Source organism: Gluconacetobacter sacchari (genome assembly GCF_014174255.1).
Classification (GTDB): Bacteria; Pseudomonadota; Alphaproteobacteria; order Acetobacterales; family Acetobacteraceae; genus Gluconacetobacter; species Gluconacetobacter sacchari.
The window spans coordinates 57,672-111,022 of the sequence record NZ_JABEQJ010000008.1; the positions used below are offsets into that span (position 1 = coordinate 57,672).

Annotated in this window: 64 protein-coding genes, 1 tRNA gene and 1 pseudogene (2 of these 66 cut by a window edge); 25 read left to right on the forward strand and 41 right to left on the reverse strand. The window is 67.1% G+C overall.

From position 1 onward, the window contains the following. From HLH48_RS07910 to HLH48_RS07990, 17 genes are all read right to left on the reverse strand, one after another. On the reverse strand, window positions 1-524 hold the 5' portion of the coding sequence (locus HLH48_RS07910; RefSeq protein ID WP_308446606.1) for a DUF3486 family protein. The gene continues 28 nt to the left of window position 1, outside the view; 524 of the gene's 552 nt are visible here — the first part of the coding sequence; the start codon lies at window positions 522-524; the stop codon falls past the left edge of the window. A gap of 21 nt (window positions 525-545) precedes the next feature. Next, entirely contained in the window at window positions 546-854 is a 309-nt protein-coding gene (locus HLH48_RS07915) for a VpaChn25_0724 family phage protein (protein WP_182996962.1), read from the reverse strand. Between the two features lie 5 nt (window positions 855-859). Beyond that, window positions 860-1,171 (reverse strand): hypothetical protein, encoded by a 312-nt coding sequence (locus tag HLH48_RS07920; RefSeq protein ID WP_182996963.1) that lies wholly within the window; start codon window positions 1,169-1,171, stop codon window positions 860-862. Between the two features lies 1 nt (window position 1,172). Continuing rightward, window positions 1,173-1,541 (reverse strand): hypothetical protein, encoded by a 369-nt coding sequence (locus tag HLH48_RS07925; protein ID WP_182996964.1) that lies wholly within the window; start codon window positions 1,539-1,541, stop codon window positions 1,173-1,175. 88 nt (window positions 1,542-1,629) lie between these two features. Continuing rightward, on the reverse strand, window positions 1,630-2,220 hold the full coding sequence (locus HLH48_RS07930) for a glycoside hydrolase family 108 protein (protein WP_182996965.1): 591 nt from the start codon (window positions 2,218-2,220) through the stop codon (window positions 1,630-1,632). A 72-nt stretch (window positions 2,221-2,292) separates the two neighbouring features. Continuing rightward, on the reverse strand, window positions 2,293-2,673 hold the full coding sequence (locus HLH48_RS07935) for a MarR family transcriptional regulator (RefSeq protein WP_182996966.1): 381 nt from the start codon (window positions 2,671-2,673) through the stop codon (window positions 2,293-2,295). Between the two features lie 2 nt (window positions 2,674-2,675). Further along, on the reverse strand, window positions 2,676-2,924 hold the full coding sequence (locus tag HLH48_RS07940) for a hypothetical protein (RefSeq protein WP_182996967.1): 249 nt from the start codon (window positions 2,922-2,924) through the stop codon (window positions 2,676-2,678). Further along, window positions 2,921-3,184, reverse strand: a complete 264-nt coding sequence (locus HLH48_RS07945) for a hypothetical protein (RefSeq protein ID WP_182996968.1) — start codon at window positions 3,182-3,184, stop codon at window positions 2,921-2,923. The genes HLH48_RS07940 and HLH48_RS07945 overlap by 4 nt, the downstream gene beginning before the upstream one ends. Then, window positions 3,181-3,642 (reverse strand): regulatory protein GemA, encoded by a 462-nt coding sequence (locus HLH48_RS07950; protein ID WP_182996969.1) that lies wholly within the window; start codon window positions 3,640-3,642, stop codon window positions 3,181-3,183. The genes HLH48_RS07945 and HLH48_RS07950 overlap by 4 nt, the downstream gene beginning before the upstream one ends. After that, window positions 3,639-3,953, reverse strand: coding sequence for a DUF6874 family protein (locus HLH48_RS07955; protein ID WP_182996970.1), 315 nt, complete (start codon window positions 3,951-3,953; stop codon window positions 3,639-3,641). Before HLH48_RS07955 ends, HLH48_RS07950 begins: the two co-directional genes overlap by 4 nt. A 7-nt stretch (window positions 3,954-3,960) precedes the next feature. Further along, on the reverse strand, window positions 3,961-4,584 hold the full coding sequence (locus HLH48_RS07960) for a DUF3164 family protein (protein ID WP_182996971.1): 624 nt from the start codon (window positions 4,582-4,584) through the stop codon (window positions 3,961-3,963). Further along, the gene (locus HLH48_RS07965) at window positions 4,584-4,862 is read right to left on the reverse strand and encodes a hypothetical protein (protein ID WP_182996972.1); all 279 of its coding nucleotides are present in this window, start codon (window positions 4,860-4,862) and stop codon (window positions 4,584-4,586) included. Before HLH48_RS07965 ends, HLH48_RS07960 begins: the two co-directional genes overlap by 1 nt. Further along, on the reverse strand, window positions 4,859-5,098 hold the full coding sequence (locus HLH48_RS07970; protein ID WP_182996973.1) for a hypothetical protein: 240 nt from the start codon (window positions 5,096-5,098) through the stop codon (window positions 4,859-4,861). Before HLH48_RS07970 ends, HLH48_RS07965 begins: the two co-directional genes overlap by 4 nt. Next, the gene (locus HLH48_RS07975; RefSeq protein ID WP_182996974.1) at window positions 5,099-5,377 is read right to left on the reverse strand and encodes a hypothetical protein; all 279 of its coding nucleotides are present in this window, start codon (window positions 5,375-5,377) and stop codon (window positions 5,099-5,101) included. It lies immediately after the preceding gene. Continuing rightward, the gene (locus tag HLH48_RS07980; protein ID WP_182996975.1) at window positions 5,374-5,550 is read right to left on the reverse strand and encodes a hypothetical protein; all 177 of its coding nucleotides are present in this window, start codon (window positions 5,548-5,550) and stop codon (window positions 5,374-5,376) included. The genes HLH48_RS07975 and HLH48_RS07980 overlap by 4 nt, the downstream gene beginning before the upstream one ends. Window positions 5,551-5,659: 109 nt before the next feature. Continuing rightward, window positions 5,660-6,643, reverse strand: coding sequence for an AAA family ATPase (locus HLH48_RS07985; RefSeq protein ID WP_182996976.1), 984 nt, complete (start codon window positions 6,641-6,643; stop codon window positions 5,660-5,662). Between the two features lie 59 nt (window positions 6,644-6,702). Then, entirely contained in the window at window positions 6,703-8,730 is a 2,028-nt protein-coding gene (locus HLH48_RS07990) for a transposase domain-containing protein (RefSeq protein ID WP_182996977.1), read from the reverse strand. 99 nt (window positions 8,731-8,829) lie between these two features. Between HLH48_RS07990 and HLH48_RS07995 the strand changes: the two genes are divergently transcribed. Continuing rightward, the gene (locus HLH48_RS07995) at window positions 8,830-9,201 is read left to right on the forward strand and encodes a hypothetical protein (protein WP_182996978.1); all 372 of its coding nucleotides are present in this window, start codon (window positions 8,830-8,832) and stop codon (window positions 9,199-9,201) included. A gap of 117 nt (window positions 9,202-9,318) precedes the next feature. Here HLH48_RS07995 and HLH48_RS08000 read toward each other — a convergent pair whose 3' ends face one another. The 5 genes from HLH48_RS08000 to HLH48_RS08020 are packed head-to-tail and all read right to left on the reverse strand — an operon-like array spanning window position 9,319 to window position 11,519. After that, entirely contained in the window at window positions 9,319-9,777 is a 459-nt protein-coding gene (locus tag HLH48_RS08000) for a hypothetical protein (RefSeq protein ID WP_182996979.1), read from the reverse strand. After that, entirely contained in the window at window positions 9,774-10,031 is a 258-nt protein-coding gene (locus HLH48_RS08005) for a hypothetical protein (RefSeq protein ID WP_182996980.1), read from the reverse strand. Before HLH48_RS08005 ends, HLH48_RS08000 begins: the two co-directional genes overlap by 4 nt. Then, window positions 10,028-10,303, reverse strand: coding sequence for a helix-turn-helix domain-containing protein (locus tag HLH48_RS08010; protein ID WP_182996981.1), 276 nt, complete (start codon window positions 10,301-10,303; stop codon window positions 10,028-10,030). Before HLH48_RS08010 ends, HLH48_RS08005 begins: the two co-directional genes overlap by 4 nt. Then, window positions 10,300-11,217, reverse strand: coding sequence for a ParB N-terminal domain-containing protein (locus tag HLH48_RS08015; RefSeq protein ID WP_182996982.1), 918 nt, complete (start codon window positions 11,215-11,217; stop codon window positions 10,300-10,302). Before HLH48_RS08015 ends, HLH48_RS08010 begins: the two co-directional genes overlap by 4 nt. Next, window positions 11,214-11,519 (reverse strand): helix-turn-helix domain-containing protein, encoded by a 306-nt coding sequence (locus HLH48_RS08020; protein ID WP_182996983.1) that lies wholly within the window; start codon window positions 11,517-11,519, stop codon window positions 11,214-11,216. Before HLH48_RS08020 ends, HLH48_RS08015 begins: the two co-directional genes overlap by 4 nt. Window positions 11,520-11,782: 263 nt before the next feature. Between HLH48_RS08020 and HLH48_RS08025 the strand changes: the two genes are divergently transcribed. The 4 genes from HLH48_RS08025 (at window position 11,783) to HLH48_RS08040 (ending at window position 13,671) form a co-directional block, all read left to right on the forward strand. Continuing rightward, complete coding sequence (locus HLH48_RS08025; protein ID WP_182996984.1) at window positions 11,783-12,460, forward strand: LexA family transcriptional regulator; 678 nt, start codon at window positions 11,783-11,785, stop codon at window positions 12,458-12,460. Continuing rightward, entirely contained in the window at window positions 12,457-12,684 is a 228-nt protein-coding gene (locus HLH48_RS08030) for a hypothetical protein (protein ID WP_182996985.1), read from the forward strand. The genes HLH48_RS08025 and HLH48_RS08030 overlap by 4 nt, the downstream gene beginning before the upstream one ends. After that, window positions 12,671-13,018, forward strand: a complete 348-nt coding sequence (locus tag HLH48_RS08035) for a hypothetical protein (RefSeq protein ID WP_182996986.1) — start codon at window positions 12,671-12,673, stop codon at window positions 13,016-13,018. The genes HLH48_RS08030 and HLH48_RS08035 overlap by 14 nt, the downstream gene beginning before the upstream one ends. 293 nt (window positions 13,019-13,311) lie before the next feature. After that, the gene (locus HLH48_RS08040; RefSeq protein ID WP_264812540.1) at window positions 13,312-13,671 is read left to right on the forward strand and encodes a TonB-dependent receptor domain-containing protein; all 360 of its coding nucleotides are present in this window, start codon (window positions 13,312-13,314) and stop codon (window positions 13,669-13,671) included. Window positions 13,672-13,725: 54 nt separating this feature from the next. Here the strand turns inward: HLH48_RS08040 and HLH48_RS08045 are convergent, their stop codons facing one another. Continuing rightward, complete coding sequence (locus tag HLH48_RS08045; RefSeq protein WP_182996987.1) at window positions 13,726-14,358, reverse strand: peroxiredoxin; 633 nt, start codon at window positions 14,356-14,358, stop codon at window positions 13,726-13,728. A 492-nt stretch (window positions 14,359-14,850) separates the two neighbouring features. On the opposite strand from HLH48_RS08045, the gene HLH48_RS08050 reads away from it, so the two are divergent. The 4 genes from HLH48_RS08050 (at window position 14,851) to HLH48_RS08065 (ending at window position 17,817) form a co-directional block, all read left to right on the forward strand. Next, on the forward strand, window positions 14,851-15,060 hold the full coding sequence (locus tag HLH48_RS08050; RefSeq protein WP_182996988.1) for a hypothetical protein: 210 nt from the start codon (window positions 14,851-14,853) through the stop codon (window positions 15,058-15,060). A 29-nt stretch (window positions 15,061-15,089) separates the two neighbouring features. Then, window positions 15,090-15,986, forward strand: a complete 897-nt coding sequence (gene cysE, locus HLH48_RS08055) for a serine O-acetyltransferase (protein ID WP_220795043.1) — start codon at window positions 15,090-15,092, stop codon at window positions 15,984-15,986. 171 nt (window positions 15,987-16,157) lie between these two features. Beyond that, window positions 16,158-17,282 (forward strand): phytanoyl-CoA dioxygenase family protein, encoded by a 1,125-nt coding sequence (locus HLH48_RS08060; protein WP_182996989.1) that lies wholly within the window; start codon window positions 16,158-16,160, stop codon window positions 17,280-17,282. A gap of 70 nt (window positions 17,283-17,352) precedes the next feature. Beyond that, entirely contained in the window at window positions 17,353-17,817 is a 465-nt protein-coding gene (locus tag HLH48_RS08065) for a nuclear transport factor 2 family protein (RefSeq protein WP_182996990.1), read from the forward strand. 15 nt (window positions 17,818-17,832) lie between these two features. Here HLH48_RS08065 and HLH48_RS08070 read toward each other — a convergent pair whose 3' ends face one another. The 3 genes from HLH48_RS08070 to HLH48_RS08080 are packed head-to-tail and all read right to left on the reverse strand — an operon-like array spanning window position 17,833 to window position 22,765. Next, a complete protein-coding gene (locus tag HLH48_RS08070) occupies window positions 17,833-18,951 on the reverse strand; it encodes a P1 family peptidase (protein ID WP_182996991.1) in 1,119 nt (372 codons plus the stop codon). 28 nt (window positions 18,952-18,979) lie between these two features. Then, complete coding sequence (locus HLH48_RS08075; protein WP_182996992.1) at window positions 18,980-20,392, reverse strand: amidase; 1,413 nt, start codon at window positions 20,390-20,392, stop codon at window positions 18,980-18,982. A 21-nt stretch (window positions 20,393-20,413) separates the two neighbouring features. After that, complete coding sequence (locus HLH48_RS08080; protein WP_182996993.1) at window positions 20,414-22,765, reverse strand: TonB-dependent receptor; 2,352 nt, start codon at window positions 22,763-22,765, stop codon at window positions 20,414-20,416. 274 nt (window positions 22,766-23,039) lie between these two features. Here HLH48_RS08080 and HLH48_RS08085 point away from each other — a divergent pair, with 274 nt between their 5' ends. The 5 genes from HLH48_RS08085 (at window position 23,040) to HLH48_RS08100 (ending at window position 27,232) form a co-directional block, all read left to right on the forward strand. Further along, window positions 23,040-24,002 (forward strand): LysR family transcriptional regulator, encoded by a 963-nt coding sequence (locus HLH48_RS08085; RefSeq protein ID WP_182996994.1) that lies wholly within the window; start codon window positions 23,040-23,042, stop codon window positions 24,000-24,002. A gap of 32 nt (window positions 24,003-24,034) precedes the next feature. After that, window positions 24,035-24,238, forward strand: coding sequence for a DUF3311 domain-containing protein (locus tag HLH48_RS08090; protein ID WP_182996995.1), 204 nt, complete (start codon window positions 24,035-24,037; stop codon window positions 24,236-24,238). After that, window positions 24,231-25,595 carry a sodium:solute symporter family protein gene (locus HLH48_RS08095; RefSeq protein WP_182996996.1) on the forward strand — a complete coding sequence of 455 codons (1,365 nt, stop codon included), beginning with the start codon at window positions 24,231-24,233 and terminating at the stop codon, window positions 25,593-25,595. Before HLH48_RS08090 ends, HLH48_RS08095 begins: the two co-directional genes overlap by 8 nt. 86 nt (window positions 25,596-25,681) lie before the next feature. Continuing rightward, complete coding sequence (locus tag HLH48_RS23540; RefSeq protein WP_264812393.1) at window positions 25,682-25,804, forward strand: hypothetical protein; 123 nt, start codon at window positions 25,682-25,684, stop codon at window positions 25,802-25,804. Window positions 25,805-25,858: 54 nt separating this feature from the next. Continuing rightward, window positions 25,859-27,232: a bifunctional enoyl-CoA hydratase/phosphate acetyltransferase gene (locus tag HLH48_RS08100; protein WP_264812394.1), complete on the forward strand. Its 1,374-nt coding sequence runs from the start codon at window positions 25,859-25,861 to the stop codon at window positions 27,230-27,232. Here HLH48_RS08100 and HLH48_RS08105 read toward each other — a convergent pair. The 4 genes from HLH48_RS08105 to HLH48_RS08120 form a co-directional block, all read right to left on the reverse strand. Beyond that, window positions 27,207-28,319 carry a D-alanine--D-alanine ligase family protein gene (locus HLH48_RS08105; protein ID WP_182996998.1) on the reverse strand — a complete coding sequence of 371 codons (1,113 nt, stop codon included), beginning with the start codon at window positions 28,317-28,319 and terminating at the stop codon, window positions 27,207-27,209. The genes HLH48_RS08100 and HLH48_RS08105 overlap by 26 nt on opposite strands. A 121-nt stretch (window positions 28,320-28,440) precedes the next feature. Further along, window positions 28,441-29,214, reverse strand: a complete 774-nt coding sequence (locus tag HLH48_RS08110; protein WP_182996999.1) for a sulfite exporter TauE/SafE family protein — start codon at window positions 29,212-29,214, stop codon at window positions 28,441-28,443. A 1-nt stretch (window position 29,215) separates the two neighbouring features. After that, window positions 29,216-30,898 carry a bifunctional protein tyrosine phosphatase family protein/NAD(P)/FAD-dependent oxidoreductase gene (locus HLH48_RS08115; RefSeq protein ID WP_182997000.1) on the reverse strand — a complete coding sequence of 561 codons (1,683 nt, stop codon included), beginning with the start codon at window positions 30,896-30,898 and terminating at the stop codon, window positions 29,216-29,218. A 39-nt stretch (window positions 30,899-30,937) separates the two neighbouring features. Continuing rightward, complete coding sequence (locus tag HLH48_RS08120; protein WP_182997001.1) at window positions 30,938-31,864, reverse strand: MBL fold metallo-hydrolase; 927 nt, start codon at window positions 31,862-31,864, stop codon at window positions 30,938-30,940. Window positions 31,865-31,959: 95 nt separating this feature from the next. Here HLH48_RS08120 and HLH48_RS08125 point away from each other — a divergent pair, with 95 nt between their 5' ends. Both HLH48_RS08125 and HLH48_RS08130 read left to right on the forward strand, forming a co-directional pair. Continuing rightward, a complete protein-coding gene (locus HLH48_RS08125) occupies window positions 31,960-32,619 on the forward strand; it encodes a peroxiredoxin (protein WP_182997002.1) in 660 nt (219 codons plus the stop codon). After that, window positions 32,616-33,065, forward strand: a complete 450-nt coding sequence (locus HLH48_RS08130) for an ArsR/SmtB family transcription factor (RefSeq protein WP_182997003.1) — start codon at window positions 32,616-32,618, stop codon at window positions 33,063-33,065. The genes HLH48_RS08125 and HLH48_RS08130 overlap by 4 nt, the downstream gene beginning before the upstream one ends. A 114-nt stretch (window positions 33,066-33,179) precedes the next feature. On the opposite strand, the gene HLH48_RS08135 is transcribed toward HLH48_RS08130, so the two are convergent. From HLH48_RS08135 to HLH48_RS08150, 4 genes are all read right to left on the reverse strand, one after another. Continuing rightward, a complete protein-coding gene (locus tag HLH48_RS08135) occupies window positions 33,180-33,629 on the reverse strand; it encodes a GNAT family N-acetyltransferase (protein ID WP_182997004.1) in 450 nt (149 codons plus the stop codon). A 295-nt stretch (window positions 33,630-33,924) separates the two neighbouring features. Continuing rightward, on the reverse strand, window positions 33,925-35,382 hold the full coding sequence (locus tag HLH48_RS08140) for an efflux transporter outer membrane subunit (RefSeq protein ID WP_264812396.1): 1,458 nt from the start codon (window positions 35,380-35,382) through the stop codon (window positions 33,925-33,927). Window positions 35,383-35,384: 2 nt separating this feature from the next. After that, window positions 35,385-36,560, reverse strand: a complete 1,176-nt coding sequence (locus HLH48_RS08145) for an efflux RND transporter periplasmic adaptor subunit (protein ID WP_182997005.1) — start codon at window positions 36,558-36,560, stop codon at window positions 35,385-35,387. Continuing rightward, the gene (locus tag HLH48_RS08150; RefSeq protein WP_182997006.1) at window positions 36,553-39,738 is read right to left on the reverse strand and encodes an efflux RND transporter permease subunit; all 3,186 of its coding nucleotides are present in this window, start codon (window positions 39,736-39,738) and stop codon (window positions 36,553-36,555) included. The genes HLH48_RS08145 and HLH48_RS08150 overlap by 8 nt, the downstream gene beginning before the upstream one ends. 404 nt (window positions 39,739-40,142) lie before the next feature. On the opposite strand from HLH48_RS08150, the gene HLH48_RS08155 reads away from it, so the two are divergent. Next, complete coding sequence (locus HLH48_RS08155; protein ID WP_246387142.1) at window positions 40,143-41,066, forward strand: AraC family transcriptional regulator; 924 nt, start codon at window positions 40,143-40,145, stop codon at window positions 41,064-41,066. Between the two features lie 57 nt (window positions 41,067-41,123). Here the strand turns inward: HLH48_RS08155 and yghU are convergent, their stop codons facing one another. Together yghU and HLH48_RS08165 are read right to left on the reverse strand one after the other, a co-directional pair. Then, the gene (gene yghU / locus HLH48_RS08160; protein ID WP_182997007.1) at window positions 41,124-41,999 is read right to left on the reverse strand and encodes a glutathione-dependent disulfide-bond oxidoreductase; all 876 of its coding nucleotides are present in this window, start codon (window positions 41,997-41,999) and stop codon (window positions 41,124-41,126) included. A gap of 84 nt (window positions 42,000-42,083) precedes the next feature. Beyond that, on the reverse strand, window positions 42,084-42,716 hold the full coding sequence (locus HLH48_RS08165; protein WP_456305408.1) for a glutathione S-transferase family protein: 633 nt from the start codon (window positions 42,714-42,716) through the stop codon (window positions 42,084-42,086). A 113-nt stretch (window positions 42,717-42,829) separates the two neighbouring features. Between HLH48_RS08165 and HLH48_RS08170 the strand changes: the two genes are divergently transcribed. After that, window positions 42,830-43,474, forward strand: coding sequence for a TetR/AcrR family transcriptional regulator (locus HLH48_RS08170; protein WP_182997008.1), 645 nt, complete (start codon window positions 42,830-42,832; stop codon window positions 43,472-43,474). Window positions 43,475-43,486: 12 nt separating this feature from the next. Further along, on the forward strand, window positions 43,487-44,122 hold the full coding sequence (locus tag HLH48_RS08175) for a LysE family translocator (RefSeq protein WP_182997009.1): 636 nt from the start codon (window positions 43,487-43,489) through the stop codon (window positions 44,120-44,122). Between the two features lie 67 nt (window positions 44,123-44,189). On the opposite strand, the gene HLH48_RS08180 is transcribed toward HLH48_RS08175, so the two are convergent. Continuing rightward, window positions 44,190-44,265 (reverse strand) — tRNA-Asn (locus HLH48_RS08180). A 159-nt stretch (window positions 44,266-44,424) separates the two neighbouring features. On the opposite strand from HLH48_RS08180, the gene HLH48_RS08185 reads away from it, so the two are divergent. Then, on the forward strand, window positions 44,425-45,522 hold the full coding sequence (locus tag HLH48_RS08185; RefSeq protein ID WP_182997010.1) for an ABC transporter substrate-binding protein: 1,098 nt from the start codon (window positions 44,425-44,427) through the stop codon (window positions 45,520-45,522). Window positions 45,523-45,541: 19 nt separating this feature from the next. On the opposite strand, the gene HLH48_RS08190 is transcribed toward HLH48_RS08185, so the two are convergent. Continuing rightward, entirely contained in the window at window positions 45,542-46,993 is a 1,452-nt protein-coding gene (locus HLH48_RS08190; RefSeq protein WP_182997011.1) for an NAD-dependent succinate-semialdehyde dehydrogenase, read from the reverse strand. Window positions 46,994-47,086: 93 nt separating this feature from the next. Between HLH48_RS08190 and HLH48_RS08195 the strand changes: the two genes are divergently transcribed. After that, complete coding sequence (locus tag HLH48_RS08195; protein ID WP_182997012.1) at window positions 47,087-47,869, forward strand: IclR family transcriptional regulator; 783 nt, start codon at window positions 47,087-47,089, stop codon at window positions 47,867-47,869. Between the two features lie 10 nt (window positions 47,870-47,879). On the opposite strand, the gene HLH48_RS08200 is transcribed toward HLH48_RS08195, so the two are convergent. Together HLH48_RS08200 and HLH48_RS23910 are read right to left on the reverse strand one after the other, a co-directional pair. Beyond that, entirely contained in the window at window positions 47,880-48,611 is a 732-nt protein-coding gene (locus tag HLH48_RS08200) for a TetR/AcrR family transcriptional regulator (protein ID WP_182997013.1), read from the reverse strand. Between the two features lie 173 nt (window positions 48,612-48,784). Further along, a complete protein-coding gene (locus HLH48_RS23910; protein WP_182997014.1) occupies window positions 48,785-49,021 on the reverse strand; it encodes a hypothetical protein in 237 nt (78 codons plus the stop codon). A gap of 305 nt (window positions 49,022-49,326) precedes the next feature. Here HLH48_RS23910 and HLH48_RS08215 point away from each other — a divergent pair, with 305 nt between their 5' ends. From HLH48_RS08215 to HLH48_RS08230, 4 genes and pseudogenes are all read left to right on the forward strand, one after another. After that, window positions 49,327-49,638, forward strand: coding sequence for an acyl-CoA dehydrogenase C-terminal domain-containing protein (locus tag HLH48_RS08215; protein ID WP_281374927.1), 312 nt, complete (start codon window positions 49,327-49,329; stop codon window positions 49,636-49,638). A gap of 42 nt (window positions 49,639-49,680) precedes the next feature. Then, the gene (locus HLH48_RS08220) at window positions 49,681-50,868 is read left to right on the forward strand and encodes a thiolase family protein (protein WP_182997016.1); all 1,188 of its coding nucleotides are present in this window, start codon (window positions 49,681-49,683) and stop codon (window positions 50,866-50,868) included. 60 nt (window positions 50,869-50,928) lie between these two features. Beyond that, window positions 50,929-52,252 (forward strand): annotated as a pseudogene (locus tag HLH48_RS08225) (acetyl-CoA hydrolase/transferase C-terminal domain-containing protein). Between the two features lie 18 nt (window positions 52,253-52,270). Further along, complete coding sequence (locus HLH48_RS08230) at window positions 52,271-52,690, forward strand: acyl-CoA thioesterase (protein ID WP_182997017.1); 420 nt, start codon at window positions 52,271-52,273, stop codon at window positions 52,688-52,690. Here the strand turns inward: HLH48_RS08230 and HLH48_RS08235 are convergent. Continuing rightward, on the reverse strand, window positions 52,657-53,351 hold the 3' portion of the coding sequence (locus HLH48_RS08235; RefSeq protein ID WP_182997018.1) for an aromatic ring-hydroxylating oxygenase subunit alpha. The gene runs 178 nt beyond the window's last position; 695 of the gene's 873 nt are visible here — the last part of the coding sequence; the start codon falls outside the window, past its right edge — the gene reads right to left on this strand; its stop codon occupies window positions 52,657-52,659. The genes HLH48_RS08230 and HLH48_RS08235 overlap by 34 nt on opposite strands.

Genomic DNA, 53,351 nt, shown 5'->3' on the forward strand with positions numbered 1-53,351 from the left:
CGGATATCGTCCACAATCTCCTTGCTGACGCCGCGTTCTTTTGCGACAGCCCGAACGGCGTCGTCGCTTTCCTTGCGCACACGCGCTTCGACCTGCGCTGTGATCTCCTTGACGAACTCCGCATCCGTCTTGCTGGCCCGCGTCAGATGATCGAGCGCCTTGGCCAGGGCCTCGACCCCCTTGGGATTGCTGCGCAGCGTCTCCAGCCAGCTCGTATCCTTGCCGTCACCCTCAGCCGCCATGTGCAGGTCGAGGATGATCCCATGCAGCAGCTCGATGTTCGCGCGGGCGAACTGTGATGCATTGGCGTCGCCCATCTGCCGCGCCAGCGCCTGCGCCACGGTGCGCGACCGCCGGTTGGTCGCCACCAGCTTGTCCAGGTTCTGGATATGCCGCCCCAGCGACGAGCGGCTGATGCTCTGCACATCCAGCTCGCGCAGCGCGGCCAGGATCTCGTCCAGGGAATGGCCGTTCGCCCGCAGGCGGCCGATCTCCTCGCGGATCTCCTCGGGCAACTTATCCACGTTCGACGCCCTGGCCATCGTTCACCGCGCCAGCGACCGGGCGATCCCGTGGATCATCTGAACGCCGTCCGCCACCCGCGATCCCGTCGCCGTCAGCGCGCCGACCCAGATTTCGTCGCGGCCGTCCGTCGGCAGCTTTTCGACGCGCAGGCATCCCTGCCGCTCCAGCCACGCGAAATCGGCCCGGATCACATCGAAGTCGGCTGGATATCCGTCAGCCCGCAGCGCACGGGTCAAAATGATCTCCGAAAGACGATCATCGCCCATCTGCTGGATCGCCTTCAGGATACGAAGACGCCGGTCTTCAATCAGCACTGTCGCCACCGTCATGGCCGTCATTCCTTGCTCGCCGCGACATGCCCGTAGACCAGGGTGTGCAGCAGTTCCGTATTGCGCTTTCCGTCAGCGCGGATCTCGACCAGGCGCACGTCGATCGAGGCCAGGGCGGATCGATGCTCCCGCGCATCCCGCTCCAGCACGTCGCAGCGCTCTTCCAGGTCCTCATGCGCCCGCGCTAGCACCACATGCCGCTGGCCCAGCCACCAGAGGCGCGCCCACGTCGACAGGATCAGGAAGCAGCCCACGACCAGCACGGCCACGCAAATCGATGGCACGCCCGTCTGGGCCGCCTCCGTCACCTGCGGCACGTCAGGCGGCCGGCGTGGTCGTGCCGGCCGACGCCGTGGACGTATCGGGCACGAACATGCCCTGGAGGTCAGCGATCGCGGCCTTGATGTGGGTCACGATGCCGTCCTCGGTCGGCAGGGTGAGGCCCAGCGTCGTGGCCAGGGTGCTGAACTCGGTCAGCGCCTGCGCCACCAGCGGGTTCGCGGTCTCGAACGTGTCGAACGCCGTCTTCAGCTGGTCGACGCCGCCGTCCACCTTCGTGACCGCCGCCTTGATCGCGGTCTGCGCGACCGTGTTGTAGGTCGACAGCTTGCCGGCGGCCGAAGCCCCCGCCACGCCGTTGACGACGGCAAACGCGCTGCCGAGAATGGATTTCCAATCGATAGCCATGAACGGCTCCTGCATTTCATGATGGGCGCCGCGTGCGCGCCCCATTCAACAATCGATCGGCCATGCGCGCCCGCATGACCGAAACCGGTCATGCGAGCGGGATCTTCGTCTCCCCCCGCGCCAAAGCCAGACCGGCATGCAGGCGCCAGTCCACCCGCGCCAGCCAGCCGTCGCCATAGGTCGGGAACCCGCTCAGCGCGCGGTAATAGGCCCGCTGCCCATTGGCGAATGCGTCGATCAGCGCCGGCAGCGCCCCGGCTTTCTCTCGCGCGGCAACCGCCGCCAGCGTCAGAGGGCCGATATCGCCGTCCTGCGCCACGCCGAGCAGGCCCTGGAGCATCTTCGCCGCCCTGGCGACGCCAGCATTGAACCCGAAATCGAACGTGATCAGATCCAGCCCGGACGGCAGCAACGGGCCATTCAACGGACGCCAGTAAAAAGCCCGCGCGATCGCGAGGAACACATCCGGCGTAACGGATTTCATGATCTTCACGGTGACCGGCCGCCCCGGACCCAACCAGTGCGCCATCGCGGTCGCGGAAATACCGAAGCAGGAGCCGACAAACCGGCCGTCACATGCCTTGCCGCCGGTCCAGTTCCCGCCGTCGTCGCGTGCGGCGGAATACCCGCCCTCGCGCAGTTGGGTGCCTTTGGCGATAATGGGGAAGTTCGCATCCATCGCGCAACGATACGCGCGCGGGGAATGGTCAGTGCATCATGCTAGATAGCACATGGAACGATCCGGAACGGATCAGAGCAGGATTGCCTGCCTGGGATCGGCCGGCTTGGCCGGCCGGCGCACCACGATCCCGCTGGCGCGCGCATTCGCGATAATCTGATGGACCTGACGCACGGACAGTCCGCACCGCATCGCGATATCCGCGACCGTCATACCGCGCTGGCGATAAAGCGTCACGCGCCAGGCTTTGCACATCGGCACGGTCCAGGGGCTGCGCCCATGGCGGCGACAGATCGCCGCCGCCAGTTCGTCACCATACACATCGGCCAACTGGGTGCCCGCACCCCGCGCGGGCACCCAGATCTGCTTGCCGCCTTCCGCTTCCAGAAAGCACAGCACCACGTCCTCGCCAGCCGCATCCACAAGGAAGGCGATCGGTTCGGGCGCGTTCATGTCTATTCCTTCCGTTCGAATGTCAGCCGGTGACTCTTGGGGATCACCGTCTTCTTGGCCGAGACCATCGCGATTTCCATGTGCCGCGCGAACGGCTCACCGCCCTCGGCATCGACCGGCGAATACGCACTGCGGAAATCGTCACGCTTGACCTCTTTGGCGCGCTGCGCAATCGCCATCAGCGTCGTCGCGTCAGACATCGACATAGCATAGTCCTGATATCTGATCGTCACCACGGCCATTCGTTTCATGACCGCGCTCCCGCCAGTTCTGCCCGCCGCCCGGCCGCGATCGCCTGGGCGACGGCATTAGCGTTATCGCTGCACACGTCGCCACCCTCTTCCATCTCGGCCAAGACGACCAGAAGTCCGCCAAGCTGGGCTTCCAGGGACTCGCGACGGCAATCCCCGTATCCCTCCCTGATTATCTTGGCCACCACACCGCGCACCTTCAGCAGTTCCGCCTCCAGCCTGACCAGGCGCACATGTTCCGCGATCGTCGGCCCGCTCATGATTTCCCCCTCAGCAGGCGCGCCCGCCACGCCTTCAACCCTTCAATGATCTGCTTCGCCTGCTCCGCATCCAGGAACTCCGGCGCCGACACCCCGGTCTGCCGCTCCACGAAGGCCCGCAGGGCCTCCCGCGTGCCGCCCGAGGCCAGCAGCGGCGCCATCTCGTTCCACACTGCATAGACCTTGCGCACATACGCTTTCGCGCTATCCGGCGTCCGCCGTTTTCCGGTCGCCAGCTTCGGCTTCCACCCCAGCCGCACGAACTCCTTCAGCACCGCCTCGATCTGGCCGACCGACATATCCTTGGCGCTGTAATGGCCGCCGACCCGGACCAGGACGGCACGATAGCTGTCATCGTCCAGGCCCAGTTCCTTCCTGGCGATAGCCAGCTTCGTATAGAGCAGGCCCCGCGCGGGATTGCTCGGCGTGTTGCCGAGCATGTGGGGACGGCGGGTCATGATTGCGCCTCCTTCAGTGCGGTACGCGGACGGAAGCATTCCGTCAGCCTCCCGGTGTCCCGATCCAGATACTTCGCGATGCCCCCGACATCATGCATCAACGTGTTCTTGTCGGCGTTCAGAAGGCGGTCGAAATCCATCGGGCAGCCATTCGCATGCACCGCCACCAGATCCATCCGCATCTCCAGACAGAACTCCTTCCACGGGATCTCTATCCTTTCGGCGCCCCCGCTGATCAGAACATCGACGACGCGGTCAGCGATCAGCCCGACCAACACAGCGTCCTCGACCGAGATGTCGAATTTGACCATCACACCCTCACACCCGTGAGAAATCGACAACGACTTGCTCGTGCGCTCGCCCGCTCTCCGGCCTGACCCGGCACACCACGGCCATTTTTGACCCGGCCGGCGCCACGGAATCGTTCAGCGCCCGTACCGCATCAGACCATGCAGGATGGTTCAGGTTCAGGCGCCGCAGGCCAAGGATACGCTGCACGTTCGGCTTGCCCGTCTTCTCATCCTTCTCGAACGCCTGCATGACCAGCGCGCGCAGATCATCCGATGCACCATCGGTCAGATCGTCCAAGATCTCGTTGATCAGCGCCTGAGCCGCCACGATCGACGGCGTGAGCTGCTGATACCGGCGCATGTCCGCCTTGATTTCGATCAGGTCGGCGAAATCATGAATCGAGAGGCCATTGAACTTGCCTCCGACCCGGACCCCGTATTCCTGGAACACCAGATCCTGATAAGCCCGCAACTTCTCGAAGATCGCGGCTTTCACCGCTAGGTTGTGCGCTGCCAGCGCCTGGAAGTCGGCCGCGATCTCCACCGCCAGCTCGTGCTGAAGCACGATCTCCGGTCGGATCGATCCCACCGGGATCTCGCGGCCGTCCGGATTGGTCAGCGTCCGAGGCTGCGTCTTTTCGATAGCGTTCATCAGCTCATTTCCTTCTTGGCCGGCACATTCTCGGCCAGTCGATACATCCCAGCGGCGATCAGCAGCGAGCAGGCCGCCGCATGCGCCGCACAATCCGAAGCTGCCCGCAGGTCGCCGGCTTCATATTTCTCGACCGCGTCATTGATGGCGCTTTCGCCATCGTCGAGAAGATCATTGATGTCGTTCGAACTGTCCTTCATGCGCTCCTGAGCGCGCCTCCAGACATTGGTCAGAACGATCTCCATATCGCGGGTCTGCACCCGGACCTGTTCCGTCACGACCGCACCTCGTGAAACTCGGCATCGATCACGCGGGCTTCCTCGCGGCGCAGGATGTCCTGCACCACATTCTCCGCCAGTGCCGTCTCGATCTGGGCCGACACGTCCATCAACTGGACGCCCATCGCCGCCAGATCGGCCTTGGTCATCGTGACCGGCCCCGCCGCGTTAAGCAGGGCGAAGGCTGTCCGCCGCAGATCGCTCGTGCAGCTATGGATCTGTTCGTACGTTGCCATCTACCGTCCCTCCAATCCGGCCGCGATCTCACGCCCGGTCATGCCGCCGGGCAGGCGATCGAGGAAATCAAGAATCACCGCCTCACGAGGCCGGGGATGCGCGCCCCAGGATCCATGAAGCTGAAACGCCATGTCGGCAGAGGTGCCCGATCCGAACTCGGCCGTGATCGCCCGCAGATCCCGCACCAGCGGGTCGAACCGCTCCGCCGCGTCGAAGATCGTGTCCATGGTCACGTCATGCAGCGTGTCCATCACCAACACCGTCAACGTCTCGCTCATGCCACCCTCCAGAAGCGCTTCTTCTTTTCCCCGTCCATCTTCCCGATGAACTTCCAGCCCGTCTCCTTCGACACCACCGTGAACGAAGCCTGCCAGGATGACACCGCCTCGGTGACGAAGATCGAATCCCCGATCTCCATGGTCCGGATCAGCGCGTCCCGGCGCTCCTTCATTCCCGATCCGGAGGGTCCCCGCACGTTCGTCGGAAACGGCACGTTCTTCTCGATGCCCGGCAGGGCGGTGCCCCCCCCCCGGAGGAGAAGCTGCTCAATACTGTCATGGTCAGTCTCCCTTCTTCACGATGCGGGGGAATTCCCCGGTCATATGCGCCTTCCACGAGGCTTCCATGTCCCCGATGGCCACGCTCTCGCGGCCATGGACGCGGGCGATGCGCACGGCATTGCGCAACACCTTGGTCATCGACCGCAGCGCGCCGTCGCGCATGGCGATCGCCTTCGCGGCGTTCACCACATCCTCGTCGTCCAGGCCCCATTCCTTCAGGATCGGGCACACATCGCTCTGGAGCGGTGCGCCGACATTCCGCCGATGCCCGATGCGGCTGAAGATCTGCGCATGGTCAGCCGTGCGCCCCAGCCCGTCGATCTTGCCGATCAGCGGCGCGTTGCCGCTCAGCACCACGCCGACCTTGGCCTGGTCATGGATGGACCGCAGCATTTCGATGCCCGGCACGCTGAGGTGCTGCGCCTCATCCACCACGATCAGCCCGGACGATCCGGACAGCTGGCGCAGCACAGCGCGCTCCTGCCGCGTTCCACGCTCCTGCACCCCCTGCTGCTCGGCCAGCTCATCCAGGATCGCGCTCGGGCTGATCTTCTTGGGCGTCGCGGTGATGACCCAGACATTGTTGTTCTGGGCCGCGTAAGCCTCGATCGCCATGGTCTTGCCCACGCCGGCATTCCCGGCGATCAGCCCCATGTCCGGACCGAACTGCGCACCCTCCAGCACGGCAAACAACCGGCTCGCCGTGCGCGTCTGCACAAATCCGGGCACGCTCGGCACCAGTGACCGCTCTCGATCGCGACGCGCCAGCCCGTCCAGCCACCGCCGGGCCCTTTCCACCCGCTTCTCGTTGTCGCCGTTATACGTGCCGTTCAGCCAGGCCGAGAACGTCTGATACGCCTCGCCCATGGCATCCGCGACCTGCCGGCGCGTCAGCCCGCGCGCCTCCATCGCCTCGCGCACGCGCTGCCGCAGCGCGTCGTCGTCGGGCGCGCCATTCTGGTTGTTCATGGTCTCGTTCGTCATTACTGTAGGGTCTTCCCTGAAAATGTTGCCTTGGTGACGCGGTTGTTCTGAAAGCCGCGTCACTCTTCTTCGTCTTCGACGGGGCGGAGATAGCCGCGCGCAGCGCGCTCCATGGCCATCGCCCGCTCCAGATCGTCCTCGTCCTCGTCGGCGAATGCCGCATGCGCCAGCGCGGTATTGCCGACGACAACGGGGGATTTCGAAAAGATCGGGCGCACAACCTTGGCCTCGATCACGTCCTCGGGCTCGTCGGGTGTGGCGCTGGGGGCGTACAGCGCCTGAAGCTGTCCCAGCGACATATCCAGCTCGGCCGCCTTCATGCGCTTCGCCGCCTTCATCCATTCCGCGCGGCGACGGTTGTCCGCCTGGGCAGCGCTCTTGTCCGCGAACCCGGCCGGCTCCAGGCACTGCGCGGCACCCAGATAGGTCCCGTCCAGCCGGTAGACGTGCAGATCCTCCTGCAACGCCTGCGGATCGAACCGCACCACGACCGACTGCCCGCGCAACGGCAGCAGGAAATCGGCCCAGAACCGGTTGCCCTCCAGCATGATCGAACCGTCGGTGCGCCCGACATTGATCGACTCCGCCGCCATCAGCCATAGCCGGCGCTGCTCGGCCGTGGCCTTCTTGATCGGGGCGTGGACATAGGATTCCGCGAATGCCTGGGCGAAGCTCAGCGTCCCGCCACAGACCCGCGACCGGCGTCCGGCCCGGTTATTGTGCTCGTCGATTCCCTCGGCCACCACCTTGATGAATTCGTCGAGCGGCACCGCCTTGCTGCCGTAATTCTCCGGCTTGGCCATCGGGTTATTGCCGGTATAGGCACCCTCAAAAGCCGGATGCTTCGCGATGCTCTGCGAGAAATCACGGAACGCGCGCTCGATCGGCTTGGACTGCCCCGAATAGGGCCACGTCCAATGCACCTCCACACCAAGCTGCGGCATGATCCCGGTCGGCTCATCCTCGCGAACCTTGAACCGATACCGGTTCTCGACGCCGCCGGTCAGCCACTTGCTGGCAAAGTTCCTGCCGTTGTCGAGGAAGCACATCTTGGGAATGCCCCATCGCTCGACCATGTCGCCGAAGGCGAGGCGCACGGCCTCCTTGTTCTCGGAAATGTCCAGGCGCCATGCCAGGATCATTCCGGAGCGCAGGTCCTGGAACGCCACCAGGATCGGCCGCAGGATCTTCACCTTCCCGCCCTCCGGCCACGCGACGAACACATCGAATTTGTGGCCGTCCGCGTTCACCGCCTCCATGGCGTGAAACGACGACCGGTCGCGGACCTGTGCTGGAAACATCCTCTTAAGCGCCTCTTCACCCTTGCGGCACACCGTGATCAGCTGGGGCGGAAACTGGTCCATCCGACGCTTCAGCGTCTTTTCGGATGGGATGGACCAGCCGCTCCCTTTCGCTTTGTCGGCTAGCCGACGGTAGCAATCAGTAAATCGCGGCTGGGAAAGGCGCAGATAATCGGCCTTGAGAGCCGCCCAAGCCTCCGGTGAGCATTCAGCCCGCTTCGCCGCCCCCGCGTAATGCGGGGCCAACGCCGCCAGCCAATCGCACCGGTCGATCCCGCGAATATCGCGATACCAGTTATGGATCGTCGTCACGCCGACCGATTCCTGACGCGCGACATGCATGAGGGCGATCGTCTTCACGGTTCCCGAGCGCTCCATCAGCTCGACCGCCTCGATAATCCGGTGCGCCCGGCGGGCCTTTTCCTTCAGGGTATCCGGCAGCGCGTCAAAGCGGCGCCACAGATCCTCCCGGTGTCGCTCGCCCATGGCGGCATCCGCACGCTCCGCCTCGGCCTGTTCCTCCTGACGCTTTCGATGGAGCTGGCTCGCCAGTTCCGCCTGCGCCTCCATCGGCAGGACATATGGGGTGAATTCAAACCCGCCGCCCTGACCCTTGCGCCTGCGCCATGTCTGCCCCTCGCGCTCGGGCGACATCCAGTTCTCGCTGGCGGCCCGCGCCTGGATACCCTGCTTGGTCGCCGGCATGCGCGGTAATCTCAGCGCGGCAAGCTCCGCCGCCGAAAGCCACGGCACCGACGCATCCACGTAATGCACGGCGCCCATCATGCCGCCACCCGCCGGGGCTGGGCGGCGCGGCCGGCCAATTGCCAGACTCGCGCCGCCCGTTCCACCATGAGGTTGTCCACACCAACCATGGAGGAATTCGTGAAGACACCGTACGGCTGGATCGAAATACCGGGAAACCGCGCACCCGATATTCTTTTTCCATTGCTCGAAATATTGAGTGCGCGCCCCGATTCCTCAACCCTTTCATCGGTCGCGCCAGGGAACCAACCGGAACTGGACTCGGTCATCGACAGCCTTGCGCAGGCCGGAAGCTTCGCCCCGCTAGGCGAAATGTCCCCGCCAGCTTCGGCCCTGCTGAAAGAACACGTCGTCACCCTCATGGCGAAAGCGGCAACTGCTGTCAGGATGAGAAAACCGTTCATGACTGTTGCCCCCGGCCAAACGTCAGACCTGCACCTACTAGTGATGCTGCTCTCGTCCGAAATTCGGTCACCGAAAAATCTTCAGTAATCGCAAGATCAACTAAGGATCGTGCCTCAGCCAACGTGTGCGCCTCTATTTCTCGGGGGGAGAAAAGCATTCCGCAGACTTCTCCGGCAGCGGAGCGGATCGGCTTGTAGTCCGTCATTACCGACTTCCCCGAACGGCCTGGCGCCGGAGCATCCGCTCACGCTGTGCCAGGTCTTTTTTCTGTTCACTGACTGCCGCCAGCTCGATCATCGGCAGATACCGCCGCTCGATCACTGCCCAGCCGTGCGGCTCCGCAAGAAATTCCACCAACCGCCGGTCGGCGACCGCATGCACCAGCGCGTCGAAGCGCGGCACGCTGATCTGGTGCCCCTCACGCATGGCTGACGAATAGGCGTTCAGCATCGGCACACTGACCGGACGCTCCAGAATGGCCGACATCCGCGCCGCCACGTCCTCACGCGACTGGCCGCACTCCTGAAGGCTGATCGAAATCGCGCGCGACAGACGACCGGAATACGAATTGGCGCGGATCAGGCGTTCATCGAACCGGACCACCGGCTCCGGTGGCGCCCAGTCCAGCAGGGACAACTGTCCCGGCACGGGACGGCGGCTCATCGCACCACCTTCACGGTCGTCAGGGCATATCCTTCCACCAGTCCCGGACAGTCTTTCGACGTAGCCACCCACAAGACTTCAGCGACAATTCCTTCCCACACAAAGTTGCCCACCGAGCATGGAGGAGTGGTCAGGAGCAGCATATCGCCCGGACAAACCTCTCCTTGCGGCCTGATTATGATCCCGACCTGAAACCCGTCAGTGATGGCTTCGATCGCCTCTTTGGGCATCGTCTCGCTGTGAAAGCGCTTCATGCCGCACCCCCACGCGCCCGCGCATCCTCGGCCAGGATCGCCAGCACATCGTCAGCCGAGAAATCCAGCGCCCAGAACAGATCCAGCATCGCGCCGAACCCGATCTCCGTCGTCCCACTCTCGACATTGCGCACCGTCCCGATCGAGACATTGGCGTCCGTCGCCAGATCGATCGCCGTCAGGCCCTGCCGGGCGCGGACCTGCTTGATCATCTGCCCGACAAACCGCCGCACGTCATGCGCGTGGGCGTTGCGTGAAACTGGATGTTTCATGCTGCCTCCTGCGCGGCATCCCGGCCGATCCGGTGGTGCTGCGGCGACAGGAAGTCGATGATGTGAGAGCGTTCCTCCGCGCTGGCGCGATGCCAGAAATCTTCGAACGAATTCACCACCTCGGGCCGCAGGTAATCGAGAATGGCGCTACGGCCACCCGCATCGGCCACCTTCCAGACCCCGATGAACTTCTGATACGCGGTCGGCGGTTTTGCCTTGGGCCGGTTTTCGATCTGGCGGACAATCTCGCCGACCTGCCGGATACCGGGCCACTGGGCGATGAAGTCGGCAATCCGCCGCTGCATCTCCGGCGTTTCCTTGGCCAGGGCGTCGAGCTGGGCGCCGCTATCCGCGATCCATGTGCCGGCGATCTTCGAGCGCACGTCGGGAACGATGTTCCGATGCCGCGCCACCGCGATCTCGATCGCGCGCTTCGTCAGCCCAAGACGTTCAGCGGTCGCTGTCGTGAAGGAGGCGATCAAAGCGAAGACCTCTTCGCTTTGATCGGACCTCCGGTCACCACCGCGTTTCGTCTCGGGGTGCAACTCCTCGTAAACGCGCTTGCGCTCGGCCAGAAACGTCGCCCGGTCCAACGGGCTCAACTCCCGGCGGCACAGGTTTTCGTCGATCTCCAGAAGCTGGGCTTCCAGGTCCGTGACCTTCAGCACCACGCATGCGGCGGTATCGGCGCCGATCTCCCGCAGCGCGGCCTCCCGGTGCGCCCCGGCGATCAGCTCATATTTCTTCCCCGTGCGCTCCAGCGCCTTCGAGACATTCAACTTCCGGACTTCGAGCGGCACCCGCTGCCCATGCTCGCGCATCGACGCGGCAATCAGCGCCACCCAGTCCGGGTCCACCGACCGCAGCCGATCCCCGACCGCGATCTGGTCGAGGGGAATCATCTCGACGTTCATGCCGCCACCGCCTTTGCACGCTGATCAGCACGCGGAAGGGCGGTAGGAGTGCGGTCTACCGTAAACGAAACCGGAGTCCCGTCCTCATGATACCGGTCAGGCCAGACCTCTTCGGGCTTCATGCCCAGCGCCTTGGCAATCTCCCGCTCTATCGGAACCGAGTAGCCCGGTGTCGCAATCACCTTGCTCACCGCCGCCACGCCGCGCCCGATCAGCACGGAAAACGCGGCCAGCGAGCCGTACAGGATGCGCAGCCGGGCCTTTATCTCCTCCGGATGCAATCCCCTGGGCTTTTGTGCCATACATAGCCTCCTTGAACCGGGGCGGTGCCAGCCGCCCCTCTTTCGTCCCCCGCTTCCGCAAGTTTTTGCGGTGCATGTCCGTCGCGAGGTATGACCGTGAGAATACGCTTTTCGGTATCTGAATCAACGGAAAACCGTCCCTTGTCGGTTCGATGCAGACAGTTTTCTGTGGATAACCGATCACAAGCCGCATCTATCAGCCGGAAAACAGGTGAAGAACATACCGTTTTCAGTTTTTGTCGGTTCGCGCCGTGAACCGACAAATGGAAAACAGGTTCGATAGGCTGAAAAGGGTGGTGAAAGCTGCGGGCGGCAACGAGCCTGTTGCGCAGAAGGCCCTGATCGGCACAACCACGCTAAGCGGCTATATGAACGGCAAAGAGTGGAAGTTCAGCCACGCTGAGAAGCTTGCCGAGGCATGCGGTGTAAGCCTTCAATGGCTTCTTTTTGGCGATAGCAGCCCCGTCGCCACACCGGAATCGGTGCCGACACCCAGCAATGACAACATCGACCACCTCGACTATTACGATGTCGCGGCGTCGGCAGGCTTCGGTGCCTATGCTTCAGGTGCCCCCGCTCCGGAGAAATTGGCAATTTCCCGCCATTTTCTGCGGCATGACCTCGGCCTGACGCCCCAATCGGCCATCATGATCCAGGTGGATGGCGACAGCATGGAGCCGACCCTCAGCGCGGGGAATCGGATCATCATAGACAAACGCCCCAAGCCGGCCCTGAACGGCATCCACGTCTTGGTCGTCAACGGAAGCCTGCTGGTAAAGCGCCTGGCCGCGACCAGCGACGGCATCCGCATCATCTCCGACAACGACCGCTATCCCTCAGAAACAGCGGCAGCCTCCCGTTTCCATTGGGGCGCCCCCGATGGCGACGACACCATCACCATAATCGGCCGCGTCGCCTACAGATTGCAGGCATTGTCATGAATACAGATGATGAAATCGCAGAACTGAAAGAGATTATCAGGCAACAGGGCGTCGTAATTTCGTCTATCGTTCTTCTTTTATTTAGAATTATCTACAACAAAAATGGCGTTGATTTTTCATCCAGCATTAAAGAAGACCAGATGGGTGAATTATTAAGGGAAGTCACATTACTGACCAAGAAGACCCGTTCGGTCTTTCAGGAGAACCCCAGTGAGCGGGACTGATTACATTGAGAAAATGGAGTCCAATGTCGTCGAGATGAAGAGCCTGCGACCTCAAAAATCCCTTGGCCGCACGCGCGGAGGCGGAGATAATGGTGGCATGGACCTCACAGATCACCGTCTGACCGAACTGGAACGGCGCGCCGAGCGAACCGAAGCGAAGCTGGATAAGCTTGTCGAGACCATTCATGGCCTTGATAAATCGGTCATTGCCGCCAGCAGCGGCTTGGGTGGGCGTCTGGATCTGATCGAGAAGAAGCTCCCCAACTGGTGGCAGCCTTATGTGGGCATCGGTGCCCTCGGTGCCACGTTCGCATTACTGGCGCATTTCCTGTAGCAGACGGAGGCCGTATCCGGCGGCTAAGGGCGTTTCCAATGACTCTGACGCGCCGCTAAGCGACCTCTGAGAGACCGTCCAGGCGCCGACCCCCGATGTTCCAAACCCGATGTCCGAAACGCCGATTTGTCGGTTTACTTCCAGACATCGGGCAGGCTAAAAATCGCCCCTGTGGATAACCGGCGCGCGCCGCGCAACCCAAGGCGCGACCACGATTTTCCGTCCCGGATAATCCCCGAACATCCCACAAAATCCCGCCTTGTCGGTTGTTCCATTCCCCCTGTCCCCTTTCAGTGGCCTATCCGCGCCTGATGTACAAATCGAGCCTGAGCTATGCCTACAAGGGCTTCGATACCAGCATCGATGCGTCATACATGTCGCAGCGCAACCTGAGCTATACCGGCGATGCCAAGGTGCCGTCCTACTGGCTGGCGAATTTCAGCATGCGCTACAAGTTCGGCAATATGGGTAAATATGCCCATTCGCTGGGCTTCATGCAGAATCTGGAACTGTCCTTCAATGTCTATAACCTGACCAACCAGTTCTACGTCTCGACGATGGGCGAGAACGGCTTCCCGCTTTCGGGAGATGCCCAGTCGTTCCTGCTGGGGGCGCCGCGCCAGTTCTTCGGGTCGGTTCGCGCGGAATTCTGACGCGGATCTGCGGCTCGTCCCCGCGGCGCGCGCATGCGTCGCGGGGGTGGTGGTTCAGCGCGGCTGGGCCACCAGGCGGAGATAGGGGCGCAGCGTCTTCCAGCCCGTGGGGAAGAGGGTACGGGCCTGCTCGTCGCTGACCGAGGGGGCGATGATCACGTCCTCGCCATCACGCCAGTTGGCCGGGGTCGTGACCTTGTGGCGGTCCGTCAGTTGCAGGCTGTCCAGGACGCGCAGGATTTCGTCGAAATTGCGCCCCGCCGATGGCGGGTAGGTCACGGTCAGCCGGACTTTTTTCGCGGGGTCGATGATGAAGACCGTCCGGACGGTGACCTTGGGGTCCGCTGCCGGGTGGATCATGTCGTACAGGGCCGCCACCTTGCCGTCCGCGTCGGCGATGATGGGGAAATCGACCGTCGCGCCCTGGGTGTCGGCGATGTCGGCCGCCCATGCCGCATGACTGCCGACGGGATCGACGGACAGGCCGATGACCTTGGTGCCGCGCTTCGCCCATTCCGGCGCGAGCTTCGCCACCGCCCCCAGTTCGGTGGTGCAGACGGGGGTGAAATCCTTGGGGTGGCTGAACAGGATGCCCCACGAATCGCCCAGCCATTCATGGAAACGGATGCGACCGATGGTCGTCTCCTGCTCGAAATCAGGCGCGATGTCGCCGAGATGAATGCTCATGGTGGAAATCTCCTTCCCATCGGGCCCCGGATCCGCCGGGAGACTCGATAACGACGATATATCGTCATATGGAATATTCAACTCGTCATTTTGTATTATATCGACGATTCGTGATGCGCCCGGCGCGGGATGAACGAGGCGGCTGATTGGTGCCGTTCGGGCTTGGTTTATAAAAACATAATAAAAACAATAGGTTAACTTGTTGATGTTGCAACGTTCATCATATTGCGTGATTGTTGTAATGTACGAATATTTGTCGTTTTAATCTTGACGTCCGGTGGGGACGCTGTATCGTTCGTGCTGTCGCCATTGGGAAATGGTGTGACCATCCGGAGGATGAAGTCCGATGACGCTCTGGCGGGCGCGAATGTGTCGCAGCGATCGATGTAGCGCGGGACGGTCCGGTTCCATGGGGCCGGTCTCCGCCCGATAACGTGCCGGTGGCGGAGGCTGCCGGTGGCCCGCGCAAGCGGAACGACAAGGCAGCAGACAATGTTTGAATCACGGATCGTTGAAATCGAAGGCACGTTTCTGGGGGCGCTGATCGTGGAGGCCGATCGCAAGACGCGGCGCTTCTATGCCGCGCATGACAGCGTGCGACCGCTCCATAACCGCGTCCTGGCCGAGGCGGACGAGTTGACGCGGCAGGTGGTGGGGCAGTTCCGCCGCGCGCATGCGGACAGTCTGACGCGGGCGCGCTGACGCGGCGCGGTTTCCGTCCGGATCGGGCGATGAGACCGGAACGGCGAAGGGATGACGGGGACGTCACCAGCCTGCGTGCCTATTTCGAACAAGGCGGGCTGGATGCGGCGGCGGCGGCGGGCGCCGCCGCCCCGACGATCTCGCCGGCCGGCCTGTGGGAATTGATCCTGGCCGAGGCCCGGGCGCATCGTGACCCGGTGCTGCGGGACCTGACGCGGCCCAGTATTCTCGACCAGCCGGATTTCGCGACCGCGCTGGCCTTTCTGCTGTCCCGCAAGCTGGGCGGCGATCTGGTGCGCCGGGCGACGGTCTTTGCGCTGATACGGGATTTTCAGATCCGCCGCCCGCCGGCGGTGGACATGGCGGCCGCCGATCTGGCGTCGATCTGCGAGCGCGATCCGGCCGCGAGCGGCCTGCTGGTGCCCTTCCTGTTCTTCAAGGGGTTCCATGCGATCCAGTCCTATCGGCTTGCGCATTGGCTGTGGCACGAGAACCGCCGGCCGCTGGCGCATTATGTCCAGGGCCGGACGTCGGAACTGTTCGCGGTGGATATCCATCCCGCGGCCCGGCTGGGGAAGCGGGTCATGTTCGACCATGGGACCGGTATCGTGGTGGGCGAGACCGCCGTGATCGAGGACGATGTCGCCCTTTTGCAGAACGTCACGCTGGGCGGGACCGGCAAGCAAGCCGGCGACCGGCATCCCAAGGTGCGGCGCGGCGCGTTGATCGGCACCGGGGCCAAGGTGCTGGGCAATATCGAAATCGGCGAGGGTGCCAAGGTCGGGGCCGGGTCGATCGTGCTCGGCCCGGTTGCCCCGTTCACGACCGTCGTGGGCAATCCGGCGCGGGTGGTCGGCGCGCCGCACCGGGGATTGCCGTCCCTGACGATGGACCAGAGCCTGTCCGGCATCGCGTATGACATCTGACGGGCAGGCGGGCGAGCCTGGCAGGACGGGGAAGGCGCATGGCTTGCGCCATAATTTTGCAACATATTCCAATGATGCTATTGCCACGCCGCCGGACCGCTCGCGCTGCGCGGGATGGCAGTTTCATGGCGTGGAGGGCGTTCGACCGCCCGTTATGGCCGACCGGATCTTATGCAAAAGACAATCAAGAACGTTCTGACCTGTCCTGTCTGGGTGCTTCAGCTTTTTACCGGGGCGAAATCCTTTCGCGACAATCCGTTGATCGGCAGCCGGCGGCTGAATGAGGCGGGTCTGCACGGCTTGCGCCAGGGCCTGGCCCATTGGGCCGCGGGATGGCGGCGGCGGCGGCTCCGTCGGGCGATTCCGCCGCATCTCGCCGCCGAATTCGACCGCGATGGCTTTGTGGTTATTCGTGACTTCCTGCCTGCCGCGACCTTCGGGCAGGTTCTCGACGATGTCCGGCGGTATCGCGGCGCGGGGCGCGAAACCATTCAGGGTGACACGGTGACCCGCCGGATCGCGCTCACGCCCGACAGTCTGGACCGGATGCCCGGCGTGCGGCGATTGCTGGACGGGACGCTGCTGGGGCGGCTGATCCGGCTGGCCGGGAGCCGGGATTGCGAGCCGCTTTATTATATCCAGACGATCCTGCCGCATGCCGTCACCGGCGAGGGCGACCCGCAGTTGCAGCTTCATGCCGACACGTTCCATCCGACCGTCAAGGCCTGGTTCACCCTGACCGACACGGCGGAGGGGAGCGGGCCGTTCGTGTATGTTCCCGGATCGCACAAATTGAACCCGGCCCGCCAGGCCTGGGAAAAGCGGATGAGCCTGGCGGCGGGCCCGTCCGGGGACCGTCTGAGCGGACGCGGATCCTTCCGGGTCGACGAGGCGGCGATTGCCGGCATGGGCTATCCGCCGCCGCGCGCCGTCGCCGTGCCGGCCAACAGCCTGATCGTGGCCGATACCGGCGGGTTTCATGCGCGCGGCGTCAGCGCGGACCCCGGGATCCGGGTTGAAATCTGGGCCTATGAACGGGGGAATCCGTTCTTCGCGCCCTTGATCGACATATGGCGTATTCCGGCGCTCGGCCGGCGTCGGGGGGCCTTTGTCTGGGCGCTTCATGACTGGCTGGAGGCGAGCGGCTTCGGTGTCCATGTCTGGCGCAAGCGGAGCGATGTCGGTGCGTTCGATGGCGAGGTCGCCGGCCATGGGGCGGTGGGGATTCCGCCTGGCTTGTCCACCCGTTTCGGACAGGTGACGTCCCGCATGATCCGGCGGTTCGCGCGCCGATAGGCTTGCGCCCGTTCCGACCGTTCTGTACCGATCGGGGGCTATCGTGCCGGTCGGTACGGAAGGGGATGTGATGTCAGGTCCGCTGGTTCCTCCATTTACGGCCGAAACCGCGCGGCTGAAGGCGCGATTGGCGGAAGATGCCTGGAATAGCCGCGATCCGCAGCGGGTTTCTCTGGCCTATACGCCGGATTGCCGGTGGCGGAATCGGGCCGAGTTCATCGAGGGCCGCGACGAGATCGTGGCGTTCCTGCGCCGGAAATGGCAGCGGGAGCGCGATTACCGCCTGATCAAGGAGGTCTGGGCCCATGACGGTGATCGCATGGCCGTCCGGTTTGCGTATGAATGGCATGATGAGAGCGGCCGGTGGTTCCGCTCCTACGGCAACGAGAACTGGGAATTCGATGCCGGTGGCTTGATGCGCCGGCGGATCGCCTCGATCAACGATCTGGCGATCCGTGACGAGGACAGGCTGTTTCATTGGCCGCTCGGCCGGCGCCCCGACGATCATCCGTCGCTCGGTGCGTTGGGGTTGTAAGCGGGAATTTCTGTTCTATCCCGGCAGGCTCTTCCAGGTCGGGCCTGTCATGCCGGGTGGCAGCGTGGCTTCGTACACGCCGCGCGCCACGGCGCGGGACAGCACGTCGGCCGCCAGGGCGCCCAGGCGTGCCACGTAGAGCGGGCGCGGACCGGGGGGAAGCGGGCGGCGGGCGGTGGAGAGGGCGAAGATGACGTCGCCGTCGAAGGGGGAGTGAACCGGGCGGATGGCGCGGGCGAGGCCGTCCTGCGCCATCATGGCCACGCGCCTGAGATCGTCGGCATCGAGATCGGCGTCGGTGGCGATGCAGGCGATGGTGGTGTTGGCGCGGGCCGCCGGGTTGAATTTGGCCTGGCCCCATTCCTCGGGATCGACATGGGCGGTGCTGGCGCCCAGGCCTCCGAATTCGCGGCCCATTTCGAACGCGCCGGCCCAGAAATGGCGCGTGCCGGGCACCACCACCGAGCCCAGGCTGTTGACCGCGACGATCGCGCCGACGGTCAGGCCGTCGGCGGTGACGAAGGATGCCGAACCCAGCCCGCCCTTCAGCGCGCCGGCCTGCGCCCCGTAGCCCGCGCCCGCCGTGCCCAGGTCGAACCGGCGGGAGGGGTGGTCCATGGCCCGCAGCGCCAGGTCGCGATAGGGCGGGTTGAGGCCCCAGTTCTTGTCGCCGCCATTGGCGAGGTCGAACAGGATCGCGGTGGGCACGATGGGCGAGGGCGGCACGCCAGGCTGCTTCGACATCGTGAAGCCGCGCCCGCGCGCGCCCAGCCAGGCGGCCACGCCGTCGGCGGAGGCCAGCCCGTAGACCGAGCCGCCGGACAGCACGACGGCGTCGACGCTGCGTACGAGGTTGCCGGCGGTGAGGGCATCGGTTTCCCGCGTGCCGGGGCCGCCGCCGCGCACGTCCACCGCGCAGGCCGCGCGCTGGTCGGGCAGGATGATGGTGACGCCGGTACGGACGCGGGCGTCATGCGCCTCGCCGATGGTCAGGCCGGCGACGTCGGTGATGAGATTGGTGGGGCCGACACGGCCGGGGCCGGGATGCAGGGGACCGCCGTCCGCGGCGGGCGCCGCCCGGGCCGCCAGGATCGGCAGGGTGGCCGTGAGGCCGAGAAGCGTGCGTCTGTTCATCGGAAGCGGGCCTTGTGCGATGGGACGGTCAGGCGAGGGAGGGGGGCTGGACGGAGTCTCCCGGCCAGTGGGGTATGCGTCCATATTCGCGTTCGAACCAGCGCCCCAGGCGGATAGCCTGGAGATCGGCGAAGCGGCGCGTGACGATTTGCAGGCCGATGGGCGTGCCGCTGCGCGAGACGCCGCAATTGAGGGTCAGGGCCGGCTGTTCGGACATGTTCCACGGCAGGGTGAAGGCGCAATGTTCGAACGGCCGCGACGGGTCGTTGGTCGGCGAGGCCCAGTCGGCGGGAAAGGAGAGGTTGGGCGTGGTGGGGGAGATGACCACGTCGACCTCGTCGAACAGGGCGGCGCAGGCCCGGCGCAGGGTGAAGGTGCCGCCGAAGCCGCGCGCGGCCTCCGCGCCGGTTACCCGGGCGCCCGCGCTGACCCATTCGAGGATGTAGGGCAGGATGCGTTCGCGCCGTGCGTCGGGCAGGCGGCGGACCTCGTCCCAGAATTTGGCGCGCCAGAAGACGTCGATCCCGTCGAGGATCTCGCGCGTGAGGACGGGTGGGGCGTCGGCCACCAGGGCCCCGGCGCGGGCGAACAGGGTGGCGGCGTTTTTTACGGCGGCGGCGATTTCGGCATCGACCGGCAGGCCGCAGCCGGCATCGAGCATCACGCCCACGCGCAGGCCTCGCGGTGGCAGGGGCGCGGCCGCCCAGTCGATGGCCTCGTAGGGCAGGGAGGTGGCATCGCGCGGGTCCGGCAGGGTGAGCGGCCCCATGGCCAGCGCGGCGTCCGCCATGTTGCGGGTGATGGGGCCGGCGCAGCGGCCGGTGTAGTAAGGGTCGATGGGGATGCGGCCCAGCGTGGGTTTGAAGCCCACCGTGCCGCACCAGGCAGCGGGCAGGCGCACCGAGCCGCCGATGTCGGTGCCGACATGGATGGGCCCGTAGCAGGCCGCCGTCGCCGCCGAGGCCCCGGCGGAGGAGCCGCCGGGATTGGTGGCGAGGTTCCATGGATTGCGCGCCAGCGTGTGGAAGCTGGACAGTCCCGAGGACAGCATGCCGTAGTCGGGGATGGTGGTCTTGGCGAAAATGATGGCCCCGGCCTCGCGCAGGCGCGCGGCGCAGGGGGCGTCGGCCGGGGCCGGAGTGCGTTCGACCGCCGCGGTACCCAGCGGCACCGGGTCGCCGGCGGTGGCGATCAGTTCCTTGACCGTGACGGGGATGCCGTCGAGCGCCCCCATGGGCCTGCCCTGCCGCCAGCGCGCGGTCGCGGCGGCGGCCTGGATCTCGGCCTGTTCGGGGCGCCACAGATAGAGCGCGCCGAGTGCCGGTTCCCACCTGGCGATATGGGCGTTGAGCGCGCGCATCACCTCGGTGGGCGTGAACGCGCCACTGGCGTAGCCGGCGAGCAGTTCCGTCGCGTCGCACGCGAAGAGGGGTTTCGTCATCACAGGCGCCCTGGACCGGTATCAGTAGGAAATGACGGCACGGACACCCCAGGTCGCGGGCATGCCGGCGAGGGCGACCGTATCGCCGTTGACGAAATAATTGCGTTCCACGTCATAGCGTTTGTTGAAGATATTGTTGCCGAAGGCCGCGACCGTCCAGCGGTTGTTCCTGGGACCGAAGGCGAGGTTGGCGCCCCAGAGCGTATAGCCCGCGACATTGTACAGCGACCCGAACAGCGAGCGGTAGGTGGAGCGTAGCGCATAGTTCATGCCCGCCGTGAGCGCGTAGTCGCCCATGGACCAGCGATAGGACGCCGAGCCGTTGAGCGTGAGTTTCGGTGCCGGCAGGCTGTCGCCCTTGCGGCTGGCATAGACGCCGACATAGGTGCCATTGATGCGGTCGGCCCGCAGGACGGAGTAGAAATTGTCGAACTGGCCGATGGCCCAGCCGCCGGACTGGGTGAGGGTCAGGCCGGGCAGGGGCGACCATTCGGCCTCGAACTCCAGGCCGTAGAGGTGGGAATGAGGCGCGTTGACGATGGAGCCGACGAGCCCGGTCTGCGGATTGACCACGGCGGACTGAATCTGCTGGCCATGATAGTCGTAATAGAACGACGAGATGTTCAGCCGCAGATTCTGTCCTGGCAGGTCGACTTTGTTGCCCAGTTCCCACGCGTCGAGGGTTTCGGCCTTGAAGGGCTTGGTGGAGACCTGTGGTGCCGCGGTGTTGTAGGTGGTGAAGCCGCCCGATTTGATGCCGTGGCTGTAGGAGACATAGAGCATGTCGTGGCGGACGGGAGTGTACTGGATCGAGAATTTCGCAGACGGCCGGGTATAGTCGTAATGCTGGCGCGGGCCGAACGGCGCGTTGCCGGGGTCCGACCCGCTGAGCATGTAGGACTGGAAATCATAGAGGCGGCGTGATTCGTGCTCGACCCGGACGCCGCCGGTGATGGAGAGCGTGTCCAGCAGCCGGTAGGTGGCCTGGCCGAAGCCGCTGATCGTGTTGACCATCTGGGAATATTTCACCACGCGGTCGAAGCCGTAGGAATCCATGAAGCCCGAATGGTACTGATCGGACAGATACTGGTTGGAATAATAGAGGCCCGCCACCCAGGACAATCGCGACGGGCCGCGTGAGGTGAAGCGCAGTTCGTTGGAGAACACGTTGGCGCGGGACTGGTAATAGACATCGGCGATGGCGAGGGACGAGGCGTCGTAATTGTCGTATTCCTGGCGCGCGGCGGCGTCGTAGCTGGCCAGTTCCGTCAGGCGGAACCCGGTGAAATCCTGGTCGATGCGCAGGGACAGGCCGCCGGTGTCGATGTGCGAGAACGGCTTGCTGTCGGGGCTGATGCCGATTTCGCGCGCGAATTGCGGAGACGTGCCCCAATGCGCGATATCGCGGTCGGTATCGGCCGGGTAGATGGGATAGGCATTGCCGTAGAGGATGTTGAGCGACCGGAGCGGCGAATAGAGATGCAGGCCGTTGGCGTCCGACCGGTCGCGGCCGCCATGGATGTTGAGCGTGACCTTGAGGCTGTCGGTGGGGGTGGCCTCGGCGATCAGGCGGGCGGCGGCGCGATCGACATTGCCCAGGCGGTCGCCCCGGTCGTCATGCTGCCAGGCGCCGCCCTGCTGGGTCTGCCCCGACAGGCGGACCTTGATGAAATGGCCGAGCGGGCCTGAAAGATAGCCCTCGACCTTGCCGGCATCGAAACGGCCGTACTGGGCGTTGAGCCCCGCATGGAAACTGTCGGTCGGGTGGTTGAGAATATAGTTGATGGCGCCGCCCGTGGTGTTGCGGCCGTACAGCGTGCCCTGGGGGCCGCGCAGGATTTCCACCCGGCTGATATCGAACATCATGCCGTTGCTGGCGAAGGGCACCGGGTTGGCGACTTCGTCGAGATAGATGCCGACGGTCGGGGCGTTGTTGCTGGCATAATCGTTGAAGCCCACGCCGCGAATGGTGAAGGAGGGCTGGCCGCTGCCGAACTGGGGCGTGACCTGCAGCGAGGGCGTGAGATATTGCAGGTCGAACACCGTGTTGACGTTGCGGGTCGCCAGGTCCTTGCCGGTGATGACGGCGATGGAACTGGCCACGTTCTGCACGTTCTGGCTGCGGCGATCGGCGGTGACCGTAATCTGTTCCAGCCGGCTGGCGCCCGGGACGGGCTGGGGCTGTGGCGCCGGGGGCGTGCGGGCGGCGCGGGCCGGCCGGGTGCCGGCGGTTGCGCTATCCGGTGCCGGGGCGGCGGCGGCGGCGCCTGTCGAGCCCACGCACAGGATGGTGGACAGGGCGGCACGCAGCGGCAGGCGGATGGCGCGGGGGCGGAAAGATCCGCCGGGTGCGATCAGATTCACGGGAGGCATGCGCGGTGTCTCCGGGTTGGCCGATGTCGGCATGGGATGATGCGATGCGGCATGGTTGCATAGTCGAAATGAGATGCGTGAGCTCGAAAAGCGGAGCAGAGTGGGTCGGTTTCCGTAGCACCCCGGCGATGCGTGGTGGTGTATGACGGGTGGAGGGAACAGGACGCGGGGCACGGCGCAATAACGGTTGCCTCGCCGGGCGGTCTGTTTCACATTGTTATTGAATCATAACGATATAGCGCGCTGCGCGTCAGACTGTTTCCGGGTGGCTGTCATGGACATGAAAGCCCTGAGTGTTTTCATAGAGGTTGCGCGCACGGGGTCGCTGCGGCAGGCCGCCCAGCTTCTGGGCATGTCGCCGGCCGCCGTGGCGCGCAAGCTGGACCATCTGGAATATTATTTTCGCACCCAGCTGCTCGACCGCTCGCCCAGCGGCATGGCGCTGACGGCCGCCGGGGAATTGCTGGCCGATCGGGCGCGGCTGACCCTGGGCGACATGGATACCACCCGGCAACTGATCGACGACCTGCGCGGCCTGCGGCGCGGCAGCGTGTGCATCTATGCCGGCGGGGCGCTGGTGTCCGAGCTTCTGGTGCCGATCCTGACCGACATCCATGACCATTATCCGGGCCTGCGTTTCCGGGTCAGCGAGGGGCGCACCCAGGAATTGTTCGAGGCCCTGCGCCATGGCGAGGCCGATCTGGGGGTTGCCATCTTCTCGCCCGAGAGTGCCAGGCCCTATGTGCAGGCCAGCACGCCGCTGGACCATGCCGCGATCATGGGGGCCGATCACCCGCTGGCGACGATGAGGGGGGTGAGCCTGCGCGATATCGTGCGTCATCCGCTGGCGGTGCCCGATGCGTCCTATTCCGTGCGGCAGGAGGTCGAGCGGGTGGCGCGGAACAACGGATTGAGTATCGACCCCGTTTTCGTCACCGGGTCGCTGATCGTGCAGAAGGAACTCGCCTTGCAGGGACGGGCGGTGCTGATCCTGCCGCCGGATTGCTTTCGCCGCGAGATCGAGGCCGGATCGCTCAGGAGCGTGCCCTTGCTGGGGGACGATCGGATCAGCACCAGCCTGGATGTGTGCCGCCACCCCGAACGCGCCCTGACCTATGCCGCGCGTGCCCTGAACGCGGCGCTGCTGGAGCATGTGCGCCGACGGGAGAAGGGGATGGGCGGGGTGGCGCCATGCTGGCAGGATAGGCGCGGGGCCGGCCTGCGATATCAGGCGTGAGCGCGTGTCGGCGCCATGGGAAAGGAAGACGCATGAGGGATATCTGGCGCGGCGTGCTGGGGATCGGCGTGCCGTTCGGCGCGATCGTGGGTCTGTTGCCGGTGCTGGGGGCGAGCCGGATGCTGATCTTCGGGATGCCGCTGGTCGTGTGCTGGCTGTTCGGCTGGTTCTTCCTGACCGCGCTGTGCATGGCTGTCGTCTGGGTGGTTTTCGATCGCGGGCGCGACGATGGCTAGCATCGTCTTCTTCCTGGTCATTCTGCTGTCCGTCCTGGTGGCGCTGTTCTCGCGGCGCGGCCATGCGCACCAGGACAGCCGCGATTTCTTCGTCGCGTCCGGCCAGTTCGGCGGGATCCTGGTCTTCATGCTGGCGGTGGGAGAAACCTACAGCATCGGCAGCATCATGGGGTTTCCGGCGGCGGCGTACAGCGCCGGCACGTCGTTCATCATCTGGTTCCTCGGCTATATCCTGCTGGCCTATCCGGCCGGCTACTTCATCAACCCGCTGATCTGGCGGGTGGGGCGGGATTTCCAGGCGCTGACCATGGCCGACCTGTTCCATGCCCGCTTCGGCAGCCGGGGGCTGGAGCGGCTGGTGGTGCTGACCGCGATCCTGTGCATGCTGCCGTTCGGCGAATTGCAGTTCGTCGGGTTGCTGCGCGTGATCGACCAGTTCCACTGGGCGCTGCCGGAGCGATGGACGATCGTCGCCGCCGCCTGCCTGACCTTTGCCTGGATCATGCTGTCGGGCATCCGCGCCCCGGCCTATGTCTCGGTCATCAAGGACAGTCTGGTGCTGATCGCGGTGACGGTGGTGGGGCTGGCGGCCCTGCGGGCCGGGGGGACGACGCATCTGCCGGCGGTGGCGTGGACCGGCCATCCGGTGACGGCGCGGGACCAGATCTATGCGCTGTCCACCATTCCGCTCCAGGCCGTGGCGTTCTGCGTCGCGCCGCAGACGGTGGCCTTCGTGTTCACCGCGCGCTCGGTGCGGACGGTGCGGCGCAACCAGATCGTCATGCCGCTCTACATGGTGATGTTTCCGTTTCTCTACCTGGTGGCGCTGTATGCGCGTTCGGCGGCGCTGCCGGTGCCGGGGCCCAACGCGGTGTTCATGGTCGCGGCCGGGGCGCTGCTGCCGGGCTGGATGGTCGGGCTGGCCGCCGGCGCCTGCGCGCTGTCGGCGCTGGTGATCCTGGCCGGCACCTGCCTGGCCATCGGCCCGCTGGTGTCGCGCAACCTGCTGCATGGCCTGTCCGATGCCGGGCAGCGGCGGGGGGCGCAGGCGGTGATCGCCGGCTATCTGCTGTTCTCGATCCTGGCGGCGGGGCATCTGTCGGGCCTGATGGTGACGCTGACCAGCTTCTATTACCTGGGGGTGTCGCAGTTCATCCCCGGTATCGCCGCCATCATCTGGCGCTGGCCGGTCTCGGCCCGCGCGCTGGGGGCCGGGCTGGCGGTGGGCGACGCGGTGGCCATGGGGGGCGCGCTCGCGGGCTTTCAGCCGGCGGGACTCAACATGGGCATGGTCGGCCTGGTGGCCAACCTGCTGGTCGTGGTGGCGGTCCAGCGGCTGGAGCGACGACCAGCGTAATGTTTGACATCCGTCAAATCGGCGGGGCGCCGGTCGATGTTATGATAAACCCGGCGGATCCTCGCGCGGATGGCGCCGCCGCTTCGGTGCCCTGGCCAGGGGCGTGGGTCCGTCCCGCGGCCGGAGGGCGGCCCGAGGACGCGGCGCGGGTCCTGCGCGCGCAGTATCGCACCATCCTGACCACCCATGACGCCGGGGCGCGGCCGTGACCGGGATCGGCGCGAGCCTTTCTGTCGTTCGGCCCTTCCAGAGGAATGAGACTGGTGGAGAAAACCCAGGAGCTTGTGACCAACCGCCTGTTCAAGGACATCGCGGTCGGCGAGACGGCGGACCTGACCGAGATCCTGACCCGGGACGATGCCGACCTGCTGGGCGGCTGGCGGCCCGACGGGGCGGGCGTGGAGGCGGATGCCGTCTCGCAGTCGGTGGCCAGCATGTGGATCGGCATCCTGGTCATGCGGCTGGTCAGCACGTGCTTTCCCGGTGTCGGCAGCGTGGTGCGGGGTTATGCGCTGACGTTGGAGGGCGGTGGACTGGCGGTCGGCGACCGGGTGGTCGTGACCTGCCAGGTGGTGGGCAAGCACGATACGGATCCGCTGCTCGACCTGACCTTCGTCTGCGTGCGGCAGGATGGGGGCGAGGTCGCGCGCGGCACGATGCGGATCCAGGCGCCCGAGGCCCCGCAATCGGTGGTCATGGCCTGTTCGTCGTTCGAGCATATCGTCACCCGTCGCCGTTTCCGTGCCCTGTGCGAGAAGGCGGCCGCGTTGCCGGTGCTGCCGGTGGCGGTGGCCTATCCCTGCGACGACCTGTCGCTGCGGTCGGCCTGCGACGCGGCCCGGCGCGGGCTGGCGCGGCCGATCCTGGTCGGGCCCAGGGCGCTGATCGAGTCCGTCGCCGGGGAATCCGGCCTGTCGATCGACGGGCTGGAGATCGTCGAGGCGGCGGACCCGGCCGCTGCCTCGGCCCAGGCGGTGGCGTTGGTGCGCGCGGGGCGGGCGCGGATGCTGATGAAGGGCGCGGTGCATACCGACGTGCTGCTGCACGAGGTGGTGGCGCGGCAGACCGGCCTGTGCGCGGAGCGGCGGCTGAGCCATGTCTTCGTCATGGACGTGCCGTTCCATGACCGGCTGCTGATGATCAGCGACGCGGTGGTGAATATCGCGCCCGACGTGCGGGCCAAGCACGACATCGTGCAGAACGTGATCGATTTCGCGCATGTGCTGGGGCTGGCGGAGCCGCGCGTGGCCGTTCTGTCGGCGGTGGAGACCGTCAACCCGGCGATCCAGTCGACGCTGGACGCGGCCGTGCTGTCGAAGATGGCGGATCGCGGGCAGATCACCGGCGGCATCGTCGACGGGCCGCTGGCCTTCGACAACGCGGTGAACCGGAATGCCGCGAAGGTCAAGCATATCGATTCTCCCGTGGCCGGACGGGCGGATATCGTGATCGTGCCCACGCTGGAGGCGGGCAACATGCTGGCCAAGGAACTGTCCTTCCTGGCCGGGGCGGATGCCGCCGGCGTGGTGCTGGGGGCCAGGGTGCCGGTGATCCTGACCAGCCGCGCGGATTCCGAGCAGGCCAGGCTGACCTCCTGCGCCATCGCGCTGATCATGGCCCATGGCGCCGCCGCGTGAGCGTGCCGCGGCGTTCGCCTTCGTCGGCGCGGGCCAGGCCGTGGGCGATCAGGCGTTCGATGATCTCGGCGTAGCGCACGCCGCTGGCCTCCATGGCCATGGGATACATGCTGATGTCGGTGAAGCCGGGGATCGTGTTGACCTCGTTCACCACGATCGTCATGTCCGCGGTCAGGAAGAAATCGACGCGGGCCATGCCGTCGCAGCCGAGGGCGCGGAACGCTTCGGCGGCGATGGCGCGCAGCCTGGCTTCGACCTCCCGCGGCAGGTCGGCGGGCACCGTCAGGACCGCGCCGCCGGCATCGATATATTTCGCGTCGTAGCTGTAGAAGCCGTGGTTGGCCGAGGGGACGATCTCGCCGGGCCGGGAGACGAACAGCGCGCCCGTGGCATCGTCCAGCACGCTGCATTCGATCTCGCGGCCCGTGATGCATTGCTCGGCCAGCAGGCGGCTGTCGTGCCGGAACCCCTCGGCCACGGCCGGCGGAAATTCCTGGCTGCCGGAGATTTTCCGCACGCCGACGGAGGAGCCCTGGCGCGCCGGCTTGAGGAAAAACGGGAGCCCGATCGTGCTTTCCAGCGTCGCGAGATCGGGTACCGCGCCCTGGCGGATGGTGATGGAGCGGGCGACCGGAAGGCCGCTCGCGCGGAGGAGCTGCTTGGCGATCACCTTGTCCAGCGCGGTGGCCGAGCCGAGGATGCCGCAGCCGGCGAGCGGCACCCGCGCCACGTCCGCCATGCCCTGCACCGAGCCGTCCTCGCCATGGAGGCCGTGCAGCACCGGGAACAGGATGTCGATCTGTCCGGCCTCGACCGCGCGGCCGTCGGGGCCGATCGCGAGCATGCGTCCGTGGCCGCCGGGGAGGAGGCAGATCTCGGTGCCGGTTTCGGGCGTGGAGAGCGCGCCGGAGGCGAACCGGCTCATCAGCCATCGGCCGTCGCGCGTGACGAAAATCGGCGCCGCGGCGTATCGCGCGGGGTCCAGGGCCTTCATGACGTTGGTGGCCGACAGCACGGAGACCGCATGCTCGGTGGAGCGGCCGCCGAACAGCACGGCGACGCGCAACCGGGGTGAGGGGGCTGGCATGGGACCTCCTGGCGCCGCGTGAACGTCGTTTATTGGAAAGCGGAATCGATTCGATTGAAAGAGCCACTTCCCGGACAGGTCGTGGGCCAGCCGGACGACGGAGCGATGGCCGCGCGGTGCGTCAGAGGCCGCGCCAGATCATGTAGGCGGCGACGCAGAAGATGACGCCGGAGAAGAAGACGGTCAGGGCGCCCGTGGTGCCCGCCATGGCCCGGGCGGCGCGCAGGCCGCCGAAACTGCCGGCGATGCCGCCGATGATGAACAGCAGGGCGAGGTTCCAGTCGATCAGGCCGGAGGCCATGTAGCTGATGGCGGTGCTGGCGCCGAAGGCGGCGACGGCGACCAGCGAGGTGCCGATGGCGTTGAGGATCGGCATGCCGGTGGAGGCGACCAGCGCCGGCACGATCAGGAACCCGCCGCCGATGCCGAAAAAGCCCGACAGCAGGCCGGTGCCGAGGCCCGAGGCCATGACGCGGGCCATGTTGTCGCGATTGCAGGCGGCGCCGGGGCAGCCCTGGTTGCGGCGCCCGCGCAGCATCAGCACGCCGACCACCACCATCAGCAGCGCGAAGCACAGCAGCAGGCGGCGCCCGTCCATCGCCTTGCCCAGCGTGGCGCCGGCCAGGGCGCCGGCCACGCCGCAACTGGCGAAGATCGCGGCGCATCGCCATTTGACGGTGGCCGCCCGCGCGTGCTGCGCCACCCCGGCCAGGGCGTTGACCGCCACCGCCAGCGCGCTGGTGCCGATGGCGACATGCGGGTTGGCGACGCCGACGACATAGACCATCAGCGGCACCGCCAGAATCGATCCGCCGCCGCCGATCAGCCCCAGCGTGAAGCCGACCAGGACGCCGGAGAGGATTTCCAGCGCCAGGTGGGCCAGGTGGGCGTGCATGTCAGGCGCCCGGGTTCGTTCGGGGCGCCACCATCAGTTCGTGCCCGCGCAGCATGGCGTGCCAATAGAGCGGGGGCATGACCCTTTCCTTGAGGAACCATGCCAGGCGCGTGGGTTGCGTGCCGCGCAGCAGCCACGGCGGCAGGGTCGGCTCCAGCTTTCCGCCATAGCCGAATTCGGCCAGCACGATCCGCCCGCGTTCCACCGTCAGCGGGCAGGCGCCGTAGCCGTCATAGGTGGCGACGGGCGCCTTGCCGTCCAGCGTTGCCAGGACATTGACCGCCACCACGGGGGCCTGCTTGCGCACGGCGGCGGCGGTCTTGGCGTTGGAGGTGCCGGCGACGTCGCCCAGGGCGAAGACATCGGCGAAGCCGGTGTGGCGCAGGGTCGCGGGATCGACGGCGACGAAGCCGTCGGCGCCGGCCAGCGGGCTGGTGGCGACCACGGCGGGGGCGACCTGGGGCGGGACGGCGTGCAGCATGTCGAAGCCGCGTTCGATGCGGGTCGTGCCCTCGGTGGTCGTGCGTTCGAAGGTGGCCATGCGCCGGTCGCCATCGACCGCCACTAGCCTGGAGCGCAGGGTCAGCTCGATGCCGTAGCGTTCGATATAGGCCATCAGCGGGGGCACGAAGGCGGGTACGCCGAACAGGGCGGGTGTCGCGGTGTCGAACGCGACCGTCATGTCCTTCAGCGCGCCGGCGCGACGCCAGGCATCGCAGGCCAGGTACATCGCCTTCTGCGGCGCGCCGGCGCATTTGATCGGCATCGGCGGCTGGGTGAACAGGGCGGTGCCGCGTGCCAGGCCCCGCACCAGCTTCCAGGTATAGGGTGCGAGGTCGTAGCGGTAGTTGGACGTGACGCCGTTGCGGCCGAGCGTTTCCTCCAGCCCCGGGATCGCCCGCCAGTCCAGAGTCAGCCCCGTGGCGACCACCAGCACGTCGTAGGACAGCGTGGCGCCGTCATCCAGCGCGACCTCGTGGCGGTCGGGCCGGAAGCCGGCCACGGCCTGGCGCACCCAGGTCGCGCCCGAGGGGATCAGGCCCTCTTCGGGGCGTTTCGTCTGTTCGGCGGTGAAGACGCCGCCGCCGACCAGGGTCCAGCCGGGCTGGTAGAAATGCGTGGCGGAGGGCTCGATGATGGCGACGGAGATGCCGGACCGGCGGCGCAGGATGCTGGCGGCGGTGGCCAGGCCCGCCGCGCCGCCGCCCGCGATCACGACATTGAAATGCCGGCCCGGCTTTGTCCCGGTCGCGGGGGCGGCTTGGCCGGCGGTCGCCAGGCGCGGTTCCAGCGGTGACAGGTCGATGCCGGCGGACCGGCCCGCCGCGAGGATGGCGTCGGCCGGCATCGTGCCCGCCTGCGCCAGCGCCCAGAGCCGGGCGGCCCGGCCGCCGCCCTGGCAATAGGCCAGCACCGGGCCCGGCATGGTGTCCAGCGCCGCGCGCATGGCCCGCACCGCGGCCTCGTCCGGCGTGCTGCCCGACGGGACGGGGATGGCGACGAAGGCCAGCCCCCGGTCGTGCGCCGCGCGCGCGATGTCTCCGGCCGGGGGCTGGCCGGCTTTCTCGCCGTCCGGACGGGCGCAGACGATCGCCTTGAACCCCGCGTCGGCGGCCTGGTCCACGTCGGCGGCCGACAATTGGGGAGAGACGGAAAACTGGGGTGTCAGGGAACGGAAGGACATCGGTGGCGGACCTCGGGGGACGGAAGGAGAGGGGACGGATCAGAGCGTGTCGATCGGGATCTTGATGTAGCGCGTGCCGTTGGATTCCGGCGCCGGCAGGCGGCCGCCGCGCATGTTGACCTGCACTGACGGCATGATCAGGTTGGGCAGGGAGAGGGTGGCGTCGCGCGCGGCGCGCATGGCGGTGAAACTGTCCTCGGCCACGCCGTCATGCACGTGGATGTTGCCCTGGCGTTCGGCGCCGATCGTGGTTTCCCACGCGAAATGGTCGCGGCCGGGGGCCTTGTAGTCGTGGCAGAGGAACAGGCGCGTCTCGTCCGGCAGCGACAGCAGGCGCCGGATCGAACGGTAGAGCTGGCGGGCGTCGCCGCCGGGGAAGTCGGCGCGCGCCGTCCCGTAATCGGGCATGAACAGCGTGTCGCCGATGAAGGCCGCGTCGCCGATGACGAAGGCCATGTCGGCGGGCGTGTGGCCGGGGACGTGCAGCGCGATCGTGGGGATGCGGCCGATGGCGAAGTGGTCGCCGTCGCGGAACAGATGGTCGAACTGCGAGCCGTCGCGCGCGAATTCGGTGCCGGCATTGAAGATCTTGCCGAACACGTCCTGCACGCGGACGATCTCGGCCCCGATGCCCAGCCTGCCGCCGAGCTGCTGCTGCAACCAGGGCGCGGCCGACAGGTGGTCGGCATGGGCGTGGGTTTCGAGCTGCCACTGCACATGCAGCCCCTCGGCGCGGACGTAATCGACGATGCGCTGCGCCGAGCGGTGGCCGGTCCGGCCCGAGGCGGCATCATATTCCAGCACGCTGTCGATGATCGCGGCGTCGCCGGTCGCGGGGTCATGCACGACATGGCTGGCGGTGAAGGTTGCCTCGTCGAAGAAGGTCCGCACCGTCGGGCGGGGGATGGTTCCCTGCTTCGCATCTTGGATCTGGGACGCGGCTGCGGCCAGTGCGGGGTCGGACATCGGGATTCTCCTGACAATTAACGAAATTCATTAATTATCGTTTCATGGTTTATTTAATAATTAAACTGTCTTGCGTCAAGCCGGATCGTCCTTTTATGAAGGGGCGTATGATCGATCCTGTTCCTCTCCCCCGCGTCGCCGTGCCGCCGAAGATCGGGGATGCCGCGCCGGATTTCACCGCCCGGACCACGCAGGGCCGGCTGCGGCTGAGCGACCTGCGCGGGCGGTGGGTGCTGCTGTTTTCGCATCCGGCGGATTTCACGCCCGTCTGCACCAGCGAGTTCCTGGCCTTCGCGGCGTCGTTCGAGCGGTTCCACGCCTTGAACTGCGCCCTGCTGGGCCTGTCGGTGGACAGCCTGTCCGCGCATCTGGCGTGGGTGGAGGCGATCCGCGCCCAGTTCGGGGTGACGATTCCCTTTCCGATCATCGAGGACCCGTCGATGGCGATCGCCCGGGCCTATGGCATGCTGGACGCGACGGCGGAGAGCAGCGCCACCGTCCGGGCGGTGCATGCGATCGACCCCGAGGGGGTGATCCGCGCCATTATCTGGTATCCGATGTCGGTCGGCCGGTCGGTGGCGGAAATGCTGCGGCTGGTGGCGGCGTTGCAGAAGGTGACGACGGAGGACGTGCTGACGCCGGAGGGCTGGATGCCGGGCTGCGACACCGTGCTGCCCGCCGTCCAGACCCAGCGGGACGCGGTGGCGGCCGGGCCGGCCTGGTTCCTGCGGACGCGGCCGGATACCGGCGTGTGAGCGGCCTGACGCCGGACGAGGCCGGGAGGCTGGCCGAGCGGCTGAAACTGTTCGCCCAGCCGCAGCGGTTGCGGATCCTGTCGCTGCTGCTTGGCGGGGCGCGTGCCGTCAGCGTGCTGGAGAGCGAGACCGGCATCGGGCAGCCGGTGCTGAGCCAGCAGCTTGGCGCGCTGCGCCGGGCGGGGGTTTTGCGTTGCGAGAGGGAATCCCGTTCGATCGTCTACAGTTTCCAGAATGACGTGGAAATGGAGCGGGCGCGCGGGTTGCTCGGGCTGCTGGAGGCGCCGGGCGATGGTCGCGCGGCATCGGCGTGGCGGCGCGGGATGCCGGCGACGCGGGAGGAGGCCGGCGCCGTGTTCGCGCGCGTGGAAGGGCGCGAGGGGGTTGAACAGGGCGTCGGCGCCCTGTCCGCTCGGCCCATGAATGACGAGGGGTGGAGCGGGTGATGGCGGCGGGCTGGCTCCGCTGCCGATCGAGGCATGGGCGCGGATGCCGTGCGGTCGGTCTACAGGACCGAAACCTCCGCCGATGGGATCACGCGAACGGTTTTGGGGCCGGCGTCATCGGTTGGTGATCCAGAGGGCCATTCCTCTTGCATCCGGCAAGACATTCTCGAAACCGAAACGTTCGTAAAGCTGCCAGGCGTCCGCGTTGGCTATCAGGCTGACATAGGTTTCGGCGGGAACGGTGGCGCGTATATGGCGCATGATCGCGTCCACGATCGCGGACCCGATTCCTCGCCCCTGATGGGCGGGATCGACGGCGATGTCGACGATATGGATAAAGAGCGCGCCGTCGCCGATCATCCGTCCCATTCCGACGATGTCGGAATCATGCGCGACATGCACGCCATGGAGCGTATGGGGCAGGCCCGCCCTGGCCGCGCGCAGGCTGCGCGGGCTCAGACCGCTTGTTTCACGCAGGCGGCAATAGGTCGCGGCGTCGGGCGGCCCCGCGCGGAAGGCGTATCCCGCGGGCAGGGGAGGGTCGTTTTGGAGGCCGAAAGACATGAGGGCTGTTTCCTTGGAGAAATTTCCCCATCGTCAGCCTGATCGATCGCTCGGATAAAATGACTCGATGCAAGCCGACTGATGCGGCTTGAGTCATGAAACGAGACCTTACGCCGCTCCGGAAACGGAGCGCCACCAGGAACCGATTGCGGTGGTGATTGCGTGGGTCATGCTTTCATCCCTGCCATAGTCGGAATTTTTACGCAATTGCGGATGGTGGACCCCGCCGTCTTTCGCTGGAGCGCGGCGTTCCGGCGGACGGCGGGTGATCGGCTGCCCCGCGAGCGGGGCGGGATTACAGGATATGGCCCATGGCCGAGGCGGTCGGGCGGGGCGGCACGGTGCTGGTCCAGCCGCCGCCCAGGGCCTTGTACAGGGTGACGCTGTTGGCCAGGGTCTGGAGCTGCGTGGTGATGCCGCCGAGGCGGGCGGTGTACAGGTCTCGCTGCGCGATCAGGGTGGAGAGGTACGGGTCGTAGCCCGCGCGGAAGCGCGTGATGGCCAGGTGGTATTGCCGGTCGTTGGAGGCGATCAGGGCGTTCTGGGCCTGGAGCTGTTTCAGATAGGTGTCACGGCCGGCCAGGGCGTCGGCGACTTCGCGGAACGCGGTCTGGATCGTCTTTTCGTAGCGGGCGATTTCCTCCTTCCTGCGGGCTTTCGCGATGCGGAGCTGGGCCGTCAGGCGGCCGGCGTCGAACAGCGGCAGCGTGATCTGGGGTGCGACGTTCCAGGCGCCCATGCCGCCCTGGAACAGGCGGGTGATGTTGTTGCTGGCGGTGCCGTTGGCCGCCGTGATCTGGATCTTGGGGAAGAACTCGGCACGGGCCGAGCCGATATCGTCGTTGGCCGCGCGCAGTACGTCCTCCGCCGAGAGGATGTCGGGGCGGCGGGCGATCATGTCCGACGGCAGGCCGGCGGGGATTTCGGGAAAGGCCGTGACGGCGTCGAGCGATGTGAGGGATTGCAGGGCCCGCGTCGTGGCGTCGTCCAGCGGGGTGCCGACCAGCAGCGTCAACTGGTCCAGGGCCTGGGCGCGTTGGCGCGTATAGACCTGCAAGCTGGTTTCGGTGTCGTGCAGCGCGGATTCCGCCTGTGCCACGTCCAGCGCCGTGACCGTGCCGGTCAGGGCCGCCTGCCGGACCAGGTCGTAGGTGCGCTGGCGGCTGTCCAGCACCTGCTGCGTGACCAGAACCGCCTGGTTGTCGGCCACCCAGGTCAGCATGCCCGACGCCACGGCGGCGATCAGGCTGAGCTGCATGTTCTCGCGGTTGAGGGCGTCGGCCATGTAGCGGTCGAACGCGGCCTGCGAGGCGCTGCGGATGCGGCCCCACAGATCGACCTCGTAGGCCGAGACGCCGAAGCCCACCGCGTATTGCCGCATGAAGAACGCGCCGTTGGTCTGCGACAGGCTCCAGATCTTGGCATATTCCTTCTGGACGTTGGCGAGCGCGCCGCCGTTCAGGGTGGGGAACAGGGCCGCGTTTTCGATGTCGAACTGCGCGCTGGCGGCCTCGACCTGATGCTGGGCGATCCGCAGATCCTGGTTGTTGGCCAGGGCCTGGTCGATCAGGCGCCGCATCACCGGGTCGCGGTAGAAATGCCGCCAGTCGGGCTGGCCGATGCCGCCAGCCGCCGCGTTGCCGCCGGGCCATGCCGCGGCGATGACGGGGGCGGGGCGGTGATAGGCCGGGATCATGGTGCAGCCGGTCAGCAGCAGGGCAACGCCGGCGGCGAGGAATCGGGTGGGCCGCACCGTCAGGCTCCCTTCGTTTCGGCATCTTGGTGGGGGGCGACGGGGCTGCCGTCATGCAGGGCGGAGGGGGGGTGGACCACCAGTTGGCTGCCGTCGGGCAGGCCGCCGAGGATTTCGATCCGGTCGCCGTAATCGCGCCCCACGGCGACGTGGCGGATGGTGACGCGGTTGTCGGGCGAGACCGTTGCGACCGACAGCCCGTCGGCCTCGTAATTCAGGGCTTCCGCCGGGATCAGCGTGACGCCGGCCGTGCGCGGCAGGTCGAAATGGATGCTGGCGTAGAGGCCGGCCGCCAGGCGGCCGTCCGGATTGTCCAGTTCGATTTCCACCGGCAGCATGCGGCTGTCGCGTTCCAGCGCGTGGCCGGTGCGGGTGACGGTGCCGGCGACGCGCAGGTCGGGCCGCGCGGGCAGCGAGAGCGCGGCCTGGGTGCCGATCGCGATGCCGGTGGCCTGGTCCTGCGGCACGTGGACGCGCACGCGCAGGCGGTCGGTGCGCGCCACGGTGAACAGCGGTGCCGCCTGGACGTTGTCGGCGTTGACCAGATCACCGACCTCGACCGTGCGGGCGGTGACCACGCCGTCGAAGGGCGCGGTGACGGTGGTGTAGGCCTGGCGCTGGGCCATTTCGGCCAGGGCGGCGCGGGCGGCGTCCTGTTCGGCCAGGCGGGCCTGCTGGGTGATGCGATCGACATCGAAATTCTGCCGGCTGACGGCGCCGCCGCCGACCAGGCCCGCCGAGCGCCGCGCCGTGACGCGCGCCAGGTCGAGGTCGGCCTGGGCCTGGGCCAGGGCGGCCTGTGCATGGGCGACCTGCCGGTCCAGTTCCGGGGCGCGGATGATCGCGAGTACCTGGCCGGCCTTGACCGGGGTGCCGATATCGACGAACCGCTTTTCGACATAGCCCGAGGCGCGGGCGCCGATCGCCGCGGTTTCCAGCGGGGCGGTCTCGCCCGGGAGGTCCAGCGCGACCGGGGAGCGGTCGGCGTGGACGATCATCGTCCGCACCTCCGGCACCTGGTCGCGGCGGGTGTCGGCCAGCGCCCGCACGGCGCGGGCGCGCTCGACATGCGTCACCGCGCCGTAGCCCAGCAGGGCCGCCAGGCCGAGGCCGATCGCGGTGCCGGTCGCGCGGCCGCCGCGCGAGGGGGGAGCGGACGGGGAAGAGATGTCAGACATCGCTGTAATCCTCAAGCAGACGGCTCTCGCGCCGGCGCAGGCGGCTGTAGAGCCAGGGCACCACGAACAGCGTGGCGCAGGTTCCCACCATCAGGCCGCCGATGACGGCGCGGCCCAGCGGCGCGTTCTGTTCGCCGCCGTCGCCCAGGCCGAGCGACATCGGCAGCATGCCGATCACCATCGCCAGCGAGGTCATCAGGATCGGGCGCAGGCGCGCCTGCCCGGCGGCGATGGCGGCCTCGGCCGCCGAGTGGCCGTCGGCGCGGCGTTCCTTGGCGAAGGTGACGAGCAGGATCGAATTGGCGCTGGCGACGCCGACGCTCATGATCGCGCCCATCAGGGACGGGACCGAGAAGGTCGTGCCGGTGACGAACAGCATGAACACGATGCCGCACATCGCGCCCGGCAGGCCCAGCACCACCACGAACGGATCCATGAAGGACTGGAAATTGACCACCATCAGCAGGTAGACCGCCAGCGCCGCGACCATCAGCCCGATGCCCAGCCGGCCGAAGGCCGAGCGCATGCTGTCGATCTGGCCCTGCACCGTGATGGTGTTGCCGGGCGAGAGCTGGCCGCGATGACGGGCGACGATCCGGTCGATGGCGCGGGCGATGCCGCCCAGGTCGCGCCCTTCGACGCTGGCGTCGATATCGAGCACCGGCTGGATGTTGCTGTGCGAGATCACGTTCTGTGCCATGCCGCGCGTGATCGTGGCGACGTTGCCGAGCAGGGCGGGCGTGGCGCTGGCGCCCCTGGCGGGCGAGACGACCGTATCGAGCAGGTCGCCCAGGCCGTTGACGCGATATTGCGGGGTCTGCACCGCCAGCGGATACTGGATGCCGGTGGCGGGATCGACCCAGAAATTGGGCGTGACGGTGTTGGACGAGGCCATCGAGACCATGACGTTGCGCGCGACGTCGTTGAGCGTCAGGCCCAGGTCGTCGGCCCGTGTCCGGTCGACGGCGATCAGCAGTTCGGGGGCCGCGATCTGCTGGTGCAGATGCACGTCCACCAGGCCGGGGATCTGCGCGGCCTCGCGCAGGATCTCGCGCATCACCTTGCGGTTGTTGGCCTGGTCGTAGCCGGCGATGCGGATATCGACCTGGGCGGGAATGCCGAAATTCAGGATCTGGGTGACGATGTCGGCCGGCTGGAAATAGAACACGCAGTCGGGGAAGCGCCGGGCCAGTTCGGTACGCAGCGTGCGCATGTAGTCGGCGGTGGGGCGGTGATGTTCCTTCAGCGCCACCATGATCTGCCCGTCATTGGGGCCGATCGTGGTGCCGTCGTCGAACGGCATGGAGTAGCGGAACGGGATGCCGATATTGTCCAGCACCAGGTCGCGCTCGCTGGCCGGCACGATCTGGCGGATCGTGTCCTCCACGCGGTCGAAGATCCTCTCGGTGGTTTCGATCCGGGTGCCGGCGGGGGCGCGGACATGCAGGCGGAATTCGCCGGCATCGATGGTCGGGAAGAAATCCTGCCCGACCTGGCTGGCGAGCAGGCTGGCGGCCGTCAGCATGATGCCCGCCAGCGCCGGCACCTTCCACGAACTGGCGATCAGGCGGCCGAGCAGGGCGATATAGCGGTCGCGCAGCCGTTCGAAATGGTGGTCGAACCGCTGGCCGAAGCGGACGATCGGGCCTGGCGGCAGGCCGGCGTCGCGGCGCCGGCGGGCCTGTTCTTCCTCCGCGCCCAGCAGCAGGGCGGCCAGGATCGGCACCAATGTCCGGCTGATGGCATAGGAGGCGAGCATGGCGTAGACCACCGCCAGCGCCATCGGCGTGAACAGGAAGCGCGACGGGCCGGTCAGGAATTCCACCGACACGAACACGCAGGAAATGGCCAGCGTCGAGACCAGGGTGGGCAGCGCGATGCCGGCCGCGCCATCCAGCACGGCGCGGCGCAGCTCCGCGCCGTCATGGCGGATGCGGTGGATGTTCTCGATCGTGACCGTGGCGTCGTCGACCAGGATGCCGACGGCCAGCGCCAGGCCGCCCAGGGTCATGAGGTTGAGCGTCTGGCCCGTCATGGACAGGATGGCGATCGAGGACAGGATGGCCAGCGGGATCGAGGCCGCGACGATCAGCGTCGAGCGCCAGCTTGACAGGAAGACCAGGATCATCGCCGCCGTCAGCAGGCCGGCGATCACGGCCTCGGACGCCACGCCGGAGATGGCGGCCTTGACGAAGACCGACTGGTCGAACAGTTCGTCGATCTTCATGCCCGGCGGGGCGGCGGCGCGGGTGACGGGCAGCACCTTGTCGCGGATGGCGTTGACCACGTCGAGCGTGGAGGCGTTGCCGGCCTTCATGATCGACAGCAGGACCGAGCGCCGCCCTTCGCGGCGCACGACGTTCTGCTGCACCGCCGTGCCGTCGCGCACCTGCGCCACGTCGGCGATGCGCACGATGGCGCCGGTCTTCGGGTCGCGCTTCAGGGGCACCTGGTTCAGTCGCGCGGCCACGTCGGGCATGCCGTTGATGCGCAGGTCGTATTGCGTGGGGCCGAACTTCGTCGTGCCGGCGGGCAGGGTCAGGTTCTGCGCGTTGACGGCGTTGGACACGTCGAGCGGCGTCAGCCCCAGGCCGGCCAGCCGCGTGCTGTCGATATCCACCATCACCTGGCGGATCTTGCCGCCATAGGGGGGCGGCAGCAGCGTGCCGGGGATCGGCGCCAGTTGCTGGCGGACGCGATAGACGCCGTAATCGTAGAGTTCGCTCTCGGTCAGCCTGTCGGAGGACAGGGAGAGCTGCAAGACCGGCACCGACGAGGCGCTGTATTGCATGATGATCGGCGGCTGGACGCCCGGCGGGAGGAAGGCGCGGATCGAGTTCGTGGCCGACACGGTCTGTGCCACGGCCAGGTCGACATTCACCCCGGGCTGGAAATACAGCTTCTGCAAGACCAGGCCCGGCGTGGTCTGGCTTTCGATGGTGCGCAGGTTGTTGACGAAGAAGCTTTCGGAAAACTCGGTATAGGTGCTGAGGCGTTTTTCCGTTTCGGCCGCGTCCAGCCCGTCATAGTACCAGACGACCGTCACCACCGGGATATCGATGGCGGGAAAGACGTCGGTGGGCGTGCGGAAGAGCGCCGTGACCCCCATGAGCAGGATCAGGACGCCCGCGACGAAGAACGTATATGGCCGTCGGAGCGCGAATGCGACGATACCCATAGGGTCTCTCTATGCGATGGATGGAGGAGCGAGGTGCGCTCCGGAGATGCCGGGTGGGCCCGTCCGCCATCGTGGCGTCCTGTCGATTATCAGACCGATACGGAGGGCGCCCGGCGCAGGCTTGCGGGGATCATGCAACCCTTGGCGGGACGGGTGGTAGAGCGATCCGCCCCGGTTATTGCATGATCCTGCATGATGGGTGCGGCAATGTGAAAAAGCCGCAATGCGCGTTGTGATTACGTGACTGTATATGAATATGAAATTTATTATTTTTTGTGGGCTTCCGTTCCACGGTAATACGATTCGATCAAATGCTTGCACGATCCGCGCGGAGGGGAGGAATGTTCTCGGTGATCGGATCGGATATGCGGTATGGGGACCGGGAAGCTGGCGAGGAGGGAAGGATGATGCAAGACCTGCTTGATCGTCTGCGCGACGCGATCGAACGGCATTGCGTGAAGCCGAGCACGAACACGGTGCTGCCCGGCCTTCTGCTGTTTCGGGCCGAGGCCCCGACCACGCCCATGGACCTGGTGTATGAACCGCGCTTCTGCCTGATCGTGCAGGGCAGCAAGCAGGTCATGCTGTGCGACCAGACATTCGATTACGATGCCAGCAAATATATGGTGACGGCCGTCGACTTGCCGGTGACCAGCCACATCACCCATGCCCGCCCGGACGAACCCTACCTGGCGTTGTGCCTGACGCTGGACCCGGTGCAGATTGCCGACGTGCTGCTGGAAATGCAGCACGGTCAGGCCGGAGAATCGTTGCATTGTTCGCGTTGCATGGTCGTCAGCGACCTGACGCGGCATATCCTCGACCCGGTGACGCGGCTGGTCGGGTTGCTGGACGAGCCGGGCGACATGGCGTTTCTGCGGGACTCGATCGTGCGGGAACTGCTCTATCGTTTGTTGCAGGGGCCGCAGGGGGGCGTGCTGCGGCAGATCGCCACCGCGGGCAGCAATCTGTCGCATCTGAACCGGGCGATCGCGTGGATCCGGACGCATTATGCGGAGGCGTTCGATATCGCGGAAGTCGCGCGACTGGCGGCGATGAGCCCGTCTTCCTTCCATCGTCATTTCCGCGCGGCCACCATGATGAGCCCGCTGCAATATCGCACCCGGCTGCGCCTACAGGAGGCGCGGCGGCAGTTGATGAGCGGAGGGGTGGATGCGGCGGAGGCCGGCTTCGCGGTGGGGTATGACAGCCCGTCGCAATTCAGCCGGGAATATCGGCGGATGTTCGGCAGCCCGCCGGCGCGCGATGCGCAGAGGATCCGGGCGGAAAACGCGGTCGGCGCGCGGGAGCTTGAACTGGCGGAATGAGGGGATACGCCCCCTTCTTCGCATGAAGGGGGCGTGCCCTGCGCGGTGTCGCGGGGGTTATCCGGCCTGGTCGAGCTTGTCCTGCGTCCTGGTCTGGAAATCGCCGGCGTCGTGGCGTTCGCGCAATTGTTCCGACGGCTCGCCGCTCATGCGGTTGACCATGCGGCCGCGCTGGACGGCCGGGCGGTCCAGCAGGCGGTCGGCCCAGGCTTGAAGGTGGGTGTAGTCCTGCACGCTCAGGAATTCCGCCGCGCCGTAGAGCCAGCCTTTGACCAGGCCGCCATACCAGGGGAAGATCGCCATGTCGGCGATGGTGTAGGTGTCGCCCGCGATATAGGGGGTTTCCGCCAGCCGGCGATCCAGCACGTCGAGCTGGCGCTTGGTCTCCATCGCGAAACGGTCGATGGCGTAGGCGATCTTGTGCGGTGCGTAGGCGTAGAAATGCCCGAGCCCGCCGCCCAGATAGGGGGCGCTGCCGACCTGCCAGAACAGCCAGTTGAGACATTCCGTGCGCCCGGCGAGGTCCTTCGGCAGGAAGGCGCCGAATTTCTCGGCCAGGTAGAGCAGGATGGAGCCGGATTCGAACACGCGGAGCGGCTCCGGCCCGCTATGGTCGACCATGGCGGGGATTTTCGAATTCGGGTTGACGGCGACGAAGCCGCTGCCGAACTGGTCGCCGGAGCCGATATTGATCAGCCAGGCGTCGTATTCGGCGCCCGCATGGCCGGCTTCCAGCAATTCTTCCAGCAGGATCGTCACCTTTACGCCGTTGGGGGTGCCGAGCGAATAGAGCTGGAGCGGGTGGCGGCCGACGGGCAGCGCCTTGTCATGGGTCGGACCGGCGATGGGGCGGTTGATGGCGGCGAAATGGCCGCCGTTCGCGCTGTTCCATGTCCAGATCTTCGGCGGGGTGTAGTCGGTCGGGTCGGTCATCGTGGAACTCCGGGTCAGGCGGCGGGGGGATAGTTCGAGGGGAACAACGCGCGCAGGGCGCGTTCGTCGGTCGCGGTCTTGAAATCATGGTCCTGGCCGACGGCGCGCGCGCGCGATCGCCGGGCGGGCATCGATGGCCTGGAAATAGCGGTCGAGATGCGGCCAGGGGGCCAGCGTGTCTTCCGCGCCCTTCAGGATCCGCGGGGCGCGGTCGAGCCAGCCCCAGGCCGACATGTCGGCGATCGTGTAGCTGTCGCCGACGAGATATTCCCGCTCCGCGAGATGATCGTTCAGCACCTGATAGTGCCGTTCGGTCTCGCGCCGGTAGCGGTTGAGGGCGTACGCCTGGTCCTGGGGGGCGAAATACTGGAAATGGACCGTCTGGCCGGAAAAGGGGCCCAGCCCGGTGGCGATGAACATCAGCCAGGACAGCAATTCCGGCCGGTCGGCGGGCGTGCCGAGAAAGCGGCCGGTCTTTTCGGCGAGGTAGAGCAGGATGGCGGTGGAATCGAAGACGCGCGCCGGGCCGCCGCCCGGCCCGTCGGGATCGACGATCGCCGGGACCTTGCCGTTGGGGTTGATGGCGCGGAAGGCCGGGTCGTGCTGCGCGCCCTCGCGGGTATCGACCGGGACGACCGTGTAGGGAAGGCCGGTTTCCTCGAGCAGCAGCGCGACCTTCGCGGGGTTGGGCGTGGGATGGAAATAGAAACGGATCATGGTGCCTCCGCTTGCCTCGCGCATGGGCGATGCGTTTTAGTATGAGCGTTCTATAATGACGCGTCGGGCCGCGTGTGGCAAGATCGCGTGGCAAAGCCTGCATGGATGATGGAATGGCGCGGCCCCGGGAATTTGATGAGGATGCGGTGCTGGACGCGGCGGTCGCGTGCTTCTGGCGGCATGGTTTCGATGCGACCTCGATCCGGGACCTGATCGGGGAGACCGGATTGACGGCCGCGAGCCTGTACAATGCGTTCGGCGACAAGCGGTCGCTGTTTCGGCTGGCGCTGGAACGGTACATCGAGGGAGGGATCGGCCAGCGTCTGGCGCGCTACCAGGAGGTGTCGCCGCTGGAGGGGGTGCGCGGCTATCTGCGCGACGTGGTGGAGCGCTCGCTGAACGATCCGGCCAACAAGGGCTGCATGGTCGTGAACGCCGCGCTGGAATTCGCGACGCGGGACAGCGAGTTCCGGCCGATGATCGCCGGGACGTTCGCCCGGATCGAAGCGTTCTTTCTGGACTGCGTGCGGCGGGGGCAGCACGATGGCAGCGTCACGCGCGCGCTGGCGGACGAGGATCTGGCCCGGCATTGCCTGGCGGTGCTGATGGGGGTGCGGGTGCTGGCGCGCATTCGCCCCGAACGGGCGGTGCTGGACGGCGCCGTGGCCGCCCTGCTGCGGTCGCTGGAGGCGCGGCCGGATGAGGGGTTGTTGATTTCCCGCAACGACCATGCGGAAATACGGCCGGACACGCCTTGAGGAGGACGGACGATGATTCTGCCGGTGACCCATCTTGCCGCGTTCGCGCTGGTCGCGCTGGGCATGGCGCTGACGCCCGGCCCCAACATGATCTATCTGATTTCGCGCTCCATCTGCCAGGGGCCGCGCGCGGGGCTGGTCTCGCTGGGTGGGGTGGCGCTGGGGTTTCTCTTCTACATGCTGTGCGCCGCCCTGGGGATCACCGCGCTGGTGATGGCGGTGCCCTATGCCTATGACGCGCTGCGGCTGGGTGGGGCGGTGTACCTGCTTTATCTGGCATGGCAGGCGATCCGGCCCGGGGGGCGGTCGCCGTTCCAGGTGCGGGCGCTGGCGGCCGATGGCAATCGCCGGCTGTTTCTCATGGGGTTCATGACCAACCTGCTGAATCCCAAGATCGCCGTGATGTACCTGTCGCTGCTGCCCCAGTTTACCGTGCCCGGCGGAGCGATGCTGGCGCAGATCCTGATCCTGGGCTGTGCGCAGATCGTCATCAGCGTGCTGGTGAACGCGGCCATCGCGCTTTCCGCCGGCAGCCTGGCGCGCTTCCTGGATGCCAACCCGGGTTTCGCCAGGGCGCAGCGCTGGATCATGGCGAGCGTATTGGGCGGGCTGGCGGTGCGGATGCTGGCCGAGCGGCGGGGCGCGTGAAGGCCTGACCGCTTCGCCGGAGCCATGCATCGCTTGCGTATGAAGGCTGCCGGCATGGTCTGGAAAATGGCTCCCGAAGTAGGACTCGAACCTACGACCCAGCGATTAACAGTCGCTTGCTCTACCAACTGAGCTATTCGGGATCAGCGCCGGGGCACCGTATAGCGGAGGTTCGTGACGCAGGTAAAGCCCTTGGGAGGTTTTTTTTAACGGCTAGGACAGGATGCCCCAACCATGCGAAGACGGGGCACGGGCGCGGACGGGCATCGTGCCGGACAGGGCGGAAAGGGCCGGAGACACGGATGGATCAGAAGACCGGCCGATCCATGCCCGGGCCGACGCGCCGGCGCCTGCTTGTCGCCGGCTGCGCGGCGGGCGGGGCCGCTGTCGCGGGGGGGCTGGCGGTGCATTATCGCGCGCCCAGGCCCGTGGTATGGCACAAGATCGTGCCCGATGGCCGGGTGCGGCGGCTGGTCCTGTCCTGGCCGTCGTCGAATCGCCTGTTGTTCGCCGTCGCGCGGGACCGGTTCTTCGGGCCGTACAATCTGGAGGTGAGCCTGGTGGACGGGGCGCGCACCGGACGCTCGACCATCGCCGACGTGGTGGAGGGACGGGCCGTGGGCGCGGCGGCGCCGGTTCTGACCTGGCTGGACCGGTTTCGCCTGGGGACGATCCCCGTGCATCTGGCGTGCGGCCTGCAATCGGGCGCTTTCCGCCTGCTGGTGCGGCGGGGGGTGAAGGGGACGCGGCTGGAGAGTGTCGCGGGGATGCGAATCGCCGTGACGGACCCGGATATGGCCGACCGGCTCTTCTTTTCGGTGATGATGCGGCGCAAGGGCATCGACCCGGAAACGGCCGTGCATTGGGTGACGCTGGGGCCGGGGCAGGTCGAGGCGGCCGCGCGGGCGGGCGAGATCGACGCGGTGGCGGCGCATGACCCGCTGGCCTGGCGATGGCTGCACCTGCCCGATTCGCCGTTCTTCGAACTGGTCAACAGCACGACCGGCCATTATGGCGAGCGGACCAACCTGGCCCTGGGCCTGTCGGACACGCTGCTGCGCGGCGACCCCGTGGGGGCGGCGTCGCTGGTGATGGCGCTGCGCGCCGCGTCGGGCTGGATCAAGGCGCACCCCGACCAGGCCGCCGGCCTGATGGGGACGGTGGCCGATGGCATGGAGAGCGGCCAGGTGCTGGCCATGCTGCGGCACGAGACGCTGGGCATCAGCCCCGTGGGGAGCGACCTGCGGGTGCAGGTGTCGCAATATGTGGACGAGATGAAGCTGCTGGGCCGGGTGCCCGACACCGTCGGCTCGGCGGCCTATGCGCGCCGCCTGTGCGTCAACGTGCTGGAGGCCGACGAATCCGGGGCGCTGGCGATCCCCGCCGCCGGACCGGCCTGACGCCGGCGCGGCGGGCGGTTCAGCCGACCGCGGAGCAGAGATACTTGATTTCCAGATAGTCCTCGATGCCGTGGCGCGAGCCCTCGCGGCCCAGGCCCGACTGCTTGATGCCGCCGAAGGGCGCGACCTCGGTGGAGATCAGGCCGGTATTGTGGCCGACCATGCCGTATTCCAGCGCCTCGGCGACGCGCCAGACCCGCCGCGCGTTTTCGGTATAGAAATAGGCCGCCAGGCCGAATTCGGTGTCGTTGGCCATCGCGACCGCCTCTTCCTCGGTCTCGAAGCGGAACAGGGGGGCGACGGGGCCGAATGTTTCCTCGCGCGCCACCTTCATGGCCTGCGTCACGCCGGTCAGGATCGTCGGTTCGTAGAAATTGCCGCCGAGCGGGGGCTGCCGGCCGCCGGCGACCAGCGTGGCGCCGTGGGCCAGCGCGTCGGCGACGTGGGATTCGACCTTGCGGATCGCGTCGGCGTCGATCAGCGGGCCGATCGTCACGCCGGGTTCGGTGCCCGGACCCAGCTTGATCGTCCGCACCGCCTCGGCCAGGCGGCTCGCGAAGGCGTCATGGATGCCGGACTGGACATAGAGCCGGTTGGCGCAGACGCAGGTCTGGCCCGCATTGCGGTATTTCGAAACCAGGGCGCCCTCGATCGCCGCGTCGAGGTCCGCGTCGTCGAAGACGATGAACGGCGCGTTGCCGCCCAGTTCCAGGCTGAGTTTCTTGATGGTGGGCGCGCACTGGGCCATCAGGATGCGCCCGACCTCGGTCGAGCCGGTGAAGGAGAGCTTGCGTACCACGTCGGACGCGGTCAGCGCCCCGCCGATGGCGCGGGCATCGCCGGTGACGACCTGGAACACGCCGGACGGCACGCCCGCCCGTTCGGCCAGCGCGGCCAGGGCCAGCGCGGTCAGCGGTGTCTGTTCGGCGGGCTTGACGATCATGGTGCAGCCGGCGGCCAGGGCCGGCGCGGCCTTGCGGGTGATCATCGCGGCCGGGAAATTCCACGGCGTGATCGCGGCGCAGACGCCGACCGGCTGCCGGATGACCAGCAGCCGCTTGTCGGCGGTGGGGGCGGGAATCGTCTCGCCGTAAATGCGCCGGGCTTCCTCGGCGAACCATTCGAGGAACGAGGCGGCATAGAGGACCTCGCCCCTGGCCTCGGCCAGCGGCTTGCCCTGTTCGGCCGTCATCAGCGCCGCCAGGTCGTCGGCGTTGGCGACCGCCAGGTCGAACCACCGACGCAGGATGGCGCCGCGATCCCGCGCGGTGCGGGCCGACCAGGCGGGCAGCGCGCGGGCGGCGGCGGCGATCGCGGCTTCGGCCTCGGTCGCGCCCAGGTCGGGAACCTGGCCCACGGTGTGGCCGGTCGCCGGGTCGGCCACCTGGATGGGCCGCCCCGTGGAACCGACCCATTCTCCGTCGATCAGACAGGCCGACCGCAGCAGGGTCGGGTCTTTCAGTGTCACCATTGCCGCCTCCCGTTCGTTCAGTATATTGAACGATAGATCATCATAGTGAACTGTGGGAGCATCCTGTTTCCCCAGTCAAGGTGGGAGAGGCGGATGGGGGCTCACGATCGGATCAGCGCAGGTGGGGGGCATGTGCCCGCCCTGCGTCGGGCGGTGGCGATTCTGGATTATATTTCAGCCTCTTCCGAGGCGCCGACGCTCTCGGGGCTGGCGCGCGCGCTGGGGTTGCCCAAGAGCACGGCGCATGGGCTGGTGCAGGCGATGGAAGAACTCGGGCTGCTGGCGCGCGCGGCCGACGGCACCCTGCGGACCGGACCGCACTCGTTGCGCTGGGCCGGCGATTTCCTGGCCCGGACCGACCTCGTGTCCGCGTTCCGGCAGTCCATCGCCGAATCCTGGCGATCCGCGCAATTCACCGTGACGATGACGGTCCTGGACGGGAACGAGGTCGTCTATATCGCCTGTTCGGAGGCCAACCGGCCGCTGGACGTGGCCTTTCGCATCGGCATGCGGCTGCCGGCGCCCTTTACCGCGACGGGCAAGGCGCTGCTGGCGGCGCGGCCCGACCGGGACCTGGACGCGCTGTTCGCGCGGGGATTCCCGGCGCCGCTGACACGCTACAGCGTCGCCTCCATGCCCGACCTGCGGCGGGAACTGGCCGAGACGCGGCAGCGGGGCTTTTCGATCGATGACGGGCAGATCCGCGAGGGGTTGTTCTGCCTGGGGGCCACGGTCGGCGACCATGCCGGGCAGGCGGTGGCGGCGCTGGCCCTGTCGCTGACGCGCAGCGAGGCGTCGCCGGACATGGTGGCGATGCTGGGGCGGTCCCTGATGGACGCCGCCGCCGACCTGTCGCGCCGGCTCGGGGCTGGCTGACCGGCCGGCGTCAGGCCGCCGCGCGGCGCCTGCGGGCCGGCGACGCGGGCTTTTTGGGCACGTCCGCTGATTCCGGCGGGGTTTCGTGGCGGAAGATCGCGAGGATCTGGGTCGCGATCTCGGAGCGGGACATGCGGCCCTCGTGATACCAGGTATCGGCCGTGTTCAGCAGGCGCAGCAGCAGGATGCGATAGATCTGGCGGTCGATCCCGGCCGGCAGGGGCAGGGCGTCGACGATGTCGCGGAACAGGGCTTCGAACTGGTCGCGCTTGCGGACCAGGATGGCCTTCACCGCCTCGGGCACCGAGCGGAAATTGTTCATGATCGGCAGGGTGAGCGATTCGGGGTTGAGCTGGATTTCCAGCATCTCGGTGCAGGCGGCCTCCAGCCTTGCCCAGGGCGCGGTATGGGACGCCATGGCGGCGCGCACCCGCCGCGCCGCCGCGTCCAGCGCCCGGTCGTGGATTTCGATGAACAGGGCCTCTTTCGAGCGGATATGGTAGTAGAGCGACCCGCCCATCATGCCGGCCCGCTCCGCGATTTCGCGGATCGAGGTGGCCTTGTAGCCGTATTCGGCGAACAGCTTGGCCGCGATTTCCAGGATTTCCTGACGTCGTTCCGGATTGGGCGCCGTGTCGGCCGCCGACGGGGCGTGGGCACGGCCGCGCCTGACCGGGCGGCCCGGGGAATCGGCATGGGTCCTGTCCGGACCGGGGGGTCTGTGCTTCTGCCTCGCGTTCACGCCGCCCTGTGCTCCTGGTGTGTGCGTCCAGGCAATTCTTAATACATGGCCGGTTCATGTTCCATGGCCTGATGCGGATAACGCGGCCGGCCGGACGGCGCGTACTCAACCATGTGTGATGAAGCCCGCGGGTTTTAGGCCTCGACAGGCGCGGTGCCGCGCCATAGAGAACGTTAACTAACAAGTGTTTGGTATGGGCGGTGCCGGGCGAACCGGATGCGCCGTTGCGCGAAGACCTGTCTGTTTGTTGAAAAAAACCTGGCGAAATCGACGATAATCAGAACGACGGAGGGTGGCATGCCGTCCTGCTCGGCGCCGGTGCGCGACATGATGTTCCTGCTGGAGGATGTGTTCGACGCGCCCGCGATCTTCGCGCGACTGCCGGCCCATGCCGAGACCGACCTGGGCATGATCGAAAGCATCCTGGAGGAAGCGGGGCGTTTCTGCGCGGAGCGGCTCCAGCCGCTGAACGGGAGCGGGGATGTCGAAGGATGCCGGATCGAGAATGGCGTCGTGCGGACGCCGCGGGGATTCCGCGAGGCCTATGCCGCGTCTCGCGACGGCGGGTGGAGCGGACTGTCGGCCGAGCCTGAGTTCGGCGGGCAGGGCCTGCCGCGCACGGTGCAGATCCTGGTCGACGAGATGCTGTCGGCCGCCAACCTGTCCTTCGGGCTGTTTCCCGGCCTGACGCGGGGGGCCTGCGAGGCGCGCCGCCCTGGCCGAGGCGCTGGGCTTGCTGGAAGGCTGCACGCGCCGGCTGGTCGGGGGCGACCTGTCGTCGCCCGACGAGCGCAATGCCGCCGCCGTCGATTATCTGCGCCTGTTCGCGCTGGTCTGTTTCGGGTGGGTCTGGCTGCGCATGACCTTGGCGGCGCCGCGGCGCGACGACGGGACGGACCATGGGCGGCGCATCGTGGCGACGGCGCGTTTCTTCGCCGAGCGGGTGCTGCCCCAGGCGCGGGGGCTGGCGGCGCAGATCGGGGCGGGTGCCGGCGCGATCATGGCGCCGGACGCCGACTGGTTCTGAGCGGCCGGGCAGGCGCGCATCATCATATCGGAGTGTGCGATCATGAATCCTGACGATCCTGTCGTCATTGTTTCGGCGGCCCGGACGCCGGTCGGCTGGTTTCAGGGGGCGCTGTCGGGTGTGTCGGCGACCGAGCTGGGTGCCGTTGCGATCCGCGGGGCGCTGGATCGGGCCGGGCTGGCGGCCGACAGGTTCGATACGGTCCTGATGGGGTGCGTGCTGACCGCCGGGCTGCGCCAGAACCCCGCGCGGCAGGCGGCCCATGGCGCCGGCCTGCCGTTCGACGTTGCGACCGTGACGGTCAACAAGCTGTGCGGATCGGGGATGATGGCCATTGCGATGGGTCATGACGCGCTGCTGGCCGGCTCGGCCCGGGCGGTGGTGGCCGGCGGCATGGAATCGATGTCGAACGCGCCCTATCTGCTGCCCGGGGCCCGCCAGGGATACCGCCTGGGCCATGCCGGGGTGGTCGACCACATGTTTCATGACGGGTTGGAGGATGCGTACGAGCCCGGGCAACTGATGGGGCATTTCGCCGAGCAGACGGCGCGCGACTATGGGTTCGGCCGGGCGGAGCAGGATGATTATGCCCTGATGACGCTGGCGCGGGCACGCGCGGCGGTGGAGAACGGCGCGTTCGCGGAGGAGATCGTGCCCGTGAGCGTCAGGACCCGCAAGGGGGAGGCCGAGGTCGCGCGGGACGAGAACCCCCTCAAGGCCCAGCCGGACAAGATTCCGACTTTGCGCCCCGCCTTCGGCAGGGACGGGACCATCACGCCGGCCAGTTCGTCGGGCATTGCCGATGGCGCGGCGGCTGTGGTGCTGGTGCGTCGGTCCTGGGCCGGGCAGGAGGGATTGCCGGTCTTTGCCGCCATCCGCGCGCTGGCGGTGCATTCCCAGGCGCCGCGTGCCTTTACTCAGGCGCCGGTGCCGGCCATCCGCAAGGTGCTGGACCGCGCCGGGTGGGCGGTCGGCGACGTGGATCTGTTCGAGATCAACGAGGCCTTTGCCGTGACCGCCATGGTGGCGCAACGCGACCTGGAGATTCCGCCTGAAAAGCTGAACGTGAATGGCGGGGCCTGTGCGCTGGGGCATCCGATCGGGGCGACGGGGGCGCGGCTGGTGACCACTCTGCTGCATGCGTTGCGGGCGCGTGGGCTGCGGCGCGGGGTGGCTTCCGCCTGCATCGGCGGCGGCGAGGCGATCGCGATCGCGGTGGAACGGCCCTGATGGCCGGGCTCCCCGCCGGCCCCCGGGCAAGAAGCACGAAAAGATGACGAGGGGGACGCCATGACGGACGAGCGTGTCCGGAGCGTGGATTCCAGGCGCCGGGAAATGGGTGCGGACGAGGCGGCACGCCTGATCGCGCATGGCGACGTGGTGGGAATGGGTGGTTTCGGCCCCGGCGGCACGCCCAAGGCGCCGCCCCGGGCGCTGGCCGCCCGGGCCGTCGCGCGGCATGACCGGGGCGAGCCGTTCACGATCAGCCTGCTGACCGGTGCGTCCACCACGCCGGACGTGGCTGATCCGCGAAGATGGCGGCATCGTGCCCACCCTGGCCATCGGCAATGCCAAGACCTGGCTGGAAATGGCCGACCGGGTCATCATCGAGGTCAATGGCTGGCATACGACCGAGCTGGAGGGCATCCACGACATCTGGAGCGGCGACCGGGAAACCGGGGGGCGGATCCCGGCCCTGGGCTGGGCGGGGGAGCGGATCGGCGATGCGGTCCTGCGGGTCGCGCCCGAAAAGGTCGCGGCGGTGGTGCGGACCGACGAGGGCGATCTGGGCCAGTCGTTTCGCGCCGTGCCGGATGCCGCGCTGATCGCCGGCCATATCGTCGAATTCCTGAAGCACGAGGTGGCGCGCGGCCGGTTGCCCGCCACGCTGCCGCCTCTGCAATCGGGGGTGGGCAATATCGCCAATGCCGTCATGACCGCGCTGGCCGACGCCCCCTTTACCGACCTGACCGCCTATACCGAGGTGATCCAGGACGGGATGCTGGACATGGTCCGCAGCGGCAAGATGCGTGTCGTCTCCGGCGCGTCGCTCTATCTGAGCCGCGAGCAGGCGGCGGCGGCCAATGCGGACATGGCCTTTCTGCGCCCCCATCTGCTGCTGCGGCAGCAGGAGGTCAGCAACAATCCGGCGGTGGTGCGCGGCCTGAACTGCATTGCGATGAATGCCGGGATCGAGGCGGACATCTACGGCAACGTCAATTCCTCCCGCGTCATGGGATCGCGGGTGCAGAACGGCATCGGCGGGTCGGGCGATTTCGCGCGGAGCGCGCTGCTGTCGATCTTCATGCTGCCGTCGGTTGCGCGGGGCGGGTCCATTTCCTCGATCGTGCCGATGGTGTCGCATGTCGACAACATCAACCAGGACGTTCATGTGCTGGTGACCGAACGGGGGCTGGCGGACCTGCGCGGCCTGTCGGCGCGGCAGCGGGCGCGGGTGATCGCCGAGAACTGCGCGCATCCCGATTTCCGGCCGCGACTGCGCGACTACATGGCGCGCGCCCAATCCCTGGGCGGCGGCGACACGCCCCATCTGCTGGGCGAAGCCCTGTCGTGGCATCAGCGCTTTATCGAAACGGGATCGATGCGCCTTTGAGAGCGGAGGATCGGACGCATGGACGGCAATGACGACGGACCTGACGACGGCGACGAACTGACGATCCGGGTCATCGCCATGCCGGCGGATACCAATCCGACGGGGGATATCTTCGGCGGCTGGCTGGTGTCGCAGATGGACCTGGCCGCCAGCACCACCGCCGCGCAATGCGCGCGGGGACGATGCGCCACCGTGGCGATCGACGAGCTGAGGTTTCATCGGCCGGTGGCGGTGGGCGACGAAGTCAGCATCTATATCCGCCTGCTGAAGGTCGGGCGGACCTCGATGACCATCGGCGTGACGGCGTGGCGGCGGGTGCGGCACACCAGGCAGGTGCAGAAGGTCACGCAGGCGCGGTTCGTCTTCGTCGCGCTCGATGGCGATGGCCGGCCGCGGCCGGTCGATCAGCCGCCCGACGCGGCGCCGGTGGCGCCGTAGCGCACCCGCTTTTCCTTCAGCCAGCGGCGATAGGCGACCGAGAGCGAGTCCGCGCGGGTCGGGATTTCGGCGCGCGCGTCCAGCGGCAGCAGGCGGGGGCGCTGGTTTTCGAGAATGATCCGGTCCTGGAGGAAGATCTTCTGCTGGAACTGGATCAGGTCGGCCTGGGCCGAGATGTCGTCGATCAGGAACATGACCGGGTGGGCGCGGCAGCGCTCGGGCTGTGTCGGCTGGACGAACAGGGCGATGACGTCGGGGCGCAGCGCGTCGTTGGGGCAGGTCTTGTACAGCAGGGTCACGAACGGCGAGGCGACGCGGTAGATATAGCCCGTGTCCTGCCCGGCCGCCGCCGACAGGGCGGCCTGCGGCTGGTGGAAGCGGCAGTCGGTGGCCCAGACCTCGTCGACGTCGCGCCGCCATTCGGCGTGGTAGCGGCTGACCTCGGTCTGGGGTTCGGCGCCCAGGATGTTGGTGTGGACGAAGGGGAAATGCGCCATGTCGAGGAAGTTCTCGACCACGCGCAGGCCCGAGGCATGGACGTCGATCGAGCCGCAGCAGACCAGCCGGCGATCGGGCTCGTCGGCCTCGGGGATGGCGAGCGGCGTGGCGGGGGGCGTGCCGAGGCTGGTCCACAGGCAGCCATGGCGTTCGGCGACCGGCA

Bases quoted from the DNA above. Each gene is read 5' to 3' on its own strand.
- HLH48_RS07915 (WP_182996962.1), bottom strand. From the start codon at position 854: ATGACGGTGGCGACAGTGCTGATTGAAGACCGGCGTCTTCGTATCCTG.
- HLH48_RS07925 (WP_182996964.1), bottom strand. From the start codon at position 1,541: ATGGCTATCGATTGGAAATCCATTCTCGGCAGCGCGTTTGCCGTCGTC.
- HLH48_RS07930 (WP_182996965.1), bottom strand. From the start codon at position 2,220: ATGGATGCGAACTTCCCCATTATCGCCAAAGGCACCCAACTGCGCGAG.
- HLH48_RS07935 (WP_182996966.1), bottom strand. From the start codon at position 2,673: ATGAACGCGCCCGAACCGATCGCCTTCCTTGTGGATGCGGCTGGCGAG.
- HLH48_RS07940 (WP_182996967.1), bottom strand. From the start codon at position 2,924: ATGAAACGAATGGCCGTGGTGACGATCAGATATCAGGACTATGCTATG.
- HLH48_RS07945 (WP_182996968.1), bottom strand. From the start codon at position 3,184: ATGAGCGGGCCGACGATCGCGGAACATGTGCGCCTGGTCAGGCTGGAG.
- HLH48_RS07950 (WP_182996969.1), bottom strand. From the start codon at position 3,642: ATGACCCGCCGTCCCCACATGCTCGGCAACACGCCGAGCAATCCCGCG.
- HLH48_RS07955 (WP_182996970.1), bottom strand. From the start codon at position 3,953: ATGGTCAAATTCGACATCTCGGTCGAGGACGCTGTGTTGGTCGGGCTG.
- HLH48_RS07960 (WP_182996971.1), bottom strand. From the start codon at position 4,584: ATGAACGCTATCGAAAAGACGCAGCCTCGGACGCTGACCAATCCGGAC.
- HLH48_RS07970 (WP_182996973.1), bottom strand. From the start codon at position 5,098: ATGGCAACGTACGAACAGATCCATAGCTGCACGAGCGATCTGCGGCGG.
- HLH48_RS07975 (WP_182996974.1), bottom strand. From the start codon at position 5,377: ATGAGCGAGACGTTGACGGTGTTGGTGATGGACACGCTGCATGACGTG.
- HLH48_RS07980 (WP_182996975.1), bottom strand. From the start codon at position 5,550: ATGAAGGAGCGCCGGGACGCGCTGATCCGGACCATGGAGATCGGGGAT.
- HLH48_RS07985 (WP_182996976.1), bottom strand. From the start codon at position 6,643: ATGACGAACGAGACCATGAACAACCAGAATGGCGCGCCCGACGACGAC.
- HLH48_RS07990 (WP_182996977.1), bottom strand. From the start codon at position 8,730: ATGATGGGCGCCGTGCATTACGTGGATGCGTCGGTGCCGTGGCTTTCG.
- HLH48_RS08000 (WP_182996979.1), bottom strand. From the start codon at position 9,777: ATGAGCCGCCGTCCCGTGCCGGGACAGTTGTCCCTGCTGGACTGGGCG.
- HLH48_RS08005 (WP_182996980.1), bottom strand. From the start codon at position 10,031: ATGAAGCGCTTTCACAGCGAGACGATGCCCAAAGAGGCGATCGAAGCC.
- HLH48_RS08010 (WP_182996981.1), bottom strand. From the start codon at position 10,303: ATGAAACATCCAGTTTCACGCAACGCCCACGCGCATGACGTGCGGCGG.
- HLH48_RS08015 (WP_182996982.1), bottom strand. From the start codon at position 11,217: ATGAACGTCGAGATGATTCCCCTCGACCAGATCGCGGTCGGGGATCGG.
- HLH48_RS08020 (WP_182996983.1), bottom strand. From the start codon at position 11,519: ATGGCACAAAAGCCCAGGGGATTGCATCCGGAGGAGATAAAGGCCCGG.
- HLH48_RS08025 (WP_182996984.1), top strand. From the start codon at position 11,783: ATGGAAAACAGGTTCGATAGGCTGAAAAGGGTGGTGAAAGCTGCGGGC.
- HLH48_RS08030 (WP_182996985.1), top strand. From the start codon at position 12,457: ATGAATACAGATGATGAAATCGCAGAACTGAAAGAGATTATCAGGCAA.
- HLH48_RS08045 (WP_182996987.1), bottom strand. From the start codon at position 14,358: ATGAGCATTCATCTCGGCGACATCGCGCCTGATTTCGAGCAGGAGACG.
- HLH48_RS08050 (WP_182996988.1), top strand. From the start codon at position 14,851: ATGTTTGAATCACGGATCGTTGAAATCGAAGGCACGTTTCTGGGGGCG.
- cysE (WP_220795043.1), top strand. From the start codon at position 15,090: ATGAGACCGGAACGGCGAAGGGATGACGGGGACGTCACCAGCCTGCGT.
- HLH48_RS08060 (WP_182996989.1), top strand. From the start codon at position 16,158: ATGCAAAAGACAATCAAGAACGTTCTGACCTGTCCTGTCTGGGTGCTT.
- HLH48_RS08065 (WP_182996990.1), top strand. From the start codon at position 17,353: ATGTCAGGTCCGCTGGTTCCTCCATTTACGGCCGAAACCGCGCGGCTG.
- HLH48_RS08070 (WP_182996991.1), bottom strand. From the start codon at position 18,951: ATGAACAGACGCACGCTTCTCGGCCTCACGGCCACCCTGCCGATCCTG.
- HLH48_RS08075 (WP_182996992.1), bottom strand. From the start codon at position 20,392: ATGACGAAACCCCTCTTCGCGTGCGACGCGACGGAACTGCTCGCCGGC.
- HLH48_RS08080 (WP_182996993.1), bottom strand. From the start codon at position 22,765: ATGCCTCCCGTGAATCTGATCGCACCCGGCGGATCTTTCCGCCCCCGC.
- HLH48_RS08085 (WP_182996994.1), top strand. From the start codon at position 23,040: ATGGACATGAAAGCCCTGAGTGTTTTCATAGAGGTTGCGCGCACGGGG.
- HLH48_RS08090 (WP_182996995.1), top strand. From the start codon at position 24,035: ATGAGGGATATCTGGCGCGGCGTGCTGGGGATCGGCGTGCCGTTCGGC.
- HLH48_RS08095 (WP_182996996.1), top strand. From the start codon at position 24,231: ATGGCTAGCATCGTCTTCTTCCTGGTCATTCTGCTGTCCGTCCTGGTG.
- HLH48_RS08105 (WP_182996998.1), bottom strand. From the start codon at position 28,319: ATGCCAGCCCCCTCACCCCGGTTGCGCGTCGCCGTGCTGTTCGGCGGC.
- HLH48_RS08110 (WP_182996999.1), bottom strand. From the start codon at position 29,214: ATGCACGCCCACCTGGCCCACCTGGCGCTGGAAATCCTCTCCGGCGTC.
- HLH48_RS08115 (WP_182997000.1), bottom strand. From the start codon at position 30,898: ATGTCCTTCCGTTCCCTGACACCCCAGTTTTCCGTCTCTCCCCAATTG.
- HLH48_RS08120 (WP_182997001.1), bottom strand. From the start codon at position 31,864: ATGTCCGACCCCGCACTGGCCGCAGCCGCGTCCCAGATCCAAGATGCG.
- HLH48_RS08125 (WP_182997002.1), top strand. From the start codon at position 31,960: ATGAAGGGGCGTATGATCGATCCTGTTCCTCTCCCCCGCGTCGCCGTG.
- HLH48_RS08135 (WP_182997004.1), bottom strand. From the start codon at position 33,629: ATGTCTTTCGGCCTCCAAAACGACCCTCCCCTGCCCGCGGGATACGCC.
- HLH48_RS08145 (WP_182997005.1), bottom strand. From the start codon at position 36,560: ATGTCTGACATCTCTTCCCCGTCCGCTCCCCCCTCGCGCGGCGGCCGC.
- HLH48_RS08150 (WP_182997006.1), bottom strand. From the start codon at position 39,738: ATGGGTATCGTCGCATTCGCGCTCCGACGGCCATATACGTTCTTCGTC.
- HLH48_RS08155 (WP_246387142.1), top strand. From the start codon at position 40,143: ATGATGCAAGACCTGCTTGATCGTCTGCGCGACGCGATCGAACGGCAT.
- yghU (WP_182997007.1), bottom strand. From the start codon at position 41,999: ATGACCGACCCGACCGACTACACCCCGCCGAAGATCTGGACATGGAAC.
- HLH48_RS08165 (WP_456305408.1), bottom strand. From the start codon at position 42,716: ATGATCCGTTTCTATTTCCATCCCACGCCCAACCCCGCGAAGGTCGCG.
- HLH48_RS08170 (WP_182997008.1), top strand. From the start codon at position 42,830: ATGGCGCGGCCCCGGGAATTTGATGAGGATGCGGTGCTGGACGCGGCG.
- HLH48_RS08175 (WP_182997009.1), top strand. From the start codon at position 43,487: ATGATTCTGCCGGTGACCCATCTTGCCGCGTTCGCGCTGGTCGCGCTG.
- HLH48_RS08185 (WP_182997010.1), top strand. From the start codon at position 44,425: ATGGATCAGAAGACCGGCCGATCCATGCCCGGGCCGACGCGCCGGCGC.
- HLH48_RS08190 (WP_182997011.1), bottom strand. From the start codon at position 46,993: ATGGTGACACTGAAAGACCCGACCCTGCTGCGGTCGGCCTGTCTGATC.
- HLH48_RS08195 (WP_182997012.1), top strand. From the start codon at position 47,087: ATGGGGGCTCACGATCGGATCAGCGCAGGTGGGGGGCATGTGCCCGCC.
- HLH48_RS23910 (WP_182997014.1), bottom strand. From the start codon at position 49,021: ATGCCCAGGTCGGTCTCGGCATGGGCCGGCAGTCGCGCGAAGATCGCG.
- HLH48_RS08220 (WP_182997016.1), top strand. From the start codon at position 49,681: ATGAATCCTGACGATCCTGTCGTCATTGTTTCGGCGGCCCGGACGCCG.
- HLH48_RS08230 (WP_182997017.1), top strand. From the start codon at position 52,271: ATGGACGGCAATGACGACGGACCTGACGACGGCGACGAACTGACGATC.